The organism is Neisseria sp. Marseille-Q2251 (assembly GCF_940793045.1).
GTDB lineage: Bacteria > Pseudomonadota > Gammaproteobacteria > Burkholderiales > Neisseriaceae > Neisseria.
In genome coordinates, this window is the sequence record NZ_CALNWV010000017.1 from 1 (window position 1) to 45,266 (window position 45,266).

Annotated in this window: 50 protein-coding genes; 12 read left to right on the top strand and 38 right to left on the bottom strand. The window is 51.2% G+C overall.

Annotation, left to right across the window (positions count from 1 at the left end; all coding sequences use genetic code 11):
* Positions 1-201, top strand: a 201-nt coding sequence (locus AAG834_RS07405) for a hypothetical protein (RefSeq protein WP_342031740.1), incomplete at its 5' end; no start/stop codon positions are given.
* A 26-nt stretch (positions 202-227) separates the two neighbouring features.
* On the opposite strand, the gene nuoN is transcribed toward AAG834_RS07405, so the two are convergent.
* From nuoN to AAG834_RS07520, 23 genes are all read right to left on the bottom strand, one after another.
* Positions 228-1,670 carry an NADH-quinone oxidoreductase subunit NuoN gene (gene nuoN, locus AAG834_RS07410; protein WP_342031741.1) on the bottom strand — a complete coding sequence of 481 codons (1,443 nt, stop codon included), beginning with the start codon at positions 1,668-1,670 and terminating at the stop codon, positions 228-230.
* A 9-nt stretch (positions 1,671-1,679) separates the two neighbouring features.
* Positions 1,680-3,176 carry an NADH-quinone oxidoreductase subunit M gene (locus AAG834_RS07415; RefSeq protein ID WP_342031742.1) on the bottom strand — a complete coding sequence of 499 codons (1,497 nt, stop codon included), beginning with the start codon at positions 3,174-3,176 and terminating at the stop codon, positions 1,680-1,682.
* A 109-nt stretch (positions 3,177-3,285) separates the two neighbouring features.
* Positions 3,286-3,747 carry a type II toxin-antitoxin system VapC family toxin gene (locus AAG834_RS07420; RefSeq protein WP_342031743.1) on the bottom strand — a complete coding sequence of 154 codons (462 nt, stop codon included), beginning with the start codon at positions 3,745-3,747 and terminating at the stop codon, positions 3,286-3,288.
* On the bottom strand, positions 3,747-4,925 hold the full coding sequence (locus tag AAG834_RS07425) for an AAA family ATPase (protein WP_342031744.1): 1,179 nt from the start codon (positions 4,923-4,925) through the stop codon (positions 3,747-3,749). Before AAG834_RS07425 ends, AAG834_RS07420 begins: the two co-directional genes overlap by 1 nt.
* 103 nt (positions 4,926-5,028) lie before the next feature.
* Positions 5,029-5,349: a cupin gene (locus AAG834_RS07430; protein WP_342031745.1), complete on the bottom strand. Its 321-nt coding sequence runs from the start codon at positions 5,347-5,349 to the stop codon at positions 5,029-5,031.
* Between the two features lie 215 nt (positions 5,350-5,564).
* The gene (gene nuoL / locus AAG834_RS07435) at positions 5,565-7,589 is read right to left on the bottom strand and encodes an NADH-quinone oxidoreductase subunit L (RefSeq protein WP_342031746.1); all 2,025 of its coding nucleotides are present in this window, start codon (positions 7,587-7,589) and stop codon (positions 5,565-5,567) included.
* A 178-nt stretch (positions 7,590-7,767) separates the two neighbouring features.
* The gene (locus tag AAG834_RS07440) at positions 7,768-8,304 is read right to left on the bottom strand and encodes a hypothetical protein (protein ID WP_342031747.1); all 537 of its coding nucleotides are present in this window, start codon (positions 8,302-8,304) and stop codon (positions 7,768-7,770) included.
* Between the two features lie 5 nt (positions 8,305-8,309).
* Complete coding sequence (nuoK, locus tag AAG834_RS07445) at positions 8,310-8,615, bottom strand: NADH-quinone oxidoreductase subunit NuoK (protein WP_002215628.1); 306 nt, start codon at positions 8,613-8,615, stop codon at positions 8,310-8,312.
* Positions 8,612-9,283 carry an NADH-quinone oxidoreductase subunit J gene (locus tag AAG834_RS07450; RefSeq protein ID WP_342031748.1) on the bottom strand — a complete coding sequence of 224 codons (672 nt, stop codon included), beginning with the start codon at positions 9,281-9,283 and terminating at the stop codon, positions 8,612-8,614. The genes nuoK and AAG834_RS07450 overlap by 4 nt, the downstream gene beginning before the upstream one ends.
* Positions 9,284-9,294: 11 nt before the next feature.
* Positions 9,295-9,774, bottom strand: a complete 480-nt coding sequence (gene nuoI / locus AAG834_RS07455; RefSeq protein WP_003798854.1) for an NADH-quinone oxidoreductase subunit NuoI — start codon at positions 9,772-9,774, stop codon at positions 9,295-9,297.
* Positions 9,775-9,854: 80 nt separating this feature from the next.
* On the bottom strand, positions 9,855-10,304 hold the full coding sequence (locus tag AAG834_RS07460; protein ID WP_342031749.1) for a hypothetical protein: 450 nt from the start codon (positions 10,302-10,304) through the stop codon (positions 9,855-9,857).
* A gap of 35 nt (positions 10,305-10,339) precedes the next feature.
* Complete coding sequence (locus AAG834_RS07465) at positions 10,340-10,678, bottom strand: hypothetical protein (RefSeq protein ID WP_070512730.1); 339 nt, start codon at positions 10,676-10,678, stop codon at positions 10,340-10,342.
* A 49-nt stretch (positions 10,679-10,727) separates the two neighbouring features.
* On the bottom strand, positions 10,728-11,804 hold the full coding sequence (gene nuoH, locus AAG834_RS07470) for an NADH-quinone oxidoreductase subunit NuoH (RefSeq protein WP_002218648.1): 1,077 nt from the start codon (positions 11,802-11,804) through the stop codon (positions 10,728-10,730).
* A gap of 2 nt (positions 11,805-11,806) precedes the next feature.
* On the bottom strand, positions 11,807-14,068 hold the full coding sequence (gene nuoG, locus AAG834_RS07475; RefSeq protein ID WP_342031750.1) for an NADH-quinone oxidoreductase subunit NuoG: 2,262 nt from the start codon (positions 14,066-14,068) through the stop codon (positions 11,807-11,809).
* Between the two features lie 95 nt (positions 14,069-14,163).
* Positions 14,164-14,580: a hypothetical protein gene (locus AAG834_RS07480; protein ID WP_107825090.1), complete on the bottom strand. Its 417-nt coding sequence runs from the start codon at positions 14,578-14,580 to the stop codon at positions 14,164-14,166.
* Between the two features lie 355 nt (positions 14,581-14,935).
* The gene (locus AAG834_RS07485; protein ID WP_342031751.1) at positions 14,936-15,292 is read right to left on the bottom strand and encodes an endonuclease domain-containing protein; all 357 of its coding nucleotides are present in this window, start codon (positions 15,290-15,292) and stop codon (positions 14,936-14,938) included.
* Positions 15,293-15,478: 186 nt separating this feature from the next.
* Positions 15,479-16,774, bottom strand: coding sequence for an NADH-quinone oxidoreductase subunit NuoF (gene nuoF, locus AAG834_RS07490; RefSeq protein ID WP_342031752.1), 1,296 nt, complete (start codon positions 16,772-16,774; stop codon positions 15,479-15,481).
* A gap of 454 nt (positions 16,775-17,228) precedes the next feature.
* Positions 17,229-17,558 carry a hypothetical protein gene (locus tag AAG834_RS07495; RefSeq protein ID WP_203026635.1) on the bottom strand — a complete coding sequence of 110 codons (330 nt, stop codon included), beginning with the start codon at positions 17,556-17,558 and terminating at the stop codon, positions 17,229-17,231.
* Positions 17,559-17,660: 102 nt separating this feature from the next.
* On the bottom strand, positions 17,661-18,146 hold the full coding sequence (gene nuoE, locus AAG834_RS07500) for an NADH-quinone oxidoreductase subunit NuoE (RefSeq protein WP_203026637.1): 486 nt from the start codon (positions 18,144-18,146) through the stop codon (positions 17,661-17,663).
* Positions 18,146-19,402 carry an NADH dehydrogenase (quinone) subunit D gene (nuoD, locus tag AAG834_RS07505; RefSeq protein WP_009310869.1) on the bottom strand — a complete coding sequence of 419 codons (1,257 nt, stop codon included), beginning with the start codon at positions 19,400-19,402 and terminating at the stop codon, positions 18,146-18,148. The genes nuoE and nuoD overlap by 1 nt, the downstream gene beginning before the upstream one ends.
* A complete protein-coding gene (locus tag AAG834_RS07510) occupies positions 19,392-19,985 on the bottom strand; it encodes an NADH-quinone oxidoreductase subunit C (RefSeq protein WP_342031753.1) in 594 nt (197 codons plus the stop codon). Before AAG834_RS07510 ends, nuoD begins: the two co-directional genes overlap by 11 nt.
* A gap of 13 nt (positions 19,986-19,998) precedes the next feature.
* A complete protein-coding gene (locus AAG834_RS07515) occupies positions 19,999-20,481 on the bottom strand; it encodes a NuoB/complex I 20 kDa subunit family protein (protein WP_003677002.1) in 483 nt (160 codons plus the stop codon).
* On the bottom strand, positions 20,472-20,828 hold the full coding sequence (locus AAG834_RS07520; RefSeq protein WP_003765068.1) for an NADH-quinone oxidoreductase subunit A: 357 nt from the start codon (positions 20,826-20,828) through the stop codon (positions 20,472-20,474). Before AAG834_RS07520 ends, AAG834_RS07515 begins: the two co-directional genes overlap by 10 nt.
* 350 nt (positions 20,829-21,178) lie before the next feature.
* Here AAG834_RS07520 and AAG834_RS07525 point away from each other — a divergent pair, with 350 nt between their 5' ends.
* Positions 21,179-23,041, top strand: a complete 1,863-nt coding sequence (locus AAG834_RS07525) for a ribonuclease catalytic domain-containing protein (protein ID WP_342031754.1) — start codon at positions 21,179-21,181, stop codon at positions 23,039-23,041.
* 75 nt (positions 23,042-23,116) lie between these two features.
* Here AAG834_RS07525 and AAG834_RS07530 read toward each other — a convergent pair whose 3' ends face one another.
* The 7 genes from AAG834_RS07530 to AAG834_RS07560 all read right to left on the bottom strand — a co-directional run bounded on the left by AAG834_RS07530 (position 23,117) and on the right by AAG834_RS07560 (position 29,304).
* Positions 23,117-23,896, bottom strand: coding sequence for an IS3 family transposase (locus AAG834_RS07530; RefSeq protein WP_342031768.1), 780 nt, complete (start codon positions 23,894-23,896; stop codon positions 23,117-23,119).
* A gap of 19 nt (positions 23,897-23,915) precedes the next feature.
* On the bottom strand, positions 23,916-24,266 hold the full coding sequence (locus AAG834_RS07535) for a helix-turn-helix domain-containing protein (RefSeq protein ID WP_342031755.1): 351 nt from the start codon (positions 24,264-24,266) through the stop codon (positions 23,916-23,918).
* A 105-nt stretch (positions 24,267-24,371) separates the two neighbouring features.
* Positions 24,372-25,913, bottom strand: coding sequence for a murein biosynthesis integral membrane protein MurJ (murJ, locus tag AAG834_RS07540; protein WP_342031756.1), 1,542 nt, complete (start codon positions 25,911-25,913; stop codon positions 24,372-24,374).
* Positions 25,914-26,152: 239 nt separating this feature from the next.
* Positions 26,153-26,872, bottom strand: coding sequence for a UMP kinase (pyrH, locus tag AAG834_RS07545; RefSeq protein WP_003712995.1), 720 nt, complete (start codon positions 26,870-26,872; stop codon positions 26,153-26,155).
* 311 nt (positions 26,873-27,183) lie between these two features.
* A complete protein-coding gene (gene tsf, locus AAG834_RS07550) occupies positions 27,184-28,038 on the bottom strand; it encodes a translation elongation factor Ts (RefSeq protein WP_003765122.1) in 855 nt (284 codons plus the stop codon).
* 123 nt (positions 28,039-28,161) lie between these two features.
* Positions 28,162-28,890, bottom strand: a complete 729-nt coding sequence (rpsB, locus tag AAG834_RS07555; protein ID WP_003759405.1) for a 30S ribosomal protein S2 — start codon at positions 28,888-28,890, stop codon at positions 28,162-28,164.
* A gap of 171 nt (positions 28,891-29,061) precedes the next feature.
* Entirely contained in the window at positions 29,062-29,304 is a 243-nt protein-coding gene (locus AAG834_RS07560) for a hypothetical protein (protein ID WP_342031757.1), read from the bottom strand.
* A gap of 77 nt (positions 29,305-29,381) precedes the next feature.
* Here AAG834_RS07560 and AAG834_RS07565 point away from each other — a divergent pair, with 77 nt between their 5' ends.
* The 4 genes from AAG834_RS07565 to AAG834_RS07580 all read left to right on the top strand — a co-directional run bounded on the left by AAG834_RS07565 (position 29,382) and on the right by AAG834_RS07580 (position 32,979).
* On the top strand, positions 29,382-29,972 hold the full coding sequence (locus tag AAG834_RS07565; RefSeq protein ID WP_342031758.1) for a 5-formyltetrahydrofolate cyclo-ligase: 591 nt from the start codon (positions 29,382-29,384) through the stop codon (positions 29,970-29,972).
* An 83-nt stretch (positions 29,973-30,055) separates the two neighbouring features.
* On the top strand, positions 30,056-30,643 hold the full coding sequence (locus AAG834_RS07570; RefSeq protein WP_342031759.1) for a GNAT family N-acetyltransferase: 588 nt from the start codon (positions 30,056-30,058) through the stop codon (positions 30,641-30,643).
* Between the two features lie 375 nt (positions 30,644-31,018).
* Positions 31,019-32,494 (top strand): malate:quinone oxidoreductase, encoded by a 1,476-nt coding sequence (locus AAG834_RS07575; RefSeq protein ID WP_342031760.1) that lies wholly within the window; start codon positions 31,019-31,021, stop codon positions 32,492-32,494.
* A gap of 113 nt (positions 32,495-32,607) precedes the next feature.
* Positions 32,608-32,979: a DUF488 domain-containing protein gene (locus tag AAG834_RS07580; RefSeq protein WP_342031761.1), complete on the top strand. Its 372-nt coding sequence runs from the start codon at positions 32,608-32,610 to the stop codon at positions 32,977-32,979.
* Between the two features lie 197 nt (positions 32,980-33,176).
* Here AAG834_RS07580 and AAG834_RS07585 read toward each other — a convergent pair whose 3' ends face one another.
* From AAG834_RS07585 to AAG834_RS07600, 4 genes are all read right to left on the bottom strand, one after another.
* A complete protein-coding gene (locus AAG834_RS07585) occupies positions 33,177-33,809 on the bottom strand; it encodes a DUF421 domain-containing protein (protein WP_070774973.1) in 633 nt (210 codons plus the stop codon).
* Positions 33,810-33,821: 12 nt separating this feature from the next.
* Positions 33,822-34,271: a DUF3290 family protein gene (locus AAG834_RS07590; protein ID WP_009310859.1), complete on the bottom strand. Its 450-nt coding sequence runs from the start codon at positions 34,269-34,271 to the stop codon at positions 33,822-33,824.
* 98 nt (positions 34,272-34,369) lie between these two features.
* Positions 34,370-35,713 carry an argininosuccinate synthase gene (gene argG, locus AAG834_RS07595; RefSeq protein WP_003765076.1) on the bottom strand — a complete coding sequence of 448 codons (1,344 nt, stop codon included), beginning with the start codon at positions 35,711-35,713 and terminating at the stop codon, positions 34,370-34,372.
* A gap of 148 nt (positions 35,714-35,861) precedes the next feature.
* A complete protein-coding gene (locus AAG834_RS07600) occupies positions 35,862-36,380 on the bottom strand; it encodes a hypothetical protein (RefSeq protein WP_070774970.1) in 519 nt (172 codons plus the stop codon).
* A gap of 68 nt (positions 36,381-36,448) precedes the next feature.
* Between AAG834_RS07600 and AAG834_RS07605 the strand changes: the two genes are divergently transcribed.
* The 4 genes from AAG834_RS07605 (at position 36,449) to apaG (ending at position 39,662) form a co-directional block, all read left to right on the top strand.
* Complete coding sequence (locus AAG834_RS07605; RefSeq protein ID WP_342031762.1) at positions 36,449-37,261, top strand: competence/damage-inducible protein A; 813 nt, start codon at positions 36,449-36,451, stop codon at positions 37,259-37,261.
* A 497-nt stretch (positions 37,262-37,758) separates the two neighbouring features.
* Positions 37,759-38,715, top strand: coding sequence for a thiamine-phosphate kinase (gene thiL, locus AAG834_RS07610; protein WP_342031763.1), 957 nt, complete (start codon positions 37,759-37,761; stop codon positions 38,713-38,715).
* A complete protein-coding gene (locus AAG834_RS07615) occupies positions 38,708-39,196 on the top strand; it encodes a phosphatidylglycerophosphatase A (RefSeq protein ID WP_049230229.1) in 489 nt (162 codons plus the stop codon). Before thiL ends, AAG834_RS07615 begins: the two co-directional genes overlap by 8 nt.
* Before the next feature lie 97 nt (positions 39,197-39,293).
* Positions 39,294-39,662 (top strand): Co2+/Mg2+ efflux protein ApaG, encoded by a 369-nt coding sequence (gene apaG / locus AAG834_RS07620; RefSeq protein WP_003759386.1) that lies wholly within the window; start codon positions 39,294-39,296, stop codon positions 39,660-39,662.
* Between the two features lie 171 nt (positions 39,663-39,833).
* Here apaG and ruvC read toward each other — a convergent pair whose 3' ends face one another.
* On the bottom strand, positions 39,834-40,376 hold the full coding sequence (gene ruvC, locus AAG834_RS07625; RefSeq protein ID WP_342031764.1) for a crossover junction endodeoxyribonuclease RuvC: 543 nt from the start codon (positions 40,374-40,376) through the stop codon (positions 39,834-39,836).
* Positions 40,377-40,643: 267 nt separating this feature from the next.
* Complete coding sequence (locus AAG834_RS07630) at positions 40,644-42,176, bottom strand: helicase HerA-like domain-containing protein (protein ID WP_311152506.1); 1,533 nt, start codon at positions 42,174-42,176, stop codon at positions 40,644-40,646.
* Between AAG834_RS07630 and AAG834_RS07635 the strand changes: the two genes are divergently transcribed.
* Entirely contained in the window at positions 42,175-42,480 is a 306-nt protein-coding gene (locus AAG834_RS07635) for a hypothetical protein (RefSeq protein ID WP_342031765.1), read from the top strand. The two genes, AAG834_RS07630 and AAG834_RS07635, sit on opposite strands and share 2 nt — an antisense overlap.
* Entirely contained in the window at positions 42,477-42,998 is a 522-nt protein-coding gene (locus AAG834_RS07640) for a thioredoxin family protein (RefSeq protein WP_342031766.1), read from the top strand. Before AAG834_RS07635 ends, AAG834_RS07640 begins: the two co-directional genes overlap by 4 nt.
* 1,121 nt (positions 42,999-44,119) lie before the next feature.
* Here AAG834_RS07640 and AAG834_RS07645 read toward each other — a convergent pair.
* On the bottom strand, positions 44,120-45,001 hold the full coding sequence (locus AAG834_RS07645) for a pentapeptide repeat-containing protein (protein ID WP_342031767.1): 882 nt from the start codon (positions 44,999-45,001) through the stop codon (positions 44,120-44,122).
* A 32-nt stretch (positions 45,002-45,033) separates the two neighbouring features.
* On the bottom strand, positions 45,034-45,266 hold a 233-nt coding region (locus AAG834_RS07650), incomplete at its 5' end, for a transposase (protein WP_203026490.1).

Here is a 45,266-nt window from a genome sequence, read left to right on the forward strand (position 1 = left end):
GCGGGACAGGTATTGGATATGGTATCGTTCGTCTTGGGTCAGTTGTGTGTAGCTCATGGCAATCTTTCTTGCAGGAAAGGCCGTATGCTACCGCATATTGGCCTTTTTCTGTTATGGAAAGTTGCACTTCAAATCCGAATCCGCCGTCGTCTGAAAAATAATGGTGGGACGGCGTATCTTAACAAAAACGGCAGCCTCTGACACGGCTGCCGTTTCGGTTCATCGCCTTACAAAGTGTTTTCCAAAGCCCTTGCGCACCAGTCAATCATCGTTTGCGGCATCACACCCCACAAAACCAGCAAGAACGCGTTGACGCTTAGGAAGAATTTGGCGGCGTAATTGCTGCCGACGGGCTGGTCATGGGTGGGTTCGTCGAAATACATGACTTTGACCACACGCAGGTAATAGAACGCGCCGATTAAGGACATAACGACGGCAAAAACCGACAACCAAACGTGATGGAATTTCAGCAATACCATGATGACACCGAATTTGGCATAGAAACCCATCAGCGGCGGAATGCCAGCCATAGAGAACATAACCAGCAGCATCAGGAAGGCAAACCAAGCATGGCGTTGGTTCAAACCTGCCAAATCTTTGATTTCTTCACACTCGATATCGTCGTTGGACAATACCATCAATATGCCGAAGCCCGCAGCCGCCATCAACGCATAAGTAATGGCGTAATACAGACCTGCGGTAGCACCGATTGAGCCTGCCATAAACGCCAGCAGGATAAAGCCCATGTGCGACACGGTCGAATAGGCAAGCATACGTTTGATATTGGTCTGCATAATCGCGGCAAGATTACCGACCACAAGCGATGCGACGGCAAGCACGGCAAACATAGGCGCCCAGTATTGATGCACTTCGCCAAAACCGGTCAGCAAAATACGGAAGGCAAACATCACAGCGGCAATTTTAGGCGCCGTACCGATAAACGCGGCAACGGATGTCGGTGCGCCGTGATACACGTCGGGCACCCACATATGAAACGGCACCGCGCCCAGTTTGAACGCCACCGCCACAACGATAAACACCAACCCCAGTTTCAACAGCCACTCGTTGGCAATTTCGCTGTAAGACGATGCCAAAACAGTGGCGAAGTCAAGTGAATGCGTCGCGCCGTACACCATCGAAATACCGTAGAGCAACAGACCGGAAGCCAGCGCACCCAAGACGAAATATTTGAGCGCGGCTTCGGCGGAGCGTCCGGAATCGCGACGTAGGGCAATCATGGCGTAAAGCGACAGCGACAATAGTTCCAAACCGATATAGGCGGTCAGGAAATGCGCCGCGCTCACCATCACGCTCATGCCTAACAGGGCGAACAGCGACAAAGTGTAAAACTCGCCTTTAAAAATACCGCGCGCCTGATTGTAAGGCTTGCTGTAAATAAACAGCCCGAAGGTCAGCCCGTACAGCACCAGTTTGGACAGGCGCGACATACCGTCGGCGACATACATTCCGTGAAACGCCAGCGTACTGCCCTGCTCCCACACCGCCAGCTGCGTAACCGCCACGATAATAACGGTTCCCAAGCTCATCAGATGGGTCAGATAGCGGTTTTTATCGCTAATCCACAAATCTGCCAGCAACACCACCAACAGCAGCGCAAACAGCACGATTTCGGGCATGGCAGGCATTAAGTTCAAATCAATCAAGTTCATTCGCACACCTCAAATCTTGCTTTGCGCCACATGGGCAATCAAATCGTTTGCCGCCTGATGCACCACTTCGATAAACGCCTGCGGATACAGACCCATACCCAATACCGCAGCCGCCAAAATCGCCAGAATCGCAAATTCGCGGCAGTTGATGTCTTTCATATCGGCAACGTGCGGATTGCCGATCGCGCCGAAAATCACGCGTTTATACATCCACAGCGTGTAAGACGCGCCGAAAATCAGCGTCAGCGCCGCCAGCGCGCCCACCCAGAAATTCACTTTGACCGCGCCCATAATCACCATAAACTCGCCCACGAAGCCCGAAGTCGCCGGCAGACCCGCGTTTGCCATCGCAAACAGCATCATAAACGCCGCAAACTTGGGCATCACGTTCACCACGCCGCCGTAATCGGCGATATTGCGCGTGTGCAGGCGGTCGTACATCACACCGATACACATAAACATCGCCGCCGACACGAAACCGTGCGAAATCATCTGAATGACCGCGCCTTTCAACGCCCAGTCGTTCAACTGCCCGTTAATGAACAAGAACATCCCCAAGGTAACGAAACCCATATGGCTGATGGACGAATACGCCACCAGTTTTTTCATATCGGTCTGCACCAGCGCAACCATACCGATATACACTACCGCAATCAGGCTCAACACGATGATGACCGGCGCGAAATAGCGCGACGCATCGGGCAGAATCGGCAGGATGAAGCGCAAAAAGCCGTATGCGCCCAATTTCAGCGTAATCGCCGCCAACACCATCGAACCGCCCGTCGGCGCCTCAACGTGGGCATCCGGCAGCCAAGTGTGCACGGGGAACATCGGCACTTTCACCGCAAACGACAGGAAGAACGCCACAAACAAAAGCTGTTGAACACCCAGCGGAATCTGTTTGATGTTTTGGAAATCCTCAATCGAAAAGCCGCCGACTTGGTAAGACAGGTACACAATCGCCACCAGCATCAGCAGCGAACCCATCAGCGTATAGAGAAACAGCTTCACCGACGCATACACGCGGCGCGGACCGCCCCATACGCCGATAATCAGATATAGCGGAATCAGCATACCCTCGAAGAACACATAAAACAGCAGGGCATCCCGCGCCGCAAACGCGCCGTTAATCAGACCCGACATGATTAAAAACGCCGCCATATACTGCGCCGGACGCTTCTGAATCACTTCCCAACCCGCCAGCACCACCATCAGCGTGATAAACGCGTTCAGAATGACAAACAGCACCGAAATACCGTCCACACCCAGCGAGTAGTTGATGCGCAAAAGCGGAATCCACTCGTGGAACTCGGTAAACTGATAGCCGCCGCTCAAACGGTCGAAACCCGTAAACAAGGGCAGCGTTACCAAGAAACCGGCAAGCGCACCGATTAAAGCGAGCACGCGGGCAAGCGGCGCACGGCTGTCCGGCCCCGTCGCCAAAACCAGCACGCCCGCAGCGATGGGTATCCATATTGCCAAGCTGAGTAGGTAGTTGGAAAACATAGTGGTTAACCTGTGGTTAAAATAAAAATATAGTTGTATGGGTTGGTTTTTCAGACGACGTTTTAAGAGGTCGTCTGAAAAAGGTTTGTTCAGGCTTCTGCTATTTGTCTCAAGCTAATTCTGCCGAATCTTCCCGCCTCATTCTTTCATATAAATCTTTAATCTTATTAACATCGGTATCGTGGGATAAGATTTCTAAATTATTCTCACGGGCAGTCGCATAATGAAACATATCGAATTTACGTTTTTCTAAATTCTTCGGCGTATTATCACGTTCGGCTTCAAACTTATCAAAGCGGTACAAATTACTTGCCAAATCAGAAACATTCTGTGTAATGTCCAAAGATTCAAACTGTGCCAAAACACCGATCAATCGAGATAATTTTTCAGATTTTTCCCAATCCACACCGCGCAAAACTTCATAACGGATAAGCGGGGTAATCACAAAACGGTTGTCATCCTGCTGCAACTTTTCCGCCATATCGCTCAATACGGCTTTCCTCTTTTCTTCGTCACTGTCATCATCCGCCAAATAAACCAAGTAATTGGTATCTAAAAGATAAACCGTCATTATTTATCCCCTAATCCGCCCAATTCCTGACGTACCAATTCCAATAAGGCTTTTTTTGCCTGTTCTTGATCACGTTCTTGGACGCGTTCTATCTTCTTCTTATTCAAATCCACGCCGAATGCTTCGTTGAGCAAATCCACAAAAGAAGCATTACTTGGATAGTCAATCATCTTGCCATAGACCACTCCGTCCTTGCTACGTGCCAAACGGTAGGCTTCTCCCTGCTCCAACTGACTGATGACCAAAGACGAATGCGTGGTAATAAAAAACGTTGTGTTCGGAAACAATTTTTTCAGCAGCGGCACGATTTTGATCTGCCATTCGTTGTGCAAATGGCTTTCTATCTCATCAATCAGCACCACGCCGCGCACATTGGCAATTTGCTGCTCATTGGTAAAGTAACTGTATCCCGCAACAATAGATTGCATAATTTTCAAAATAGACGTAAACCCGCTGGATAATTCTGACAGTTCGCGTTTTTGATTATCCAACTTGATGAATATACGATCATCTCCATTAATTTCTAAAAAATCAGATGCAATACGACCATCAAATTGATTAAGAAGAAACAGTAAAGTATCAATTTCAATTTTTCGATTATCTTCGTTTGCCTGATACGGATTGGCTGATTGGGCGCGCTGGATAATCCATTCTTCTAAATCGTTTTCCATATTTAAGGATTTAAGCGAGAATGAACTATGGCCAGATTGAAAAACAGAAAACAAATTCCCCAGATATTTGCTTGCACGCCCTTGAAAACTCCCAAACGACTGAATTTGGAAGTTTGTTTTTTTTACCCATCCACGACTCTGTGCTGCCAAATATACAAAAGGAAGTTGATGTTGATACCCTGAGAACAAAACGTCTTCGTTAATCTTAAAGCCCTGATTACTGCGCTCTGAAAAGCGCCTAAAATCCTCATTTTTTCCGTTAGGCAATTCAGCTATTTTCAAAGGTAAACGTTGCAAATCTATCCAACTAAAACCTATGTTTATGTTCGCCATTCGATAAGTAAACAACAATACCGCAAACAAACACTCCAAAAATTTAGTCTTACCCACACCGTTCTCCCCAATCAGCGTATAAACACGCTGATTGGGTTGGAAATCTACCTGCATCGTGCCGACACCGGTTACATGCTCAAAACAAACTGTACCGTCAAACAGCCGTTTATCCATATTATCTGCCCTTCTATTTTTCAGACGACCTGATTATCTGAAATGTCAGATGTCGTCTGAAACTCTAATCTATTGCCGCCTGAAACCTTCTTTTCAGACGACCTCAAACACTGCCTTCTTTCTCAATCACCAAAATCCGCGCTTCGCCGCATGGATGGGCGACGTGTTCCGTACCGATTCCTGCATAGAAGATGTCGCCGCTTTTCAACCGAACGATGTATTCTTCGCCGTTTTCTCGGTAGTGCATATCGACTTCGCCGTCCATCACGGCAAACACTTCCTCGCCGTCGTTGACGTGCCATTTGTAGGGCTGGTCTGTCCAGTGCAGGCGTACGGTGGTGCCGTTCATATTGGCGATGTCGAGTGCGCCCCATGCGCGGGAAGCGGTGAAGTCGGCAGAGCGGATGGTTTGTGTGTTTGACATTGTTTCTCAAGTTTCTTTTTTCAGACGACCTAAACGTCGTCTGAAAATCTCATTTTTATCTGAACAATCCCGATATGCCTTAGTCGGATTCTTGAATCCGACACGCTGTACTGTTTTCTTGTTCATGTCGGATACAAGTATCCGAGCTACAACTTGAATGTTTGTTTTCAGACGACCTCTACACCGGCTATGAACAGGTCGTCTGAAACCCACCTTTATCTAAACAAACCCCAGAAGGTCATGCCGAGCAGGACCAATACGCCGAACACCATAGCGGCGGCGTAGGTGTAGATAAAGCCGGTTTGGGCTTTGCGCACCTGCGCGGCAATCGCTCCGACCAGTTTGGCAGAGCCGTTGACGATGCCGTTGTCGATAATGGCGGTATCGCCGACTTTCCAGAAGAAGTTGCCCAACGCGCGCGTGCCTTTGGCGAAGATGTTGAAATACAGGGCGTCGAGGTAGTATTTGTTTTCAAACAGAACGTACACCGGACGGAACGCCTGCGCGATTTTGGCGGGCAGGTGCGGCAGTTTGACGTACAAAAGCCATGCGCTCAATACGCCTGCGATAGCGAGATAGAGGACGGGCGAATGCAGGCTGTGCGACACCATTGCCAATGCGCCGTGGAACTCTTCTTTCATGATGTGCATGGTCGGATGCGCGTCGGCGTTGACGAAAATCACGTCTTTGAAGAAATCGCCGTAGAGCATGGGTTCGATGGCGATGTAGCCGATGATGACGGACGGAATGGCAAGCAGAATCAGCGGCAGGGTAACAACCAGCGGGCTTTCGTGCGGATTGTCGTTTTTGCCCAAACCGTGATGTTCTTCGCCGTGGTCGTCTGAATGGTGTTCGGGCAGGCTGCGCCATTTTTCTTCGCCGTGAAACACCATAAAGTATTGGCGGAACGCGTAAAACGCGGTAACGAACACGCTGGCGAGGACGGCGAAATAGGCAAAGCCGCTACCCGGCAGGGTGCTGTATTTCGCTGCTTCGATAATCGAATCTTTGGAGTAGAAGCCGGAGAAGAACGGCGTACCGATCAGCGACAAGTTACCAATCAGCATGGTCAGCCAAGTAATCGGCATGTATTTTTTCAGATTGCCCATGTGGCGCATGTCTTGGTCGTGGTGCATACCGATAATGGCGCTACCCGCCGCCAAGAACAGCAAGGCTTTAAAGAAGGCGTGGGTCATGACGTGGAACATCGCCACGGAATAGGCGGACGCGCCCAGAGCCACGGTCATATAGCCCAGTTGCGACAGGGTGGAATACGCAACCACGCGCTTGATGTCGTTTTGAATCACACCCAAGAAGCCCATAAACAGGGCAGTAATCGCGCCGATCACCATAATGACGGACAGCGCGGTACTGCTCATTTCGTAAATCGGCGACATGCGCGACACCATGAACAGACCCGCCGTAACCATCGTCGCGGCGTGAATCAATGCAGAAATCGGCGTCGGGCCTTCCATCGAATCGGGCAGCCAGACATGCAGCGGAAACTGAGCCGATTTACCCATCGCGCCCACAAACAACAGTAAACAAGTTACGGTAATCAACGACCATTCCACACCGGGGAAAAGCTGGATGGTGGCATTTTGGACGTTGGGCAGATAGGCGAATACGTCCTGATAGCGCAGGCTGCCGCCGAAATAGGCAAGTACCAAGCCGATACCGAGCAAAAAGCCGAAGTCGCCGACACGGTTCACCAAAAAGGCTTTCAGGTTGGCGAAAATCGCGCTCGGACGTTTGAAATAGAAACCGATCAAAAGATACGACACCAAGCCCACCGCTTCCCAACCGAAGAAGAGCTGGATGAAGTTGTTGCTCATAATCAGCATCAACATGCTGAATGTAAACAAAGAAATATAGCTGAAGAAGCGTTGGTAGCCGACTTTTTCATCGTGCATATAGCCGATGGTGTAGATATGCACCATCAACGACACGCCCGTTACCACAACCATCATCATCGCCGTCATCGTATCGACCAAGAAGCCGACGGAAAAATCTAAACCGCCCATCGTCAGCCAGGTATAGACATTCTCGTCAAACTTGGCGCGGCTGCCGTCGATAAAGCCCCACAGCACATAAGCCGACAGCACGGCGGACACTGCCACGCCGAGTATCGTAACCGTATGCGCGCCGGCACGTCCGATTTTATTGCCGAACAAACCCGCAATCAACGAGCCTGCCAAAGGCACGAGGGCAATGATGAGATATAAAGTCATGTCGTTCATTTTGGATGAACCTTTTTGATTTAAAAATCTATGTTTGTTTTGTCGGTCGGATTCCCGAATCCGACCAATCTACTTTAGTCTTGGTTTTCAGACGACCTCACGCCATAAAGCAGGTTGTCCAACCTTAAATTTTTTTCCTTACAGGCTTCGGATTTTCAGCCAAACCGTGCGACAGCATTCAAATCCGATAAAGCTGCCTGTCTTGGCAACGCGCCCTAATCGCTTTAGTGATGATGTCGCGTGGATCTGCCAATTTGAAACCGTTCCTGTCCAAGTCCAAGCGGTCAAGGTCAGTCAGCATTATTGTATCCAAAACCACGCCTGTTTCAGGTCTACGGTATTCCACCGCAATGCCTTGACAGCCCCTTGTATGAACTTGATACACAGAGCGTATCCATGCGTATTTCACCTTACCCGCCCCACAGCCGTGTATGCAATAAGACAAACCGTCTTCGTCCAAACGTATGAATTCCTGATCTCTGCCCGTATTGCGGCGCGAATTTTGCCACATCTTCCATCCGGCAATCCCGATACCCGCACACAAAACCGACAATAAGCCAAACAGCCAGCCCAACCGTCCCGCCCATGCAAACGCAAACCACACCAGCCAAGTCGTCAGGAAAAACGGAACAGCAACCCAGCACAAAACTAAAAGCGAACGCGGCTTAAACACCCATTGCTCGATATTCGCTTGATCGGTTTGTTCAGACGGCATCCGCCCTACCCTTTCAACTCGTCCAAATCGGCAACATTAATCGTTTGTCGGTTACGGTACACCAGCACCATAATCGCCAAACCGATGGCGGATTCGGCAGCAGCGACGGTCAATACGAAGAATACGAAAATTTGTCCGGCGGTATCGCCCAGATGCTGCGAGAAGGCGATAAAGTTGAAGTTTACCGCCAAGAGCATCAGCTCGATCGACATCAGCAATACCAGCACGTTTTTGCGGTTCATAAAGATGCCCATCGCGCTGATACCAAACAGGAGCGCGCCCAATACCAGATAATGCGTCAAGGTAATCATGCTTTGCCCTCCTTTTTCGGCTTGAGGTCGTCTGAAACTTCGCTCTCTTCCACAGATTCGACTTGCGGTTTCACGGCTTCCATTTTCACCAAGCGCATACGGCCTTGGTCGGCGCGTACTTTAACTTGGTCGGCAGGATCCATACGTTTCGGATTGGTGGTTTTGCGGTGAACCAGCGCAATCGCCGCCACCATACCCAACAGCAGCAATACCGCCGCCAACTCAAACGGTAACAGGTATTCGGTATAAATACGGCTGCCCAAATCGCGGATATTGTTGTAATCCGCAGGAATGTCTTTCATCAAACCAAATGCGGCAAGGTCGGTTTTCGGGTTGACCAGAATCAAAATCAGGGCAACCGCCAACAGCGTACCGACAACGCCGGCAACAGGCGCGTGCCGCCAGAAACCGGCGCGCATTTCCTCGATGTCGATATTCAGCATCATCACGACGAACAGGAACAGCACCATCACTGCGCCGACATACACGACCACCAGCGTCACGCCCAAAAACTCCGCCTGCATCAGCATCCAAATCATCGCGCTCACGCAGAAGGTCAGCACCAGATGCAAAGCGGCGTGGACAGGGTTTTTCGCAGTAACGGTACGCAGCGCGCCGTATAGGACGATAGCGGCAAGGATATAGAACAGAATCGCGGAAAAAGTCATTCGTCTGCTCCTTAACGGTACGGCGCGTCAGCGGCTTTGCGTTTGGCGATTTCGGCTTCGTATTTGTCGCCGATTGCCAAGAGAATCGGCTTGGTCATGTGCAAGTCGCCTTTTTTCTCGCCGTGGTATTCAAAAATATGCGTTTCCACAATCGCATCGGTCGGACACGCTTCTTCGCAGAAGCCGCAGAAGATGCACTTGGTCAGGTCGATGTCGTAACGCGTGGTGCGGCGCGTGCCGTCTTCGCGTTCTTCCGATTCGATGTTAATCGCCATTGCGGGGCAAACGGCTTCACACAATTTACATGCGATGCAGCGTTCCTCACCGTTCGGATACCGCCGCTGCGCGTGCAGGCCGCGGAAACGTACCGACTGCGGCGTTTTCTCTTCGGGGAAATAAATCGTGTCTTTGCGGGCGAAAAAGTTTTTGAGCGTTACGCCCATGCCTTTTACCAACTCGCCAAGCAGAAAGGTTTTAACTAGATTAGCCATAACCTATATCCTTTTATTTTTAAAGGAATTTTATTTTTAAATGCTATAAAAATAATAATTCTATGTTAGCAACAATATCTTTAACGGCATCGTTGATAAGCACGCCCCTTAAAATAAATTGTTTTCTCTTGCATCCTAATATCAAAAGGTGATTGACCACGTTGAATTTCACCTAAAGTTGCTATCAATTCTGTACGCGCCACACCCTGAATATGCGTTCTTGAATATCGGGTATAAGAAATCGGAATATACGTTTTATTAACATATTCAAAGCCAGAATCTTGATCGGCATACATAGAATCAAAACTTTGACGATTGCTATTAAATTCAATCGCATAAACTTTATATTTTTCCTTAATACTACCATCCATATCTCGGTCACAGAATTGTTTTGCTAACTCTGCTGCAACCCAAGGAGATGACTGGACATTCACCCATTTTCCGTGAAAATTACCAGGCAACTCTTCTGCATAAGCAATAGGCATATAAATTATGCAAAGCATTTTCATAAAATTTAAAATTTTTTTCATTTTAGCTATCTCTAAAAATAATTAATTCAAACTGGTTATTTTAAAAACGAAACGTTGAAATTTGTTTCACCGCGTTCATCTTCACGCATACGCACATTGTAATGATGCACCTGACCGCAGGCCTGTACCGTCCACACTTCCTCGGACTGCATCCGCCCCTTCACACGTTTGACATCGCTGATTTTTGCATCGATGGCTTTGATGTTTTGGCATAAGAAAGCGGCACTTTCCCATTGCTTGATCACCTTCGCGACATCATTGCGCAAAACATTGTCGCCGCCGAATGCGGCACTTTGACCGCCGTATTGGATACCGCCGACAAGCGCACATGATGCCAAGATGGCGGAAGACAACATTGCTGCATATCTCTTCATTTGCTTCATCCTTTCAAAAGCCGCATCTGAATCAAAGTTTTCAGACGACCTATTTCCACAAATTCAGCGGCGAAATCATCCACACACCCAAAATCACGATGTAGGCGAAGCCGATGGGAATCAGCACTTTCCAGCCCAAACGCATGATTTGGTCGTAGCGGTAGCGCGGGAAGGTGGCGCGTATCCACAGATACCAGTACAGCACAGCCGCCATTTTCACGAACATCCAGAATGCTGAAGGCGTGCCGACAATGCCCCAGCTTTGCGGGAACGGAGACAGCCAGCCGCCGAGGAACATGAGCGATGTCAGCGCGGCAATCAGAATCATGAAAATGTATTCGGCAAGGAAGAACAGCGCGAATGCGAAGCCGGAGTATTCAACGTGGTGACCGGCAACGATTTCGGACTCGCCCTCTGCTACGTCAAACGGTGCGCGGTTGGTTTCGGCAACGGCGGAAATCAGATAAACAATGAAGATTGGGAAGAGCGGCAGCCAGTTCCACGAGAACACAGAACCGCCCGCGATGCCTTTTGCCTGCGCGGCAACGATGTCGGAGAAGTTCATGCTGCCCGACACCATCACGACGCACACCAGCGCGGCGCTCATGGCGATTTCGTAAGAGATACTTTGCGCGGAAGCACGCATTGCGCCCAAGAACGAATATTTAGAGTTGGAAGCCCAGCCCGCGATGATCACGCCGTAAACCGACAGCGAGGTAATCATCAGGATATACAAAAGGCCAATATTGATATTGGTCAGCACCCATTCTTCGTTGAACGGAATCACCGCCCACGCCGCGAAAGACGGGGCAAGCGACATAATCGGGCCGATATAGAACAGGGCTTTGTTTGACAGCTTCGGACGGGTTACCTCTTTAAACAAGAGTTTGAACACGTCGGCAAACGGCTGGATCAGACCCCACGGGCCGGTTACGTTCGGGCCGACGCGAAGCTGCATGAAGCCGATGACTTTACGTTCGAAATAAGTCAGGTAGGCGACGGTCAGAATCAGCGGAATCAGGATAATCACGATTTTCACGATGACGGATACCACCAAGCCCACGGTGATGCCCAAATCGCCCAAACCGAGCGTTGCGGCAAAGAGGTTTTGGAACCATTCCTGCATAATCAAGCTCCCGCCAGTTCAATAGTGTCCATCAACGCACCCAGCGCGGCATTTTCGGTATGCAGCGGCAGATGCACCACGTTTTCAGGCAGTCCAGCATCGGCTTTGACCATCACGGACACGCCTGCGCCGTTTTGTTTGGCGACGGCGGTTTGCCCGTCTTGCAGACCCAAGCGCGCCAATGTGTTCGGATTCACACGCGCGGCAGGTACGGCAGCATGGCTGGTCGCCTGCAACGGCGCGGAACGGCGCACGATGGCATCGGTGTGATAGATGCCGACCCCGCCCACGCGCACGAGGCGGCTTGGAGTCGTCTGAAAATCTTTTTGAGTCGAAGCGGCGCGGTTGTTCAGTTTGGACGGCAGGCTTTCCGCATCCAGCGCGTCTTTCAGAATCGCGGCGGTATCGTGGTATTCAAAGCCTTGCAGATCAAACAGGTTGCCCAATACGCGCAACACTTTCCACAGCGGACGCGAATCGCCGAAGCCCTGAACGACACCGTGGAAGGATTGCAGACGGCCTTCCATATTGATGAAGCTGCCTGAGGTTTCGGTAAACGGCGCAATCGGCAGCAATACGTCGCACACGTCCAGCAGTGTTTCGCTGACAAACGGCGTAAACGCCATCACGCTTTTCGCCTGTTTCAACGCGGCTACGGCTTTTGCGCCATCAACTGTATCGATTTCAGGCTCGACATTGAGCAGCAAGACTGCCTGTTTCGGCGCGTTTGCCATTTCGGCAACGCTCTCACCCAAGTTCACGCCCAATACGTCCGCACCGACGCTGTTGGCGGCTTGCGGCAGAATGCCCAGCACCGCACCGGTTGCGTCTGCCAGCTCTTGCGCGGCGGCGTAAATTGCGGCGTAATCGGGATGGTTTTGCACTTCTGCGCCCAAAATCACCGCTGCTTTTTCAGCGTTTTTCAGGCTCGCGGTAATCGCGTGTTCCGCATCGGCAGACAGGTTTTTCAGACGACCTGCCCACTCGTCGGGATGCACTGCTTCCTGAGACAGAAGCGGCATAAACAATTCTTCTTTACTGCTAGCCAATACGCTCAAGGCCATGCGCTCTTTGGCTGCACGGCGCAGACGAGCAGTCAGGAGCGGCTGCTCTTTGCGCAGGTTCGCACCGACCACCAGTACGGCTTCGTTGTCCGCCAGCGATTCGATGCTTTGTCCCAGCCATTGCGCACCATTGAGGTCGTCTGAAAGACGTTTGTCCTGTTGGCGCAGGCGGGTGGCGAAGTTTTTAACGCCCAAACCGTCGGCAAATTTCTTCGCCAAATACAGCTCTTCAACCGTATTCATCGGGTTCGCCCAAATGCCGACTTGGTTTTGGTTGCCGTCTTTGGCGATACATTCAATCGCGCTGCGGACATATTCCAACGCGGTTTTCCAATCCACGTCCATCCACTCGCCGCCCTGTTTGATTTTCGGGTTTTTCAGACGACTTTCGTGATACAGACCTTCGTAGGCGAAACGGTCGCGGTCGGACAACCAGCATTCGTTAATCGCTTCGTTTTCCAGCGGCAGCACGCGGCGGACGGTATGGTCTTTGGTTTGCACAATCAGGTTGCTGCCCAAAGCGTCATGGGCGGAAACGGATTTGCGGCGGTTCAATTCCCAAGTACGCGCGTTGAAACGGAACGGTTTGCTGGTCAGCGCGCCGACGGGGCACAAATCGATGACGTTGCCCGACAGCTCGGTCTCCACCGCTTTGCCGATAAAAGGCATGATTTCGGAGTGTTCGCCGCGATTGGCCATCGCGATTTCCTGCAAGCCGGCGATTTCTTCGGTGAATCGCACGCAGCGGGTACAGTGGATGCAGCGGCTCATTTCCTCGGCGGAAACCAAAGGCCCCATGTCTTTGCCGACGACGGAACGTTTTTCTTCGGTGTAGCGGCTGGTGGTTTTGCCGTAGCCCACCGCCAAATCCTGCAACTGGCATTCGCCGCCTTGGTCGCAGGTCGGACAGTCGAGCGGATGGTTGATGAGCAGGAACTCCATCACGCCTTCCTGCGCCTCCCTCGCCTTCGCCGAATGCGTGCGCACAATCATGCCGTCCGTTACCGGCGTAGCGCAGGCAGGCAGCGGTTTGGGGGCTTTTTCCACGTCCACCAGACACATACGGCAGTTGGCGGCGATGGAGAGCTTTTTGTGGTAACAGAAATGCGGAATATAAGTACCGAGCTTGTGCGCGGCCTCAATCACCGTCGCGCCCTGCTCCACAGATACCTGTTTGCCGTCGATTTCGATTTGTAACATGGTTCGTTCCTAGTTACGGGTATTTGATAAATAATCTTTTCTGGAGGTCGTCTGAAAAATGGGTTTCAGACGGCCTTTGGAATTTTTGTTACAGGCTAATCCAATTCGCCCTTTTCCCGTGCCAGTGCGAATGCCGCATCCAACTCCTTCATTAGATTCGGCGGCGACGCCTCACGGTTGTTTTTCCAATATTCTTGCCAATAAGACGACAAATCCGCCCAATACGTCTGCATCACTGTACTTTGTATCAAGATGAGAAGGCAGACCGTATAAGCAACTGCATCCTGTTGATTATATGCCGCCAATTCTACTGTTTCAGCAGGATAAAAAGCCTGTCCGTCGGACAAATAACCGTTCTGCCGATGCAAAACCTGTTGTAGTTCATGGAAATGCCGATCTGCCTCCATTCCATAATCCGCCATACTGATACGGCGCAGTATTTCATCTCCCACGTTTTCCAAATAGGGAAACAATGCAGGCGGAAAATCAGAAGTGGCGTGTTTTTTAGGCATAAAACATTTATATCTGCTGCAATGGTTTGGAGGTCGTCTGAAAAGAGGTGTCAGTCAGCCTTTAAAGTATAAGTTTATTGCTTGTTTATTTTTTAAGATAAGCGTTTCTTAATTTTGAAAATCTAAATTCTGTACAACCCATCGCACCACCCTTTTCCTCCGTACGGGAGAGGAAACAAGTTTCCGTCAGAACATATAGTGGCAGATTCCTCCGCAATGTCTTTCAATATCATGTTTTATATTTGCTTTATTTCAGGAATCAACCCGAAACATTCAAATCTGCTACCGTCTGTCCCTTCCCCCGTCCGGCGGGGGAAGGCTAGGACGGGGGTGGCTTTGCAACGTTGCAGCCGTCTTATTTTCCGCCGCACATTTCGACAATCTTTTCCAAGACTGCTTCGGTTTGCTGCAAAACTTCATTATTCCAAAATCGCAACACCCAATAACCTTGGGCATTCAAAAACGCCGTCCGCTGCTCGTCATACTCAATCTGTTCCGAATGTTGACCACCGTCCAATTCAATAATCAAACGATGCTCCATACTGACAAAATCGACGATGTATCCGCCTATTGTCTGTTGGCGTCGGAATTTTATTCCGTTCAACCGTTTGCCGCGCAAGTGATGCCACAATTTCTGCTCGGCCAAAGTCATATTCTGCTTCAGATTACGGACATTCTGTTTTAATGCCGTATTTCTTGTGCTGTACTGCATAGCCGAGTTGGCCTCAATCTTTTTCAGACGACCTATACGGAGGCCGTCTGAATCTTGCCCGTATAAAAATCTGTTTCAAAATATTCCAAGTACCACCCCCACCCTAACCCTCCCCCGCAAGCGGGAGAGGGAATCAAGTCGCTGGTGAGAATCCTAAACACACCGATATTCAGGTCGTCTGAAACCTCAACACCACTTATTCGGCTTCATCGGTCCGCCGTGCTCAATGTAATGCACAAATTCATCACGGAAATGCTTGGTAAAGCTGCGAACGGGGAAGACGGCGGCGTCGGCGAGGGCGCAGATGGTGCGGCCTGCCATTTGGTTGCCGACGGAATCCAGCAAATCCAAGTCTTCCATGCGGCCTTTGCCTTCTACGATGCGGTGGACGATGCGGTAGAGCCAGCCGGTGCCTTCACGGCAGGGGGTGCATTGGCCGCAGGATTCGTCGTAGTAGAAATAGCTCAGGCGCTCAAGGGCTTTGACCATGCACACGTCTTCGTCCATCACGATAATCGCGCCGGAGCCGAGCATGGAGCCGGCTTTGGAAATCGAGTCGTAATCCATATTGGTCTGCATCATAATGTCGGCAGGCAATACGGGCGCGGACGAACCGCCGGGGATAACGGCTTTGAGTTTTTTGCCGCCACGCATACCGCCCGCCATTTTCAGGATTTCGGCAAACGGCGTGCCCAACGGCACTTCATAGTTGCCCGGACGCTCAACATGGCCGGAGATGCAGAACAGTTTGGTCCCACCGGCGTTCGGAATGCCTTTGTCGGCAAACGTCTGACCGCCGTCGCGGACGATAAAGGGTACGGAGGCGAAGGTTTCGGTATTGTTGATGGTGGTCGGCTTGCCGTACAGGCCAAACGAGGCGGGGAACGGCGGTTTGAAGCGCGGCTGGCCTTTTTTGCCTTCCAGCGATTCGAGCAATGCGGTTTCTTCGCCGCAAATGTATGCGCCGTAGCCGTGGTGGGCGAAGAGTTCGAATTCGAAGTCCGAACCTAAAATATTTTTACCCAAAAAACCTGCGGCGCGCGCCTGGGCGAGTGCGGCTTCAAAGCGTTGATAACCTTCGAAAATTTCGCCGTGAATGTAGTTGTAGCCCGCTTTCGCGCCCATTGCGTAACCGGCGATAATCATGCCTTCAATCAGGGCATGGGGGTTGAACATGATGATGTCGCGGTCTTTGAACGTACCCGGTTCGCCTTCGTCTGTGTTGCAGACGACGTATTTTTCACCGGGGAAGGAACGGGGCATAAAGCTCCATTTCAAGCCGGTCGGAAAGCCCGCACCGCCGCGCCCGCGCAGACCGGAAGTTTTGACTTCGTCAATTACGTCGGTTTGCGAGATGTTTTCGGACAGGATTCTACGCAGCGCGCTGTAACCGCCGCGTTTGACGTATTCGTCCAATGTCCAGCAGTCGGGATTGGCGGTATCCACTTGGTCAAAAATCACGCCTGATTGGTAAATAGCCATGTTGCTTGCTCGGGTTTGTTTGGTTTGGTTTGTTCGGTTCGGGCCGCCTTTCAGACGGCCTGTTTGGTTTCAGGCTGCCTTTAAGGCCGTCTGAAAACGGCGGTTTCTCTGTTCCCCCTCCCCTGCTTTGCGGGGGGAGCGGCGGGGTGGGGGGGTCTGCGGAAACGCTTTTTTGTTTGCGGATGTGGCAGCAGTTTCTGTTGCCTCGCTGCCCCTCCCTAGCCCTCCCCCGCAAGCGAAAGAGGGGACGGATTGCTGTCGGTTCTACGGTTTCAAGCTGCCTGATGCCGCCTTACAGCCTTTTCAATTTACCCGCGTGCGTGGCTGCGCCACACACCCTACTTTATTCTCCGGCCGTCATTCCCGCGCAGGCGGGAATGACTTCCGTCGAGTAGCTTGAGCTTTCAGGCCACCTGTGTTTGATCAAAACCTGCAATCGCTATAACACCCTAAGTTACTTCAATACACCTAGGATTTTTTTAATCCTATCAAGCAAACTTATTTCAGAAACAGTTTCAACACTAAAAGCATCACAATCCAAACCTGCACCATATTGTGAATTTAAATAATTGCACCAATCGGATGGATTTTTGGGTTTAACAGATTGAAATTCCTGCCTTGCTCTTGCTACATCTTGCAATCTATCCAGAACCACATCACCGTTCCCATCCAAAAAACCATAGATGATTCCAGTTTTTATATATAAACCAAATCCTTCCCAACAAGGGTGTTCATATAATGATTCAATGTCAGAGCGAAGATTAAGCCAATTTGTTTTACTCATAAAATAACCTCCTAAAAAATTTTAAAATTAATAACAAGATTAATCTATGTTACTAAACCAACAGGTTAAATACTAAAGAACCACGGTTTTTAGGCTGCTTTTTCAGACGGCCTTTTGTGCCAGCTCGGCGAGTTTGGCTTCGATGGCTTCTTCGGTCATGAAGCTGCACATGCTGTGGTTGTTGACCAGCATAACGGGAGCGTCACCGCATGCGCCCATGCACTCGCCTTCGACGAGGGTGAATTTGCCGTCAGGCGTAGTTTCTCCGTAGCCGATACCGAGTTTTTTCTTCAGGTATTCGCCGGTATCCATGCCGCCGCGCAGGGCGCAGGGAAGGTTGGTGCAGACGGTCAGTTTGTATTTGCCGACCGGCTCAAGGTCGTACATATTGTAGAAAGTGGCGACTTCGTATGCCTGCGCCGGCGTGATGCCGATGTAGTCGGCAACAAAGGCGATGGTTTCGGGGGCGAGCCAGCCTTTTTCGGTTTGGGCGATACGCAACGCACCCATGATGGCGGAACGGCGTTGGTCGGCGGGATATTTCGCCAACTCGATGTCGATTTGTTTTAAGGATTCTGCGGATAACATTATCGGTCAACCTCCCCGAATACGATGTCCTGCGTACCGATAATGGCGACGACGTCGGCGAGCATGTGGCCTTTTGCCATTTCGTCCATGCCTTGCAGGTGGGCGAAGCCGGGTGCGCGGATTTTCAGGCGGTATGGTTTGTTTGCGCCGTCTGAAATGATGTAAACGCCGAACTCGCCTTTCGGGTGTTCGACAGCGGTGTAGGTCTCGCCCTCGGGAACGTGCATACCCTCGGTAAAGAGTTTGAAATGGTGAATCAGGTCTTCCATGCCTGTTTTCATTTCGGTGCGCTTGGGCGGGGCGAATTTGTGGTTTGTGGTAATGACCGGGCCGGGATTGACGCGCAGCCAGTCGGCACATTGTTTGATAATGCGTACGGATTGGCGCATTTCTTCCATGCGGCAGAGGTAGCGGTCGTAGCAGTCGCCGTTGACGCCGACGGGGATGTCGAAATCCATTTGGTCGTACACTTCATACGGTTGTTTCTTACGTACGTCCCATTCCACGCCCGAACCGCGCAGCATGACGCCGGTAAAGCCTTTTTGCATGGCGCGCTCGGGGGAGACGACGCCGATGCCGACGGTACGCTGTTTCCAGATGCGGTTGTCGGTCAGGAGGGTTTCGAGTGTGTCGATGTTTTTGGGGAAACGTTCGCAGAAGGCGTCGATGAAGTCGAGCATGGTACCTTCGCGGGATTCGTTGAGCTGCTTCAATACTTTGGCGTTGCGGAATTTGCTGCTCTCGTATTTGGGCATGAAGTCGGGCAGGTCGCGGTAAACGCCACCGGGACGGAAGTAGGCTGCGTGCATACGCGCGCCGGAAACGGCTTCGTACAAGTCCATCAGCTCTTCGCGGTCGCGGAAGGCGTAAAGGATGGCGGTCATCGCGCCGATGTCGAATGCGTGCGAACCGATGCCCATCAGGTGATTGAGGATGCGCGTTACTTCGGCAAACATGACGCGGATGTATTGGGCGCGGATAGGCACATCAATTCCGGCGAGTTTTTCTACCGCCAAGCAGTATGCCTGCTCGTTGACCATCATGGAAACGTAGTCCAGTCTGTCCATATAAGGCAGGGCTTGCAGGTAGGTTTTGGTTTCCGCCAGTTTCTCTGTGCCTCGGTGCAAGAGGCCGATATGCGGGTCGGCACGGACGATTTGTTCGCCGTCCAACTCCAAAATCATGCGCAATACGCCGTGCGCCGCAGGGTGTTGCGGACCGAAGTTGATGGTGTAGTTTCTTAATTTATTGGCCACCGTAGTTCTCCTCACGGACGATACGCGGCGTGATTTCGCGCGGCTCGATGGTAACGGGTTGGTAAATCACGCGTTTTTGCTCTTCGTCGTAACGCATTTCCACATAGCCGGAAATCGGGAAGTCTTTGCGGAACGGATGTCCGACGAAGCCGTAATCAGTCAGGATGCGGCGCAGGTCGGGATGATTGTTGAACATGATGCCGTACAAATCGAAGGCTTCGCGCTCGTACCAATCCGCGCTGTTGTAAACGGGAACCACGGATTCGACCACGGGGAAATGGTCGTCTGAAACCCAGACGCGCACGCGGATGCGCTGATTGTTTTTAACGGAAAGAAGCTGGCTGACAACGGCGAAGCGTTTGCCCTGCCATGCTTCGTTTTTGTAAGTGCTGTAATCGACGCCGCACAAATCAACCAGAAGCTCGAAATGCAGTTCTTCATGGTCGCGCAGCGTGGTCATCACTGAAACATAATGTTCAGGCAGACTCTCGACGGTAATCTCACCCAAAGCGGAAATAACTTTGCTTGCCTGATTGCCCAAAACGCGGCTGACGGTTTCGTATAAGTTTTGAATGCTTGCCATATCGTTCCCTCCCCTACTCGTCCCGCGCGATGGTGGAAGTGCGCTTGATTTTTTGTTGGAGCTGCATCAGGCCGTAAATCAGAGCTTCCGCAGTCGGCGGGCAACCCGGCACATAAACGTCTACCGGCACGACACGGTCAGCACCGCGCACGACGGAATAAGAATAATGATAGTAGCCGCCACCGTTGGCACACGAACCCATAGACAATACCCAACGCGGCTCAGCGAGCTGGTCGTACACGCGGCGCAGGGCGGGCGCCATTTTGTTGGTGAGCGTACCCGCCACAATCATCAGGTCTGCCTGACGGGGAGACGGACGGAAAATAATGCCGAAACGGTCAAGATCGTAACGCGCCATACCCGCGTGCATCATTTCCACGGCGCAGCAGGCCAAACCGAAAGTAACCGGCCACAACGAACCGGTACGCATATAGTTCAGCACCGTATCCGCGCTGGTCGTGATGAAACCTTTTTTCAAAACGCCTTCTATTCCCATTCCAGCGCACCTTTTTTCCATTCGTAAACAAAGCCTACCGTCAGAACGACGATAAACACCAGCATAGACCAGAAGCCGTATGCGCCCAATTCTTTGAACACCACCGCCCACGGCAGCATAAACGCAACCTCCAAATCGAAGAGGATGAACAGGATGGCGACGAGATAATAACGCACGTCAAACTTCATTCTGGCGTTTTCAAAGGCTTCGAAACCACATTCGTAAGCCGCGTCTTTTTCGGCGTAGTGGTGTTTCGGACCTAAAATCGTGCCGAGCAGGATAAACAGCACGCCGGCTGCCAGGCCGACGAGGATGAATACGAGGACGGGAAAGTAACTGGCCAACATGGTTTATGCCTAACTGGTTGACAGACAAATCTTAATATCCTGCTATTTTATCGAATTTCAAAATCCATTTAAAGGTAAATGTCGGTCAACTGTTAAAAAAATCCTAATAAATTCAATAAGTTTATGATAACGATTCTTATTTGTGTTTTATAATATACCAACCTCATTTCCTCTACTTACACAATACATCATAAAAAACTGACACAAAACGTATCAGTCATCGCCTTCCTCAATACAACAATACCTTCAAATAGACCAGATTCGCTTTTCAGACGACCTTTTGTCCGTCTTTATCAACAAGAATCTGCTAAAATCGCCCGTTTCCCATTTCAATCTGACAGCAGCAATACATGAATATCTTTTACGAAGAGTCCGGCCAATTCAAAGTCGCCGCCATCGTCCAAAAAAACGACGCCACCTACCAAGTCGATACCCAACACGGCAAACGCACCAAAGTGAAGGCGAACAACGTCTTTACCGAGTTTGACGGCGATATGGCGGCGTTTTTGGAGAACGCGCAGGCGCAGGCGGCGGACATCGATACCGATTTATTGTGGGAAGTATGCGGCGAAGAAGAATTTTCCGCCGAGGCGATTGCCGAAGAATATTACGGCCATGCACCGACCAAAACCGAGCTGGCGGCGACCTTGATTGCGCTTTACGCCGCGCCGATGTATTTCTACAAAAAAGCCAAAGGCGTGTTCAAAGCCGCGCCCGAAGAAACTTTGAAACAAGCACTTGCCGCCATCGAACGCAAAAAACAGCAAGACGCACAAATCGACGCTTGGGCGGAAGCCTTGAAACGCGGCGAGATGCCGTCTGAAATTGCGGCGGATTTGAAAACCATCCTGCACGCACCCGACAAGCAGTCGCTAACCTACAAAGCCTTTACCAAAGCTGCCGACGCGCTGAAGACCTCCGCCTACGAATTGGCGAAAAAAACAGGCGGCATTACGTCCATTCCCCAATATCTGCAAGACGGCTTTGAAATCAAATACTTCCCCAAAGGAACAGGTTTCCCCGACCTCCCCCTGCCTGAAATGCTCGACTTACCCAAAGCCGACGTTACCGCCTTTTCCATTGACGACGAATCGACCACCGAAGTGGACGATGCCTTGAGCCTGACCGACTTGGGCAACGGCAAGAAGCGCGTCGGCATCCACATCGCCGCGCCGTCGCTCTCCATTAAACCAGGCGACAAAATGGAAAAAAACATTATGGAACGCTTGAGCACGGTCTATTTCCCCGGCGGCAAAATCACCATGCTGCCTGAAAACTGGATTGCCGCGTTCAGCCTCGATGCGGGCGCGTACCGCCCTGCCGTCAGCATTTATTTCGATGTGGACAGCGAATTCAACGTCGGCGAGCCGACCTGCAAAATCGAAGCCGTCAACATCGCCGAAAACCTGCGCATCCAAACCATCGAGCCGCATTTCAACGCCGAAACCGGCTTGGACGAAGCCGGCGAAATGATGTTCGCCCATCATCAAGACCTGATTTGGTTCTATCAATTCGCCGTCGCCCTGCAAAAAGCACGCGGCAAATACGAACCCGACCGCGCGCCGCAATACGATTACAGCATTGAATTGGATGAGGAAGGCAAAGTCTCCGTCGTCCGCCGCGAACGCGGTTCGCCCATCGACATGCTGGTCAGCGAAATGATGATACTCACCAACAGCACTTGGGCGCAGATGCTCCATGATAACGACCTGCCCGGCCTCTTCCGCGTCCAACCCGCCGGAAAAGTGCGCATGAGCACCAAATCCGAGCCGCACATCGGCATGGGTGTGCAGCATTACGGCTGGTTCACCTCGCCGCTGCGTCGTGCCGCCGACTACATCAACCAAAAACAACTCCTCAGCTTGATAGACGACTCCGCCGAGCCGCTCTTCCAGCAAAGCGATGCCGAACTCTTCGCCGCACTGCGCGATTTCGACACCGCCTACGCCGCCTACGCCGATTTCCAACGGCAGATGGAAGCCTACTGGAGCCTCGTGTACCTGCAACAGCAAGGCACAAGCGAGCTGACCGCAACCATCCTCAAAGAAGACCTCGTCCGCATCGAAGGCCTGCCTCTAGTAACGCGCGCCACCGGCATCCCGTTTGACGCGCTGCCTAAAACGCAAGTCCTGCTCAAAATCACCGAGCTTGATCCCGAAAAGCAGTTTATCGCGTTGAATTATGTGAAAGCTGTCGCTCCTGCGGTTGCGTAAGTTTGCCGCCATGAAAAAAGGTCGTCTGAAAACCTTGAACTGGCCCCCAAATCTTGGACACTCATAAAAGCCTATTCAGGCACTCTGTGCAAGCTGGGTTCTGTATGCGACAGGACTCAGCTTTTTCAATTTCAAACTGCAACGCTCCCGGTTGTAGTAATCCATATAGTCATCTATCTGCTTCATCAATTCGTCCACCGTCAATTCACCTGCGTTATAGAAACACTCTGTCTTCAACACCGCAAAGAAGCTTTCCATCGGTGCATTGTCCCAACAATTCGCCTTTCGCGACATGCTTTGAACCATGGAATGCTCCGCAAGCAATTCCCTATATCCCGCCGTACGGTACAGCACGCCTTGGTCCGAATGAAGCATCGTTCCTTCGCCGGTCAGCCGGGGTGCGGCTTTTTCGAGCATTTCCTTCACCATTTCGCTGTTAGCATTGCGGCTCATGGCGTAGGCGACGATTTCTCGGTTGAACAGGTCCAAGATTGGCGAGAGGTACAGTTTGCCGTCCTTTCCTTTGAGTTCGGTCACGTCGGTCAGCCATTTCTCGTTGGGCTTTTCGGCTGTGAATAGGCGTTTGAGGAGGTGTTCCGATATCTCGCCCATGGCGGGATGGCGGTAGGCTTTTTTCGCCCGTATGAGGGCTTTCAGTCCTAGCTGCCTCATCAGCCGCGCTGCTTTTTTGCGGTTCCAACCCAATGCTGCGGCAATGCGCCTTTGCCCGTAGCGTCCTTTATGCCGCCGGTAGGTTTCGACAAGGAGGGCTTTGTCGGCTGCGTCGGGGTCGGGTCGGTCTTGGTGGTGGTAGTAAAAGCTGCTTTTGGCAGGTGTGCGATGTGCAGCAGGTATTTGAGCGGGTGTTGCGCCCTCAGTGTTTGGACGGTTTGGCTTTGTCCTTTTCGGTCCGCTTTTGGCTGAGGGCTTTTAACTCCTTTAGGTAGGCAACCTCTGCGCGCATATAGCACAACTCTTCGATAAGCTCTGCCTGTGTTTTTTCGTTGTCGGGTTTGTCGGCGATGAAGGGGTTTTTGTGGTGTTGGGGCATGGTTTTGGATTGGGGATGTTCGAGTGCGCCGATGCCGCCTTCCTGATAGGCGCGTATCCATCGCCGCAGGTGGGTTCGGGAGATGCCGTAGTGGTCTGCGGTACGCTGTTGGCTGCGTATATGCAGGTAGTAGAGTACGGCTTGGTATTTGAAGTGTAATGTATATTTGGTCATAAAAAAACTGCACCTTGTAAGTTGGAGGGGGGGTGTCCAACTTTTGGGGTGCAGTTCACCTTGGATATAGGTTTTCAGACGACCTCTTTTACGTCTTAACAGCCTCTAGCGAGTTTCCACCCGTTTGAAATCCCTCGGTCGGAAACCCAGAGCAGCCAGCGAAACGAAATACAAACCGGCACCTATCGCCACCAGAATGCACAACTGACCAGCTTTATGTAAACCGCCGACATGCACCCACTCAAACGGCAGATAAGCCTGCGCCGCCCACAATCCGCCACCCATCACGACAAGCGACAGCAGCATTTTACCCAGAAAACTCCCCCACCCTTTACCGGGTTGGTAAATACCATGTTTGCGCAACAGGTAAAACAACAATCCCGCATTGATACACGCGCCCAAACCGATGGCAAGCGAAAGCCCGACGTGTTTCAGAGGGCCGATAAAGGCAAGGTTCATCAACTGCGTGCAAACGAGCGTAAAGATGGCAATTTTGACCGGCGTTTTGATGTTTTGCCGCGCATAGAAACCAGGTGCCAACACTTTAATCATGATTAAGCCGATTAAACCGAAAGAATAGGCAATCAGCGCATGTTGCGTCATCTGCGCGTCAAACAGCGTGAATTCTCGGTACATGAACAGCGTCGCCACCAACGGAAACGACAACACCGCCAGACCGACCGCCGCCGGCAGGGTCAGCAGCATACACAGGCGCAAACCCCAGTCGAGCAGGCCGGAAAACTGCTCCGTATTCTGATTGGCCGCATGTTTGGACAAAGTCGGCAGCAAAATCGTACCGAGCGCAGCCCCCAAAACGCCGCTGGGCAGCTCCATCAGGCGGTCGGCGTAATACATCCACGAAACGCTGCCCGATTGCAGATAAGAAGCAAAAATCGTGTTGATCACCAAAGAAATCTGCGCCACGCTCACGCCCAAAATCGCAGGCGCCATCTGTTTCATCACGCGATTGACTGCCCTATCTTGAAAATTCAGCTTAGGCAGTTTCAAAAAGCCCAGTTTCGCCAACCAAGGCAGTTGGAAGCCGAGCTGCAAAATCCCGCCGACAAAAACTGCCCAAGCCAGCGCGGTAACGGGCGGATCAAAATAGGGTATGAAATACAGCGAAAAGACGATAAAAGAAATATTCAAAAACGTCGGCGTAAACGCAGGAATGCTGAACTTATGATAAGAATTCAGTATCGAACCGACAAAGGAAGACAACGAAATCAATAAGATATAAGGAAACGTAATCCGCAGCAAATCGATGGAAAGCTGGAATTTGTCCGCATCCTTGGCAAAGCCGGGCGCGGAAGCCCAAATCACCCAAGGCGCGGCAAGAATACCCAGCGCGGTAACAATCACCAGGACAAACGACAGCATCCCCGCCACATGGCGGATAAACGCCTCCGTCGCCTCTTTCGAACGCGTTTCCTTATATTCCGCCAAAATCGGCACGAAAGCCTGTGCAAACGCCCCTTCCGCAAATACGCGGCGCAGCAGGTTCGGCAGTTTGAACGCCACAAAAAAGGCGTCGGTCGCCATACCTGCACCAAACGCTCGGGCAATTACCGTATCGCGCACAAATCCAAGTATGCGCGACACCATCGTCAAGCTGCCGACCTTGGCCAAAGCCCCTAACAAATTCATCCGTTTTATTCCTTCAAAAGCCCAAACGTCGTCTGAAAGCGCGTATTGTACGACAGAATATGCAAATCTAGGCAACTCAGTCTCCAGACGGGCAAATGTAGAGTAGATGCAAAAACTTTGCTTCACTGCCTGATTCTTATGTTGCCCAACCATCCAAAAGGTCGTCTGAAAACCCAGTTTCAGGTTTTCAGACGACCTTTTACCTTATCAAATCACTTCAATACATTACCCGATGGGAATCAGCAGTGAACCAGCGTGCCTTCGTCTTCGCCGGTAATGACGCGTTTGAGCGAGCCTTGTTTGGCGATGCCGAAGACGACGATGTTGAGTTTGCGTTCGCGGCAGAGGGCGAAGGCGGTCGCGTCCATGACTTTGAGGTTTTTGTTCAAAGCTTCGTCAAAGGTGATGGTTTCGTAGCGCGTCGCGGACGGGTCTTTTTTCGGGTCTGCGGTATAAACGCCGTCCACGTTGGTGGCTTTGAGCATGACGTCGCAGTTCATTTCTGCTCCGCGCAGGGCGGCGGCGGTGTCGGTGGTGAAGAACGGGTTGCCGGTACCGGCGGCGAAGATGACGACTTTGCCTTCTTCAAGGTATTGGATGGCTTTGGGGCGGGCGTAGGTTTCGGCGATTTGCTGCATGGAAAGCGCAGATTGTACGCGCGCTTTGATGCCGAGGGTTTCAAATGCGTCTTTGAGTGCCAACGCGTTCATCACGGTCGCCATCATGCCCATGTAGTCGGCGGTGGCGCGGTCCATGCTGCCTGCTTGGGCGGATACGCCGCGGAAGATGTTGCCGCCGCCGACAACGATGCCGACTTGTACGCCCATTTTGACGACTTCGGCGATTTCACCGACGGTTTGGACGATGGTGTCGTGGTTGATGCCGAAAGGATCGGAACCCATCAGGGATTCGCCAGAGAGTTTCAGTAATACGCGTTTGTATTTGATTTGCTGTGTCATGGGATACCTTGCTTTCTTTGGGTGGATAGCGCTGATTATTCAGAACGAACCGACCATTCATTCCAAATGTTCAGTTCATCCTGTGGCGCTGCTTCAATTCGGGGAAAGGGCGTCTGATTTTTCAGACGACCTTTCCGGATGTTTGGCTGACAGGGTAACGCGTTTTCCGTGGGTGTATGGGTTTGGATAAATTATTATGTGTTGATTATGATGAAATATTCTATTTCCAACAGTATTCTAAACAGTGTAGCTCTCAAAAAAAAGCACCCTGATTCGTTTGGAATCCAGGTGCTTTCTTTTTCATCTCTGCCTTACACTTTAGCAGCAGCGGCAACTTCGGCTGCGTAGTCGACAACGGCTTTTTCGATACCGTCGCCTACTTTGTAACGTACGAAGCTGATAACTTCGGTACCGTTTTCTTTAGCGAATTGGGCAACGGTTTGGTCAGGGTTCATCACGAATGCTTGACCGTTCAGAGTGATTTCAGCCAAGAATTTGCGGATACGGCCTTCAACCATTTTAGCGGCGATGTCGGCAGGTTTGCCGGAAGCGATGGCTTGCTCGGTGTAGATGTGGCGTTCTTTTTCGATGGTTTCGGCATCTACTTCGGCTTCGGTTACGCATTGCGGCTTAGCGGCAACGATGTGCATACCGATTTTACGCGCTACGTCTTCAGAACCTTTGAACTCAACCAATACGCCTTCGGTAGCCAATGCACCGTGGATGTAGGCAACCAGTTGGTTGGCGGTGTCGATCACTTGGAAGCGGCGGACAGACATGTTCTCGCCCAATTTGGCGATGATGGCTTTGCGTTCTGCTTCAACCAGTTCGCTCAGTTCTTCAACGGTAGCCGGTTTTTTCTCGGCAGCGGTTTTCGCAACGAAGTTGGCGAATTCTACGAAGCCTGCGTCTTTGGCAACGAAGTCGGTTTCGCAGTTTACTTCAACCAATGCACCGACATTGCCGTTGATGGCGTAAGCCAATACGCCTTCGGCAGCGGTACGGCCAGCCAGTTTGCCGGCTTTCGCGCCGGATTTGATGCGCAGGATTTCTTCGGCTTTTTCGAAGTTGCCTTCGGCTTCAACCAAGGCTTTTTTGCATTCCATCATGCCCAGGCCGGTAGCGGCGCGCAGGTCGGCAACCATTTTTGCAGTAATTTCTGCCATTTTGAATCTCCTAGATTTTGGGGAAACACGGGGTATCCGTGTTTGGGAATGGGGTCGTCTGAAAAGGCTTTTCAGAACGGGATTTGAGAAAAGGGGCATAACGCCCCTCTTCGGTTTGCCGGATTACTCGGCGGCAGCTTCTTGGGCAGCAGCTACGGTTTCTTGCAGCGCTTGGTTTTTGCCTTCCAAAACTGCGTCGGCGATGCCGCGGCAGTAGAGGCGGATGGCTTTGGCGGAGTCATCGTTACCGGGGATAACATATTTCACGCCGTCAGGGCTGTTGTTGGTATCGACTACGGCGATAACGGGGATGCCCAGTTTTTCAGCCTCGACCAGAGTACCTTTTTGGTAGCCGGTGTCGATAACGAAAATCGCGTCAGGCAGGCCTTTCATGTTTTTGATACCGCCCAAAGAACGTTCCAGTTTTTCAACGTCGCGTTGCATTTCCAGAATTTCTTTTTTGTTGAAACCGCCTTCGGCAGCGTTTTCCAAAGCAGCGGTTTTTTCTTCCAGGCGTTTGATGGATTGCTTAACGGTTTTGTAGTTGGTCAGCATACCGCCCAACCAACGGTGATCGACGAAAGGCATACCGGCGCGGGTAGCTTCTTCGCGGATGATTTCACGCGCCTGGCGTTTGGTGCCGACGAACAGCACGGTGCCTTTGTTGGCAACCAGACGGCGTACGGCTTCTTGCGCTTCTTGGAACATCGGCAGGGTTTTTTCCAGGTTTACGATGTGGATTTTGTTGCGCGCACCGAAAATGTATTGTGCCATTTTCGGGTTCCAGAAACGGGTTTGGTGGCCGAAGTGAACGCCGGCTTCAATCATCTGACGCATAGTAATTTGAGACATTTTATTTCCTTGAAAGGGTTAAGAGCACACATTCAATCGCATAGAACTTGATAGGCTGCGCCTATTGTCAAGCACCCTTCGGCGAAAGTGGGCATAAGTTTTAAAAAAGTGCGTTTCCGAAATGGAAAACTGACGGATTATAGCGGATAAGGGGTCGTCTGAAAAGGGATTTTATGCACTGCCGTCGTGTTTGCCGCCTTCTTGTCCGGCTGTGCGGCGGCTTTGTTCGAATGCTTCCTTTTCCTGCTGCTTCATCAGGCGGTTGCGGCGGCGGATGGTGACGGTGAAAACGGTAAACGCGACGGGCAATACTGCCCAAAAAACCAAATAAATCAGCGCACGCGCAATGCTCGGTTGCGCGGCGGAATACATGACGGCGACGAAGAGGTAGCCGATAAGGACAATATGCCACATGGCGGAATCCTGTTTTGATGTTAACGGAGCGTTTATAATCGCCGTATTCTACAACAACACTCAAAAGGTCGTCTGAAATGAGGAATGAGGAAAAACACGCCCTGCGCCGAGAATTGCGCCGCGCCCGCGCGCAGATGGGGCATCAAGGGCGGTTGGCGGCGGGGCAAACGGTTAACCGCCTGCTCAAACGTTATATCAAGAAGGGGCGAAAGATCGGCGTGTATTGGCCGATGGGCAGCGAGCTGCGGCTGAACGGCTTTGTCCGAGCAGCGCAAAAACGCGGCGCCAAACTCTATCTGCCTTATATCGAACCGCGTTCGCGGCGGATGTGGTTCACGCCCTACCCTGACGACGGAGCGAAACAGGAGCGCAAACGCGGCAGGGCGAAGTTGAACGTACCACAGTTTGCAGGGCGCAAAATCCGCGTACACGGTTTATCGATATTGTTCGTCCCGATTGTCGGCATAGACCGCGAGGGCTACCGCTTGGGGCAGGCTGGCGGCTATTACGACGCCACGCTCGCGGCGATGAAATACCGTTTACAGGCAAAAACCATAGGCGTAGGCTTCGATTGCCAACTGGTTGACACGCTGCCGCACGAACCGCACGATCTGCCGCTGGACGGGTTTGTATCGGAGTCGGGCGTGCTGGTGTTCAAACATCATTGACCAATAGTTTTCAGACGACCCCCGTTTAAGACACTATAAAAGGTCGTCTGAAAACTCAAACCATTAAATACAAAGGAAACCCCATGACTGATTTCTCATCCGCTCCAGTTTTGTCCTTCGACCGCGTCCGTCTCGAACCTTTGACGGCGGCACACGAAGCTGGTTTGCGCGAAGCAGTTTGCGACGGCGAAGTTTGGAAGCTGAACGTAACCACCGCACCCGAACCTGACCAAGTGGCGGACTACATCCGCACCGCCACGCAAACCCGCCTTGCCTTTGCCGTCATCGACGAAGACACAGGCAAAATCGTCGGCTCGACTTCGCTTTACCACATCGACCCCGCCATCCCACGCCTCTACATCGGTTTCACATGGTACGCCCTGTCGGCACGGCGCACGCGCATCAATACCGCCTGCAAAATCATGTTGCTCGACTACGTCTTCGACACTTTGAATTGCCGCTGCGTCTGCTGGCAGACCGACAACCTCAACACCGCCTCCCAACGCGCCATCGAACGCCTGGGCGCACACCAAGACGGCATCTTGCGCTGCCACAAGCTGCGCAAAGACGGCAGCGTGCGCGATACGGTGGAATACAGCCTATTGCGCGAAGAATGGCCGCAGGCAAGGGTAAAACTGCTCAAAAAAGCGGCAGCTTATGACGCGTCCTGAAAAAACGTTTTCTTCTTCATTTTTTCATCAAAACACGTCCATCTTGCTGACAATCTGAAGTCTTTAAAAAATTAATGAAATAAGGTGTGACACCGCCAATACCCTGATAAATAAAGGTCATCTGAATGTTTCAGACGACCTTTTCAAACCGCGTTTATGTAAATCCAAACAGAAAATCTTTGCAATTCTCAGAAAAATCCACTAAATTCTCAATAACATATTATGAACGGTTTAACATCGGTTCAAAACGTAAAACCCGCGCGCAATCTTCCACGCCAAAAACACCGCGCCAGCAGGTTTTACCGCCGAAACAGGCGTTCGTAATACAACGGATAATCATAAAGGCAGGATATGCCTGTTTCTAGGAGTACAACCATGGCTGAAGCAACAGATGTTGTCTTGGTGGGTGGAGGCATTATGAGCGCGACTTTGGGCGTTTTGCTCAAAGAACTCGAACCGTCTTGGGAAATCACCCTTATCGAACGCTTGGAAGACGTAGCGTTGGAATCGTCAAACGCTTGGAACAACGCCGGCACAGGGCATTCCGCGTTATGCGAACTCAATTACGCCCCGCTCGGCGCAGACGGCACCATCGACCCGACCCGCGCCCTCAATATTGCCGAACAATTCCACATCAGCCGCCAGTTCTGGTCATCGCTTGTCGAAGAAGGCAAAATCACCGACAACTCCTTCATCCATACCGTCCCGCATATGTCGCTGGTCATGAACACCGACCATTGCGACTACCTGCAAAAACGTTTCGACGCCTTCAAATCCCAAAAACTCTTTGAACGGATGGAATTCTCCACCGACCGCGCCAAAATCGCCGAATGGGCGCCGCTGGTCATCAACGGCCGTAAAGAAGGCCAACCCGTCGCCGCCAACTACTCCGCCGAAGGCACGGACGTCGATTTCGGCAGCCTGACCCGCCAAATAGTGCAATACCTGCGCGAAAAAGGCGTCAAAACCGAGTTCAACCGCCACGTCGACGACATCAAACGCGAATCCGACGGCGCATGGGTACTCAAAACCAGCGATACCCGCAACCCCGACGGACAGCTCACCCTCCGCACCCGCTTCCTCTTCCTCGGCGCAGGCGGCGGCGCACTGACCCTGCTGCAAAAATCCGGCATCCCCGAAGGCAAAGGCTACGGCGGCTTCCCCGTTTCCGGACTGTTCTTCCGCAACAGCAATCCCGAAACCGCCGCGCAGCACAACGCCAAAGTGTACGGACAAGCCTCCGTCGGCGCGCCGCCCATGTCTGTCCCGCACCTCGACACCCGCAACGTGGACGGCAAACGCCACCTCATGTTCGGCCCTTACGCAGGCTTCCGCTCCAACTTCCTCAAACAAGGTTCGCTCATGGATTTACCCCTGTCCATCCACTTGGACAACCTCTACCCCATGCTGCGCGCCGGCTGGGCAAATATGCCCCTGACCAAATACCTCTTGGGCGAATTGCGCAAAACCAAAGAAGAACGCTTCGCCTCCCTGCTGGAATACTACCCCGAAGCAAACCCTGACGACTGGGAACTCATCACCGCAGGACAACGCGTTCAAATCATCAAAAAAGACCCTGAAAAAGGCGGCGTCCTCCAATTTGGCACCGAAATCGTCGCCCACGCTGACGGCTCGCTCGCCGCACTCTTGGGCGCATCCCCCGGCGCATCAACCGCCGTACCCTTGATGATCAAGCTCATCCACCAATGCTTCCCAAGCCGCATTTCCTCATGGGAAGGTCGTCTGAAAGAGCTTGTTCCCGGCTTCGGCATCAAGCTCAACGACAACCCGCAGCTCGCCGAAGAAATCATCAGCCACAACGCCAAAGTCTTGGGCATCCATTACGCTTGAGGCAGATAAACTGCAAGGTGGGCGTTCCTGCCTGTCTTTTTTCAAACTATTAAAATAAAACATCAGGTCGTCTGAACATTCAGACGACCTGAATCCATTGGAAACAAGCAAACATGTTTATCGTACAGCGCATTTACGCATACCGGCCCGACCCCGAACAAACCGCAGTCTTTATCGACCGCCTCTATCCGCGTGGCATCCGCAAAGAGGTCTTTGCTACGGCGCTCTGGCTCAAAGACATCACCCCCAGTGCAAACCTGCGCCGCTGGTATCATGAGAATCCGGCTGAACATTTTGACGGTTTCGTCAGCCGTTACCATGAGGAGCTGCACGGCGATACCGAACAAACCGCCATTAGGCAGCTCTTGGAGTTGGAACGGCAACACGGCAGCGTTTTACTGCTGACTGCCGTCAAAAACCCGCATCATTCCCATGTTTCTGCCTTAGAGCAGTTTTTGGGGACGTCGTTTGAATATCGCGATTAACAAAAACAGCAAGACCTGCGTCATTTGGGGTTGATGCAAAAAGGTCGTCTGAAATCCAGTCTAGGTTTCAGACGACCTTTGTTTTTTTTATAGTGGATTAACTTTAAACCAGTACGGCGTTGCCTCGCCTTGCCGTACTATCTGTACTGTCTGCGGCTTCGTCGCCTTGTCCTGATTTAAATTTAATCCACTATAAATTAAGAAGGATAAGGGTGTGCCACCAATTTCCCGTCGATGTATTCGCCGATATAGACTTTCGAGGCATCAAGATGGAGGCGGTCAAGTTCCTGCTTCAGCCACTCGTCGTCGCGCTTGATGATTTCTAAGATGTCATGGTCGATTTGCCCGTCGGTAATCAGGGGGTAACGCAGGCTTTCGTCGCCGTACTGAATGACGGCGAGCTGGCCGTTTTGCTCCATGACGGCGCGTTTGACGGCAGAGATTTCGTAGATGCCGGCGGCACGGAGCTTAAACATCAGGTCATGTGCGCTGATGCCGTTTTTCATACATTCTTCGGTTTGGATTTCGCCGTTGACGATGACCCAGACGGATTTGCCGTCAATCACGGATTTGACCCAGTGGTTGTGGTTTTTGATGAATTTCAGACTCAAGACCAACAGCGTCCACAAAATCAGCACGAGGAAAAACTGTAAAAGCCCGACGCTGTCGCTGTAAATCACGCCGCCGATGATGCCGCCGAGAACATAGTTTTGCACTTGATCCATGGCGGAGGTGGGGGCGAGGTTGCCTTTACCTAAAAGGTTGATTTGCAAAACCAAACCTAAAATTCCCATAAGGAGTTTGAGGGCAAGGAGGGAGTATGCTTCCATGAGTGTGTCCTGTTATTCTTTGTCGATAAGTTCGATGTTGTTGTTGACCAGATTGATGGGGGTCAGGGTGTAGGCGGAGAAGTCTTGATTGAAATGGACTTCGTAGTATTGGTTTTTGATGCCGACGATCATGCCGTTGTATAGGTGCGTGCTGTTGACGCTGATGTCGGGTTTTTCCACTTTTTGGTTTTCAATCAAAGCATTGAGAAACCCAACCATGCGCGAGGTGTCGGCAGCGAAGTTTTGGCGTTCGCTGTATGAGAGATATTGAATGCCGCTGATGAGGATGAGCAGAAGCAGGGCAATGATGCTCAGGTCGCGGTATTTGGTGTCCATGCGGTGGCGCAGGTATTGCGATACGGCGAGCAGTAGGACGACGAGCGCGGCGAAAATCAGGACGTATTTCAAGTAGTCGTTGAAATACATATGGTTTTCAAGATAAAAGTGTGTGAAGAATTTCATGATTTCAAATGATTTGAGGAAAAAATAGAAGGGTCGTCTGAAAACTGAATTTCAGACGACCTTTCCCGTTTGAAACAGTTCAAAATGGCTGGGCTGCTTTATTTCTTATTGCCCAACTGTGGCAATACCGAGCCCTCGCCCAGCGACAACAAGCCGCTTTGCGAGTAGATACCCAGTTTGGCGCGGGTGTCGGTGATGTCGAGGTTGCGCATGGTGAGCTGGCCGATGCGGTCGAGCGGGGTGAACGCGGCGTCTTCGACTTTTTCCATGCTCAGGCGTTCGGGTTGGTAGGTCAGGTTGGGCGATTCGGTGTTCAGAATCGAGTAGTCGTTGCCACGGCGCAATTCGAGGGTTACTTCGCCGGTAATGGCTTTGGCGACCCAGCGTTGGGCGGTTTCGCGCAACATGAGGGCTTGGCTGTCGAACCAGCGGCCTTGGTAGAGCAGGCGGCCGAGGCGCAGGCCGTTGATGCGGTATTGTTCGATGGTGTCTTCGTTGTGGATGCCGGTCACCAAGCGTTCGTAGGCGATGTGGAACAATGCCATGCCCGGGGCTTCGTAGATGCCGCGCGATTTGGCTTCGATGATGCGGTTTTCGATTTGGTCGCTCATGCCCAAACCGTGACGGCCGCCGATGCGGTTGGCTTCGAGGAAGAGTTCGACGGGGTCGGCGTATTCTTTGCCGTTCAATGCGACCGGTACGCCTTCTTCAAAGCGCACGCTGACTTCTTCGGGTTTGACTTCGACGTTTTCGTCCCAGAAGGCAACGCCCATGATGGGTTTGACGATTTTGATGCCGCTGTTGAGAAATTCCAAATCTTTGGCTTCATGCGTCGCGCCGAGCATGTTGGAGTCGGTGGAGTAGGCTTTTTCAACCGACATTTTGTAGTTGAAGCCGTTGGCAATCAGAAATTCGCTCATTTCGTGACGGCCGCCGAGTTCGTCGATAAATTGTTGGTCGAGCCAAGGTTTGTAGATTTTCAGCGCGGGATTGGTCAAGAGGCCGTAACGGTAGAAACGCTCGATGTCGTTGCCTTTGTAGGTGCTGCCGTCGCCCCAGATGTTGACGTCGTCTTCCTTCATGGCGGAAACGAGCATGGTGCCGGTAACGGCGCGGCCCAAAGGCGTGGTGTTGAAGTAGGCGATGCCGCCGGTGGAAACGTGGAACGCGCCGCATTGGATGGCGGCGATGCCCTCATGTGCCAACTGCGCGCGGCAGTCGATTAAGCGGGCGTTTTCCGCACCGTATTCCATCGCTTTTTTGGGGATGGCGTTGTAGTCGTCTTCGTCGGGCTGACCGAGATTGGCAGTGTAGGCATAAGGCAGCGCGCCTTTGAGTTTCATCCACAACAGCGCGGCGGAGGTATCGAGGCCGCCGGAGAAGGCGATGCCGACTTTTTGACCGACGGGGAGGTGTTGCAGGATAGTATTGTTTTGGCTCATGGGGGAATCCTTTGGACTAAAAATAAATGGACGCAACCGCCCCTTTTCGTAAAATTAGGTTTATTATCTAATAAATATTGCCGACAATCCAGCCGAGTAAACCAAATAGGTCGTCTGAAAACGGATTTCGGTTTTCAGACGACCTATGTCAATCTTGATTTAAAAAACAGCATTTTGCATACAGCTCCGACAAGGTCGCCGAGCCGATATCGCCGAAATCCTGCAAGCCTGTGCATTCGGCAATCCGATGGCGGATGTAATTTACGGACTCCGGGGGTAAAGCCGGTAGACGAGTAAACGACTGTACTGCGGTATATACCGTCAGCGGCGTATCGTACGGCTGCTTGGGGACGAGCGCAATCCGGTAGATATTAATGATTCTGCTTCGTTTCGTATCAGTAAATACCGCTACACCGCAAAAATCCTCTAAAGGCAGTGTTTGCGTGCCTTCGCGGCTGATTTTACAAATCCCTTCTTCTGAAAATACGATTTCGCGGCTGCGTTTATAAAAGTCACGCCACAGCGACCATGCGGTAAAGGCAAAGAGAGTTAAGCCTAGTGCAATGCGCCGTTCCATCAGTATCAAACCCAAGCCGAAGACGGCAAAGAAGACACTTTCCAAACGGTCAAGCAGGTTTTTCGGTTGTTTCAAACGATATTCGTGCATGATTTTCCTTTTGTTTAACCCTTTGGAAGCGTCCGGACATTTTCAGACGACCTCCGAGAAGAAAGATTATGAAAGACCGACAGCATTTGTTCAACCTCATCATCATCGGCGACGAAATCCTGCACGGCAGCCGCCAAGACAAGCATTTCGCCTTTTTCAAATCCCTGCTGGAATCACGCGGGCTGAAACTCAATCAGGTGCAATACCTGCCCGACGAACCCGATTTGCTGGTCAAACAACTGCGCCGAAGCTTTTCAGACGATCTGCCGACTTTCGTTACCGGTGGCATCGGCTCCACGCCCGACGACCACACCCGTCAAGCGGCCGCCGCCGCTTTGGATTTGCCCGTCGTCCGCCATCCCGAAGCCGCCAAGTTCATCGAAGCCGTTACCCTTAAACGCGGCGAACCGCTTGACGCTCCCGAACACGCCCAGCGCCTGAAAATGGCGGATTTCCCCGCAGGCGCGGAACTTGTGCCCAACCCGTTCAACAACATCGCCGGATTTTCCATTCGCGAACATTATTTCTTCCCCGGCTTCCCCGTGATGGCACACCCGATGGCGGAATGGGTTTTGGATACTTATTACGCCGACCGCTTCAACCAAACCGAACGCGGCAGCCGCAGCGTGTATATATTCGGACAACCCGAATCGCGCGTCGCACCGATTATGGAATACATCGAACGCACCTACCCGGGCGTGCGCTCTTACAGTCTGCCCAGCGTCGGCTGGCAAAATGCGGACGGAACGGCGGTCAAACCGCATATCGAGTTCGGCATCAAAGCGGAAGGCGGGGCGTGCCGCGATTTGGACAAAGCATGGGCTGAAGTATTGCAGCGCCTGAAGGATTTGGGCGCGGAGTTGAAAGATACGCCTGTTTAACTCCCTACCCTGCTTTGATAAAAAGGTCGTCTGAAAAACCTAAAACGGCTTTTTCAGACGACCTCGATATCCTGATATATAGTGGATTAACTTTAAACCAGTACGGCGTTGCCTCGCCTTAGCTCAAAGAGAACGATTCTCTAAGGTGCTGAAGCACCAAGTGAATCGGTTCCGTACTATCTGTACTGTCTGCGGCTTCGTCGCCTTGTCCTGATTTAAAGTTAATCCACTATATCAGTCTCCTCTTTCGCGGCTTGATGCTCTTTTTTGAAGCACTTTTTTGTCTCCGAAGGGAATCATTTTGATAGAAGCACGTTTTTTGACCTTTATCATTTAGACTAAAAAATCTTATTTACTTTTGCGATCCACTCGATTACATTACCGTTTAATGCAATTTATTACATTAATTAACATATATATTGTATAAATATACATTATTCATCTATCGAAAATTCTATTTCGATTAATAATACTCTTTATCACTTTGCGTGCAATATATGACGGAATTTGACTTTATCAGACAATATTTGCAAAAACAGAAAAGCAGCGGTTTAATTTTGGGAATTGGCGACGATGCCGCGATTATCCGCCCAAGTCACGGATTTGATTTATGTTTTAGCGCGGACATGCTGTTAAAAGACAGACATTTTTTTTCTGACACCGCTCCGGAAGATTTGGCATGGAAAATGCTTGCTGTCAATATATCCGATATGGCCGCGATGGGTGCAACCCCGAAATGGGTGTTATTAAGTGCCGGATTGCCCGAATTGGACGAAAATTGGCTGAAACGTTTTTGTGACAGCTTTTTCAGTTTGGCACAGCGCTTCGGCATTACCCTAATCGGTGGCGACACGACCAAAGGCGATTTGGTATTCAACGTCACCATTATCGGCGAGCTTCCGCAAGGACAAGCCCTACGGCGCGATGCCGCGAAAGACGGCGACGATATTTGGGTATCGGGTCAAATCGGATCAGCAGCAGCCGCTTTAAACTGCCGCCTGAACACACACACACTACCACCCGATTTGTTCGACCGCTGCCATGACAAGCTGCTCCGTCCGGAGCCTAGAGTGGGATTGGGACAGGCGCTTCTGCCCATTGCCCATGCCGCTCAAGATATTTCGGACGGTCTGGCACAAGACCTCGGTCACATTTTGACTGCGTCATCGGTCGGAGCGGAAATCTCGGCAAATGCGCTGCCGGTTTTAGAAGAATTGAAAAACGTCTTACCGCACGAAAGCTGGCTCTCTTGCGCACTGGCAGGCGGCGATGATTACGAACTGGTTTTCACCGCCCCCGAATGCCGGCGCAGCGAGATTCAGACAATAGCCGGACAATGCGGCGTAGCAGTAACGCCCATCGGGAAAATAAATAATACAGGTCGTCTGAAAATAATAGATTCCAATGGCGGCGAATTAAAACTGACTTCATTAGGATTTGATCACTTTGGCTGAATTTAAACCTACTTTTGACTGGTTGAAGCAGCGCCCGTTATGCCTTCTGGCATTCGGATTCGGCAGCGGTCTCGCGCCTGTCGCGCCCGGCACATTCGGAACGATGGCGGCGCTGCCGATAGCATTTCTCTTGGTTTTAATCGGTATCGACGGCTGGATTCTGGCTTTTTTGTGTGTCGCCCTGTTTATGTGGGGCATCCGCATCTGCAACCACACCGAAAAGGCGCTCGGCATCCAAGACTACGGCGGTATCGTTTGGGACGAAATGGTGGCGATGCTTCTGATTCTGGCTTTTGTGCCTTTTAAATGGAATTGGTGGCTGGCGGCATTTATTCTGTTCCGCTTGTTTGATTCGATCAAACCTTGGCCGATCAAATGGTTTGACCGGCACGTACACGGCGGATTCGGCATTATGTTGGACGATATCATCGCCGCCATCATGACTTTGATCGTTTTAGGCATTGCCGCTTGGATTATCTGATTATTTTTAACACACTTATCCGAAACCATAAAACTTTCGGACACACATCGAAAACATCGGTACAAACAAAACAAACACTATTACGGGATAACAAAAAATGAACGAAATCGAAATTAATGTTCAACCACGCTACGTTGCGGGTCAAAGCGATGTCTATCGTGACCGCTATGCCTTCAACTATGTGATTACCATCTGCAACCGCAGCAACGATGTCATCACGCTGCGCCAGCGTTTCTGGGAAATCACCGACGGACACGGAGCGACCGAGCCGGTAGGTCATTCCGGTCTGATTGAAGAACAGCCGGTCCTTTATCCGGGCGAGGCTTATGAGTACAACAGCGGCTCTCAACTCTGCACCCCATGGGGCAGCATCGAAGGCGCATACGAGTTTGAAGACAGCATCGGCGAACGCTTTATCGTCGGCGTACCGAAGCTGGAATTCAAAGCAGGCTTCACCCTGCAATAAACACCGAGCAAAAACAATACAGATCGGGAAAACCAAAGGTCGTCTGAAAGATTAAGGGGCTTTCAGACGACCTTTTTTTATAGTGGATTAACTTTAAACCAGTACGGCGTTGCCTCGCCTTGTCCTGATTTAAATTTAATCCACTATACCAAAGCAATGCCATGTCGCATCTTATTGGAAACGCCCCCGTTTCACCTGCATCTGCCCTTTGCCCAACTGCGCCGCCAAGCCGTGATTGCGTAAAGCGTGTGTCAGCGCGATGGCGAGTCCGTCGGCGGCGTCCGATTGCGGCGTACCCGACAGTGACAGCATCTGCACCACCATATGCTGCACTTGCTCTTTCGCCGCCTTGCCCTTCCCGACCACAGCCTGCTTGACCTGCAAAGCCGTATATTCAAACACAGGCAAGTCTTCCATCACCAACACCGCCAATGCCGCCCCGCGCGCCTGCCCCAGCATCAGCGTGGACGCCGGATTCACATTGACAAACACCTGCTCCACCGCCGCCTGATGCGGGCGGTATTGCCGCACAATCTCCTTGATATGCCGCGCAATCACGGCGATACGCTCCGCCAACGGTGCATTCGGCGGCGTTTTGATACAGCCTGAAGCCACATAAAAATGTTCTCTGCCGCATACGTCGATCACGCCGAAACCGGTCACCCGACTGCCGGGGTCTATGCCCAAAATACGGACGCTTTTTTGTACAGTCATCTCAGTTTCTTATTCCCATATCGTCAATCAACACATCCTGTCCCTTCAACATATAGTGGATTAACAAAAATCAGGACAAGGCGACGAAGCCGCAGACAGTACAGATAGTACGGAACCGATTCACTTGGTGCTTCAGCACCTTAGAGAATCGTTCTCTTTGAGCTAAGGCGAGGCAACGCCGTACTGGTTTAAAGTTAATCCACTATAAAAGGTCGTCTGAAAACCGATTGTCAGGCTTTCAGACGACCTTTGCCTTCTTTTTACGCCTTATTTTTTAAACATATTTTTAATGATGCCCATCACGCTGCGGGAGATGGCATTGGTCACTTGGCGGTTGATTTGGCTGCCGATGGCGTCGGCGACGTTGTAACCCAAGCCCTGCCCTGACTTTTTACGTCCGCCGCTCAAGCCGCCGAGTAGTCCGCCGAGTATGCCGGGATCGGCATTGGCGGCTTCTTTTTCAGCGGCTTTTTGCGCTTTCTCCTGCTCTTTTGCCGCTGCTGCCGCCTCTTTCTCCGCCGCAACCTGACTGTCGGCTTCGGCTAAGGCTTCAAAGGCGGAATAGTTGTCCACCATGTCTTTATAGGTCGGATACAAATCATCGTTTTGGAACAAGCGGTTGCGCTCTTCGGCGGCAAGCGGGGTCAAGGCGGATTGCGGCGGCAGGACAAGCGCGCGCTCTACCGGCTCCGGCATGCCTTTTTCGTCGAGGAAAGAAACGAGTGCTTCGCCGACGCCCAGTTCCGCAATCGCTTCGGCAACTTTGATATTCGGGTTGCTGCGGAAGGTTTCGGCAGCGGCTTTAACCGCTTTCTGGTCGCGCGGCGTGAAGGCGCGCAGGGCGTGTTGCACGCGGTTGCCGAGCTGCCCAAGGATGGTGTCGGGCAAATCGAGCGGGTTTTGGGTCACGAAATACACGCCCACGCCTTTGGAACGGATCAGGCGCACAACTTGCTCAACCTGCTCCACCAGCGCATTGGCGGCGTTGTCGAACATCAAATGCGCTTCGTCGAAGAACATCACGAATTTCGGTTTGTCCAAATCGCCGACTTCGGGCAGGGTTTCAAACAACTCCGCCAACATCCACAGCAAAAACGCGCTGTACATACGCGGCGAGCGCATCAGTTTTTCCGAATTGAGGACGTTGATAACGCCTTTGCCGTTGTCTGTCTGCATCCAATCTTGCAGGTTGAGCGACGGCTCGCCGAAGAATTTTTCCGCACCTTCATTCTCCAGCGTTAAAAGCTGCCGCTGAATCGCGCCGATACTGGCGGCGGAGACGTTGCCGTATTGCGTGCGGTATTCCGAAGCGTGGTCGGAAACGTGTTTCAGCATACTGCGCAGGTCTTTCAAATCCAGAATGTGCCAGCCTTTGTCGTCGGCAACTTTGAACACAAGGTTCAACAAACCTTCCTGCGTATCGTTCAAATTCATCAAACGCGCCAGCAGCAGCGGGCCCATTTCCGAAACGGTTACGCGCACCGGAATGCCGGTTTCGCCGTAAACATCCCAAAAGCGCACGGGGAAACTTTGCAGCCATTGCTCGCCCAAACCAAACTCGGCAATGCGTTCGCCCACCTTGCCGCTGGCGGCACCCGCTTGCGCGATGCCCGACAAATCGCCTTTGACGTCAACCAAAAATACGGGAACACCCTCGCTGCTGAAGGCTTCCGCCATACGGCGCAAGGTTACGGTTTTACCCGTACCGGTCGCACCGGCGATCAAGCCGTGGCGGTTCGCCATTTTGCCTTGGATTTCAAGTGTCTTATCGCCCGCGCGCGCGATGGGGAATGTCGTCATGAAGGTTTCCTTTGATTGGATGGTTTATATCGATATAGGAACGGCGCGCCCAAATATCGGCGCAAACCGTCTGCCAAACTGCCGTCATTCTACCGTTTTGCAGGGGATGGCTTCAACCCGCAGCAAACCGACGCCCTCCCCCAACTCATCGCGGACAAAGCCCACGCTACACAACGCCACTTCGCCCGCCCATTGCCATACATCAAAAGGTCGTCTGAAAAAAACCGTTTCCCAAGTTTCAGACGACCCCGCCGCTGCGAAAAGCGTATACTTTCCTTATCGCAACCAAGGAGCCGAATCATGAAAATCCTGCCTGTCCTGACCGCCGCGCTGCTCTTGTGTTCCTGCGCCGCCGACCGAGAAACCGAAGCCCTGAAAAACAGCCTGTCCGAAGCGCAAACCGCCGTGCGCCTTTCCGCCGAAAACACCAAGCGGCTGGAAGACACCTATTCCGACATCTACTTCCACCTCGACAGCCTGACCGTCGAAAGCTTCCAAAAACGCGTCGCCAACGGAGACACCGTTTACGCCTACATCGGCAGACCAAGCTGCGGCGACTGCAACGCCTTCGAGCCCATGTTCAAACGCTACATCGCCAGCCGCAACCTGAACGGCAAAATCTACTTCGTCAACGTCCACCGCCTGCACCAAGACAAAGAAGCATGGACCGCGTTCCGCCAACAATACAAACTCGGCGGCACACCCGTCCTAGCGAAATACAGCAAAGGCAAACAAGTCAACAAGCTCGACTTGGAAGAAAACGGCGGCAAAATCAGCGCCGAAGACTTGGAAAAATGGCTGGACGCAAACGGCTTGCGGTAAATTGTCCTTTTGAGATTGCGCCGTTTGAGAGTTAGAGATTTTGCGGAGTGATGAAGAGAGGTCGTCTGAAAATGGATTTTGTTTTCAGACGACCTTTTTCCATAGAGGCAATCTTGTTCCTTCCCCCGTCCGGCGGGGGAAGGTTAGGATGGGGGTGGCTTTACGGCTTGAGGGAAAATCAAATTCGTGCAGCCCGTAGAGCTCCCCTCTCCCCAGCCCTCTCCCGCCGGACGGGAGAGGGAGCAGGTTGCACGTTATGGCATAGATTTCTGCCCAGCTACCGTCATTCCCGCGCAGGCGGGAATCTACTTTTCGGCAACAGAAATCTTAAGAACAATCCAAAAAAACCTAATCTCATTAATGGATTCCCGCCTACGCGGGAATGACGGCGATGGGGTGGTTGCCGAGGTTTGATTATTAAAAAAGGTCGTCTGAAAACCTTAAAATCAGGTTTTCAGACGACCTCGTTTATTCAATCAACGCAAGCTTGGGATAACTCAAGTAGCGTGGGCTTTGCCCACGAAATAAATAAAAACACAGCTATCCTTCGAATGAACATACAGCAAGTTTCGTGGGCAAAGCCCACGCTACTTGTTGTGCAGCAACGGCAACTTGTTCCTTCCCCCGTCCGGCGGGGGAAGGCTAGGATGGGGGTGGCTTCGCGGCTTGATGGCTTTGCGACTTTGGGCAAAATCAAATTCGTGCAGCCCATCGAGCCACCCTCTCCCCAACCCTCTCCCGCCGGACGGGAGAGGGGGCAGGTTGCACGTCTTGACATAGATTTCTGTCCGGCTACCGTCATTCCCGCGTAGGCGGGAATCTACTTTTAAATCTCGGCAACTGTTTTTTCAAACATCAGGTTCTTAGAATTTCCAATGGATTCCCGCCTGCGCGGGAATGACGGCGACGGGGTATTTGGCGTGATTTGTTTATATAGTGGATTAAATTTAAATCAGGACAAGGCGACGAAGCCGCAGACAGTACAGATAGTACGACAAGGCGAGGCAACGCCGTACTGGTTTAAAGTTAATCCACTATAAGAAAAGGTCGTCTGAAACCAAATTTTCAGTTTCAGACGACCTTTAGGGGATAAATCACGATTGAAGTAAGGTTTTACTTTCCTAAGGAGGCGGCATTATTTGCCTTCCACTTTTATCAAAAATCAGCATACCTGTTTCATTACAGAATTTTTGCATTGCTTTTGTTTGCTGAACCTTCGTCAATACTGCCCATTCGGGATCATTCGCTTTTCTCCAATCAGGATAAATATTTTTTTCAAAATCATATATCGTAATGATAGCTGAAAGTAACTCCTCATTATCTTTTAATTGTTTCCATTTAAAGTCACATGCTTTTAAATCAGCATATGAGAAATTGGCATATTGTGCGTTAGCATCATTCAATTTAGCATTCTGTAAATTAGCTTTTTGGAAGCTAGCACCTCTCATCTTTGTGAATCGTAAATCAGCATGTTGTAGGTTAGCATAACTCAAATTAGCTCCTTGTAAATCAGTTTGTGCCAAATCAGTTTGTGTTAAATTGGCATATGTTAGATTAACATTTTGTAATTCAGCTCCTGCTAAACAAGCACCTTGTAAATTAACTTTTGACAAGCAGGTATTACATAACTTGGCTTTACATAATTCAGCGATTTCTAACTCTGCCTCCCACAAATCGGCATCTTGTAACTTAGCTTCCGACAAGTTGGCACCATCCAATTTTGCTTGATTTAGTTTACTATTTTGAAACTTAGTTGCTGTTAGTATAGCTCCACGAAAATCTGCTCCGTTCAAATTCAAGTCTGATAAATCCCTAGCAATTTCACTTACTCCACTTAAATGAAAATTCATCCCAGCCAAACAAATATTGGGCAGCATTTCAGGAAAATCCCGCAAATTAAGTTTCGTGTTTTCCCGATTCAAACTCAATAACACTTGAGTTAACGCAACACCCATAGGGCTTTCTGCTTTTTGTTTCAGTTCATTAAATTTTGAATCATTCAATCGTCTATAATCTAAAATCGTAGCTATTATAGTCAATTAAAATCAAAATAGGACAGTAACGCATCGTCAAATCGGGCGTAATCAGACAATACGGTTCGCAGATACCGCTTAATATTCGCCCACACCTTCTCAATCGGATTGAGCTCAGGTGAATAAGGTGCAAGAGGCAATACCTTATGTCCCCATTTTTCCGCCATTTCCCGTAAGACACCCATACGGTGAAATCGCGCATTATCTAAAATAATCACCGATTTTTGAGTCAATG

What these genes read in the sequence shown, in the direction of transcription:
- nuoN (WP_342031741.1), bottom strand. Translation starts at nt 1,670, where the DNA reads ATGAACTTGATTGATTTGAACTTAATGCCTGCCATGCCCGAAATCGTG.
- AAG834_RS07415 (WP_342031742.1), bottom strand. Translation starts at nt 3,176, where the DNA reads ATGTTTTCCAACTACCTACTCAGCTTGGCAATATGGATACCCATCGCT.
- AAG834_RS07420 (WP_342031743.1), bottom strand. Translation starts at nt 3,747, where the DNA reads ATGACGGTTTATCTTTTAGATACCAATTACTTGGTTTATTTGGCGGAT.
- AAG834_RS07425 (WP_342031744.1), bottom strand. Translation starts at nt 4,925, where the DNA reads ATGGATAAACGGCTGTTTGACGGTACAGTTTGTTTTGAGCATGTAACC.
- AAG834_RS07430 (WP_342031745.1), bottom strand. Translation starts at nt 5,349, where the DNA reads ATGTCAAACACACAAACCATCCGCTCTGCCGACTTCACCGCTTCCCGC.
- nuoL (WP_342031746.1), bottom strand. Translation starts at nt 7,589, where the DNA reads ATGAACGACATGACTTTATATCTCATCATTGCCCTCGTGCCTTTGGCA.
- AAG834_RS07440 (WP_342031747.1), bottom strand. Translation starts at nt 8,304, where the DNA reads ATGCCGTCTGAACAAACCGATCAAGCGAATATCGAGCAATGGGTGTTT.
- nuoK (WP_002215628.1), bottom strand. Translation starts at nt 8,615, where the DNA reads ATGATTACCTTGACGCATTATCTGGTATTGGGCGCGCTCCTGTTTGGT.
- AAG834_RS07450 (WP_342031748.1), bottom strand. Translation starts at nt 9,283, where the DNA reads ATGACTTTTTCCGCGATTCTGTTCTATATCCTTGCCGCTATCGTCCTA.
- nuoI (WP_003798854.1), bottom strand. Translation starts at nt 9,774, where the DNA reads ATGGCTAATCTAGTTAAAACCTTTCTGCTTGGCGAGTTGGTAAAAGGC.
- AAG834_RS07460 (WP_342031749.1), bottom strand. Translation starts at nt 10,304, where the DNA reads ATGAAAAAAATTTTAAATTTTATGAAAATGCTTTGCATAATTTATATG.
- AAG834_RS07465 (WP_070512730.1), bottom strand. Translation starts at nt 10,678, where the DNA reads ATGAAGAGATATGCAGCAATGTTGTCTTCCGCCATCTTGGCATCATGT.
- nuoH (WP_002218648.1), bottom strand. Translation starts at nt 11,804, where the DNA reads ATGCAGGAATGGTTCCAAAACCTCTTTGCCGCAACGCTCGGTTTGGGC.
- nuoG (WP_342031750.1), bottom strand. Translation starts at nt 14,068, where the DNA reads ATGTTACAAATCGAAATCGACGGCAAACAGGTATCTGTGGAGCAGGGC.
- AAG834_RS07480 (WP_107825090.1), bottom strand. Translation starts at nt 14,580, where the DNA reads ATGCCTAAAAAACACGCCACTTCTGATTTTCCGCCTGCATTGTTTCCC.
- AAG834_RS07485 (WP_342031751.1), bottom strand. Translation starts at nt 15,292, where the DNA reads ATGCAGTACAGCACAAGAAATACGGCATTAAAACAGAATGTCCGTAAT.
- nuoF (WP_342031752.1), bottom strand. Translation starts at nt 16,774, where the DNA reads ATGGCTATTTACCAATCAGGCGTGATTTTTGACCAAGTGGATACCGCC.
- AAG834_RS07495 (WP_203026635.1), bottom strand. Translation starts at nt 17,558, where the DNA reads ATGAGTAAAACAAATTGGCTTAATCTTCGCTCTGACATTGAATCATTA.
- nuoE (WP_203026637.1), bottom strand. Translation starts at nt 18,146, where the DNA reads ATGTTATCCGCAGAATCCTTAAAACAAATCGACATCGAGTTGGCGAAA.
- AAG834_RS07510 (WP_342031753.1), bottom strand. Translation starts at nt 19,985, where the DNA reads ATGGCAAGCATTCAAAACTTATACGAAACCGTCAGCCGCGTTTTGGGC.
- AAG834_RS07515 (WP_003677002.1), bottom strand. Translation starts at nt 20,481, where the DNA reads ATGGGAATAGAAGGCGTTTTGAAAAAAGGTTTCATCACGACCAGCGCG.
- AAG834_RS07520 (WP_003765068.1), bottom strand. Translation starts at nt 20,828, where the DNA reads ATGTTGGCCAGTTACTTTCCCGTCCTCGTATTCATCCTCGTCGGCCTG.
- AAG834_RS07525 (WP_342031754.1), top strand. Translation starts at nt 21,179, where the DNA reads ATGAATATCTTTTACGAAGAGTCCGGCCAATTCAAAGTCGCCGCCATC.
- AAG834_RS07535 (WP_342031755.1), bottom strand. Translation starts at nt 24,266, where the DNA reads ATGACCAAATATACATTACACTTCAAATACCAAGCCGTACTCTACTAC.
- murJ (WP_342031756.1), bottom strand. Translation starts at nt 25,913, where the DNA reads ATGAATTTGTTAGGGGCTTTGGCCAAGGTCGGCAGCTTGACGATGGTG.
- pyrH (WP_003712995.1), bottom strand. Translation starts at nt 26,872, where the DNA reads ATGACACAGCAAATCAAATACAAACGCGTATTACTGAAACTCTCTGGC.
- tsf (WP_003765122.1), bottom strand. Translation starts at nt 28,038, where the DNA reads ATGGCAGAAATTACTGCAAAAATGGTTGCCGACCTGCGCGCCGCTACC.
- rpsB (WP_003759405.1), bottom strand. Translation starts at nt 28,890, where the DNA reads ATGTCTCAAATTACTATGCGTCAGATGATTGAAGCCGGCGTTCACTTC.
- AAG834_RS07560 (WP_342031757.1), bottom strand. Translation starts at nt 29,304, where the DNA reads ATGTGGCATATTGTCCTTATCGGCTACCTCTTCGTCGCCGTCATGTAT.
- AAG834_RS07565 (WP_342031758.1), top strand. Translation starts at nt 29,382, where the DNA reads ATGAGGAATGAGGAAAAACACGCCCTGCGCCGAGAATTGCGCCGCGCC.
- AAG834_RS07570 (WP_342031759.1), top strand. Translation starts at nt 30,056, where the DNA reads ATGACTGATTTCTCATCCGCTCCAGTTTTGTCCTTCGACCGCGTCCGT.
- AAG834_RS07575 (WP_342031760.1), top strand. Translation starts at nt 31,019, where the DNA reads ATGGCTGAAGCAACAGATGTTGTCTTGGTGGGTGGAGGCATTATGAGC.
- AAG834_RS07580 (WP_342031761.1), top strand. Translation starts at nt 32,608, where the DNA reads ATGTTTATCGTACAGCGCATTTACGCATACCGGCCCGACCCCGAACAA.
- AAG834_RS07585 (WP_070774973.1), bottom strand. Translation starts at nt 33,809, where the DNA reads ATGGAAGCATACTCCCTCCTTGCCCTCAAACTCCTTATGGGAATTTTA.
- AAG834_RS07590 (WP_009310859.1), bottom strand. Translation starts at nt 34,271, where the DNA reads ATGAAATTCTTCACACACTTTTATCTTGAAAACCATATGTATTTCAAC.
- argG (WP_003765076.1), bottom strand. Translation starts at nt 35,713, where the DNA reads ATGAGCCAAAACAATACTATCCTGCAACACCTCCCCGTCGGTCAAAAA.
- AAG834_RS07600 (WP_070774970.1), bottom strand. Translation starts at nt 36,380, where the DNA reads ATGCACGAATATCGTTTGAAACAACCGAAAAACCTGCTTGACCGTTTG.
- AAG834_RS07605 (WP_342031762.1), top strand. Translation starts at nt 36,449, where the DNA reads ATGAAAGACCGACAGCATTTGTTCAACCTCATCATCATCGGCGACGAA.
- thiL (WP_342031763.1), top strand. Translation starts at nt 37,759, where the DNA reads ATGACGGAATTTGACTTTATCAGACAATATTTGCAAAAACAGAAAAGC.
- apaG (WP_003759386.1), top strand. Translation starts at nt 39,294, where the DNA reads ATGAACGAAATCGAAATTAATGTTCAACCACGCTACGTTGCGGGTCAA.
- ruvC (WP_342031764.1), bottom strand. Translation starts at nt 40,376, where the DNA reads ATGACTGTACAAAAAAGCGTCCGTATTTTGGGCATAGACCCCGGCAGT.
- AAG834_RS07635 (WP_342031765.1), top strand. Translation starts at nt 42,175, where the DNA reads ATGAAGGTTTCCTTTGATTGGATGGTTTATATCGATATAGGAACGGCG.
- AAG834_RS07630 (WP_311152506.1), bottom strand. Translation starts at nt 42,176, where the DNA reads ATGACGACATTCCCCATCGCGCGCGCGGGCGATAAGACACTTGAAATC.
- AAG834_RS07640 (WP_342031766.1), top strand. Translation starts at nt 42,477, where the DNA reads ATGAAAATCCTGCCTGTCCTGACCGCCGCGCTGCTCTTGTGTTCCTGC.